Raw genomic sequence first — 56,842 nt, forward strand, 5'->3', positions numbered from 1 at the left:
AAGGAGAGTTCGCGCAGGGCGGCGACGACCCTGCGGGCCTTGCGGTCGCCGGACTCCGCGGCCCGCTCGGCCTCCGGGCGCTCCACGGTGACCAGGCCGAACTCGGCCGCAACGAAGAACCCGTTGGCGAGGATGAGCAGGAAGGCTGCCGCGAGCAGGAGCAGGGGGATGATCATGCCGCCTGCTTCCCGGGGGCGGTCGGGGACCTGTGGGAAGGGGCGGCGCAGGTACTACCGGACGATCCGTCCATCGGCGGAGGGGGTCACTCCTCGGTTCGCAGGGGTCGTCCCGTGGTCCGGACCGGAAGCTCGGGACGGGCGGCGGGTTCGTCCGCCTCTGCCAACAGATTAATCACGAGCGAGGGTTCTGTGTCAGTGCCGGTGTGCGTCAGTTGGCGTCCGCGCCGGTGCCGTGCGCCTCGGCGAGGCTGCGCAGCGCGCTCGCGTCGCGGATCGCCTGCTGCTTGCCGATGCCCGGCTGGATACCGAGGGCGGGCAGGCTCGTGCCGTCGCTCAGGTCGAGGAAGACCCAGGGGTCGCCGGGCCGCAGGTTCACCTGAAGGATCTCCGCCCAGGCCAGGCGCCGGCTGCGGGTCAGGTTGACGACGGTGACCCCGCTCTCGTCGGCCACGACCTTCGGCCGCGCGAGCAGCACCAGGACGGAGGAGAGCAGCGCGGCCGTGAAGACGAAGGACACCCGCTCGCCGGGGCCGAGCCCCGGCACGATCAGACCGATCGTGGTGACGACGACGAACATCGCCGCCCCGGCCGTCAGGAGCACGGCGCGGGTGCGGGTGGGCCGGAAGGTGACCGGCAGGGAAGGGGTTCGCTCACTCATCGCAGTCGCCCCGGATCAGAGCCGGCAGGCGTGGATGGCGGTGGTGAGGATCGCGCGGGCGCCCAGCGCGTACAGGTCGTCCATGATCCGCTGGGAGTCCTTGGCGAGGACCATCGCACGGACCGCGACCCAGCCCTCGTTGTGCAGCGGCGAGACGGTCGGGCCTTCGAGTCCGGGCGTGAGGGCGACCGCGGCCTCCAGGTGCTCGGCGCGGCAGTCGTAGTCCATCATCACGTAGGTGCGGGCGACGAGAACGCCCTGCAGGCGGCGCAGGAACTGCTGAACCTTGGAGTCTTCACCGTTCTCGCCGTTCTCGCCGTTCTCGCCGTTCTCGCCGTTCGCTCCGGTGCGCCGGATGACGACGGCCTCGGAGCGCATGATCGGCTCTCCGAAGACCTCGAGCCCCGCGTTGCGCAGCGAGGTTCCGGTCTCGACGACATCCGCGATGGCATCGGCGACGCCCAGCTCGATGGCGGTCTCGACGGCGCCGTCGAGGTGCACGACCGAGGCGTCGACGCCCTGTTCGGCGAGGTACTTGGCGACGATGCCCTCGTAGGAGGTGGCGATGGTGCGGCCCGCGAGGTCCTCGACGCTCGCCACCGCGCCGGGCTTGGCGGCGAAGCGGAAGGTGGAGCGGGCGAAGCCGAGCGGCAGGATCGGCTCGGCGCTCGCGCCGGAGTCGATCAGGAGGTCCTCGCCGGTGATGCCGATGTCGAGCCGGCCCTGGGCCACGTAGACCGCAATGTCCTTCGGCCGGAGGTAGAAGAACTCCACCTCGTTGCCGGGGTCGACGTGGACGAGTTCCTTCGACTCCTTGCGCTGGGAGTAACCGGCCTCATGGAGCATCGCCGACGCAGGTCCGGACAGTGAACCCTTGTTGGGGACGGCGATGCGCAGCATGAGGTCGGCTCTTCCTTGCGTAGGGGTATACGGGCTGGTGGTGGCCGCTCACCGGACAGCGGCGGCGGGAGGCACCGGGGCGTGCTCAGAGATGGGCGTAGACGTCGTCGAGGGTGACGCCGGTCGCGACCATCATCACCTGGACGTGGTAGAGCAGCTGCGAGATCTCCTCGGCGGCCGCCTCCTTGCCCTCGTACTCGGCGGCCATCCAGACCTCGGCGGCCTCCTCGACGACCTTCTTGCCGATGGCATGCACACCCTTGTCCACCAGCTCGGCGGTACGGGAGGTGGCGGGGTCGCCGGTTGCGGCCTTGTGCTGGAGCTCGGAGAACAGCTCCTCGAACGTCTTCTTGGACATGATGGCTCTCACTCTACGCGGCCCCGGGCCCCGTTCTAACGCCAGGGTTCCGCGACGGTACGCAGCGTGGCGGCGGTGGCGACGGCCGCGGTGACCGCTTCGTGCCCCTTGTCCTCGTTCGAACCCTCGATACCGGCGCGGTCCAGGGCCTGTTCCTCGGTGTCGCAGGTCAGCACGCCGAAGCCGATCGGGACGCCGGTGTCCACGCTGACCCGGGTGAGGCCCTCGGTCACGCCCTGGCACACGTACTCGAAGTGCGGGGTGCCGCCGCGGATGACGACGCCGAGCGCCACGATCGCGTCGTAGCCGCGGTCGGCGAGGACCTTGGCGACCACGGGCAGCTCGAAGCTGCCGGGGACGCGCAGCAGGGTCGGCTCGTCGATGCCCAGCTCGTGCAGGGCCCGCAGGGCGCCGTCGACGAGGCCGTCCATGACCTTCTCGTGCCACTGTGCCGCGACCACCGCGACCCTGAGGTCGCCGCAGTTCTTCACGCTGAGTTCGGGTGCGCCCTTACCGCTCACGTGCTCTTCTCCTCGTATCGCCGGATATGCCGGGTCTGGATGGGTGGGCCGGTGGGTTACTGCGCGTCGAGCCAGGGCAGGTCGTGCCCCATGCGGTCGCGCTTGGTGCGCAGATAGCGCAGATTGTGCTCGCCGGCGGGAAGCGGCAGGACCTCGCGTCCGCTGATCCTCATGCCGTGCCGGGTGAGCGCATCGGTCTTCTCGGGATTGTTGGTCATCAGCCGCACACTGCGTACGCCGAGATCGCCGAGGATCTGTGCGCCGGCGCCGTAGTCGCGGGCGTCGGCGGGCAGGCCGAGCTCCAGGTTGGCGTCGAGGGTGTCGCGGCCGCGCTCCTGGAGCTCGTAGGCGCGCAGCTTGGAAAGCAGTCCGATGCCGCGGCCCTCGTGGCCGCGCAGATAGACGATGACGCCGCGGCCCGCCGCCCGGACGCGGTCCATGGCGGCCTCCAGCTGGGGGCCGCAGTCGCAGCGCAGCGAGTGGAAGACATCCCCGGTCAGGCACTCGGAGTGGATCCGCACGAGCACGTCGTCGCCGTCGCCGATCTCGCCGTGCACGAGCGCCACGTGCTCGACGCCGTCCACGGTCGAGCGGTAGCCGTACGCGGTGAACTCGCCGTGCCGCGTGGGCAGGTGGACCTCGGCCTCGCGGCGGACGGTCGGCTCGGAGCTTCTGCGGTAGGCGATGAGGTCCTCGATCGAGATGATCGTCAGACCGTGCTTGCGGGCGAAGGGCACCAGATCGGGCAGCCGCAGCATCGCGCCGTCCTCGCCGGCGATCTCGACGATCGCCCCGGCGGGGCGCAGCCCCGCGAGCCGGGCCAGGTCGACGGCGGCCTCGGTGTGGCCGCCCCGGACGAGCACACCGCCTTCGCGGGCGCGCAGCGGGAAGATGTGGCCGGGGCGCACGAAGTCGTCGGCCTCGGTGGTGCCGCTCGCCAGGAGCCGCAGCGTGGTGGCGCGGTCCCAGGCGGAGATGCCGGTGGTGACGCCGTGGGCGCCGGAGGCGTCGACGGAGACGGTGAAGGCGGTCTTCATCGACTCGGTGTTGTCGGCGACCATCTGCGGCAGCTGCAGCCGGTCCAGCTCGTCGCTCTCCATGGGGGCGCAGATCAGGCCGCGGCATTCGCTCATCATGAACGCGATGATCTCGGGGGTGGCCTTCTCGGCGGCGATGACGAGGTCGCCCTCGTTCTCCCGGTCCTCGTCGTCCACGACGACGACCGGGCGGCCGGCCGCGATGTCGGCGATGGCCTGCTCGACCGGGTCGAGGCTCAGGTCCTCCATGTCGTCGGGGTAGCCGGGAATGCAGGTGACGTCCGTGGCGGTCATGCCGGGGCTCCTTCCAGCACCGGGGCGGTGGTGCGCGAGCGCAGCCACCAGTCGCGCATGCCCCACAGGACGAGCGCGCCGTAGATGACGTAGACGAATCCGGAGAAGGCGTAGCCGTTGGCGAAGTTCAGCGGGACGCCCACGAGGTCGACGAGCAGCCAGGCGAACCAGAACTCGACCAGGCCGCGCGCCTGGGCGTACATCGCGACGATGGTGCCGACGAAGATGTAGGCGTCCGGCCAGGGGTCCCAGGACAGCGACGGGTAGGCCTTGAAGAGCAGCGCGACGGCGACGGTGCCGGCGGCCGCGGCGGCGACCATGAGGCCGCGCTCCTTCCAGCTCGCGAAGCGCACGGCGATGGAGCCGTCCTGGGCCTCCTTCTTGCCGCGGCTCCAGGCGATCCAGCCCATGACGGCCACGGCCATCACCACGGCCTGCTTGCCCGCGCTGCCGGTGAGGTGGCCGGCGAAGGCGCCGAAGAGGATCAGTCCGGCGGCGAACTGCACGGGCCACGTCCACACGGAGCGCTTCCAGCCGAGCGCGAGGGCGGCGAGGCCGAAGGTATTGCCGATCATGTCGGACCAGAGGATGTGCTGGCCGAAGGCGGTGAACGCCTCGGAGTTCAGCGAATCGAGCACGCTCACTTGGTCTCCCCCGTGATGGTCGTGATGTCGGTGTCGGTGTCGGTATCCGTGTCGGTGTCGGTATCCGTGTCAGTGTCGGTGGTGGCTCCCGCGCCGGTCGTACGGTCGCCGAGCAGGCGCTCGACGTACTTGGCGATGATGTCGACCTCGAGGTTCACCGGCTCGCCGGACTGCTTGTGGCCGAGTGTGGTGAGCGCGAGGGTCGTCGGGATGAGGCTGATGGTGAAGGAGTCGGCGGCGGCCTCGACCACGGTGAGGCTGACGCCGTCGACGGTGATGGAGCCCTTCTCGACCACGTAGCGCGAAATCTCAGCCGGGAGCGCGATCCTGACGATCTCCCAGTTCTCCGAGGGCGTGCGCTCCAGGATGGTGCCGGTGCCGTCGACGTGGCCCTGGACGATGTGGCCACCGAGCCGGGCGCCCACCGCGGTGGGCCGCTCCAGGTTCACGCGCGAGCCCTCGGCGAGTGCGCCGAGGCTGGAGCGCTTGAGCGTCTCCTCCATGACGTCGGCGGTGAACCAGTCCTCGCCGAATTCGACGACGGTCAGGCAGACGCCGTTGACCGCGATGGAGTCGCCGTGGCCGGCGCCCTGGGTGACGACCTTGCCGCTCACCCGGAAGCGGCAGGAGTCGCCGAGCTGCTCGACGGCGGTGATCTCACCCAGTTCTTCGACGATTCCGGTGAACATGTTCAGGACTCCTCGGTGGCGGGCACGGCGGTGATGGGCACGGCGGTGATACGGAGGTCGGATCCGATGCGTACGGCCTCGGTGACGTCGAGGTGCAAGGCGTCGGTGATGGTGGTGATGCCTGCCTCGGCGAGCGCGGCCGGACCGGCGCCGAGCAGGACGGGTGCGAGATAGCCGATGACGCGGTCCACCACGCCGGCGGCGAGGAAGGCGCCGGCCAGGGTGGCGCCGCCTTCCAGGAGTACGGAACGCACACCCCGGGCGTGCAGGGCGGCCAGGAGCGCCCCGATGTCGAGTCCGCTCGCGGCGCGCGGCAGTCGCAGTACGTCCGGTAGGTCCGGTAGGTCCGTGGCGGCGTCCTCGGCCACGGCGATCAGGCTCGGGGCGGCGTCGTCGAGGATCCGGGCGCCGGGCCGCACGGTGGCGGCCTCGGTGTCGAGGCCGACCCGCAGCGGCTGTACGGCACCCTCGATGCCGCGTACGGCGAGGTGCGGATCGTCGGCGCGCAGCGTGCCGGAGCCGACCACGACGGCATCGCTCTCGGCGCGCAGGCGGTGCACATCGGCACGGGATTCGGCCGAGGAGATCCAGCGGCTCGTGCCGTCGGCGGCCGCGGTCCGGCCGTCGAGTGTGGCGGCGTACTTCCAGGTGACGTACGGGCGGCCGGTGGCCACCGAGGTGAGCCAGGCGATGTTCCCGGCGCGCGCCTCGGCTTCGAGCAGGCCCGCCTCGACATCGATCCCGGCCTTGCTGAGGGTGTGTCCGCCGCCGGTCGCGGTGGGGTCGGGGTCGCCGACCGCGTAGACCACGCGGGTGATGCCGGCCTCGATCAGGGCCTGGGCGCAGGGGCCGGTGCGGCCGGTGTGGTTGCACGGTTCGAGGGTGACGAGGGCGGTGCCGCCGCGGGCCCGCTCCCCCGCGGCGCGCAGGGCGTGCACCTCGGCGTGCGGGCCGCCCGCGCGCTCGTGGAAGCCCTCGCCGACGACCGTGCCGTGGGCGTCGAGGACGACGCAGCCGACGACCGGGTTGGGGCTGGTGGAGCCGAGTCCGCGCGCGGCGAGCGCGACAGCACGGCGCATCGCCTGCGCTTCGGCTGCGGTGGGAGCCACCGGGTCCTCCTGCCTCATCGGGCACGGACTCCGGGGCCTGTCGAGAGCGACAGAGATCACGGGCGAGGACACTTCGGGTACACCGGACGGCGGTGGCCCTGTACGACAGGACCGGCCTTCGGCGGCGTACACGAAAAGACGTGCCTGCCCGCCGCGCACTGCCTCCCATCCGGACTTTCACCGTCGGTCCAGGAATTTCACCTGGTCAACCGGTCACTGGAGGTGACCGGGTCGCGGACTTTAACCGCCGGTTCGGAATTGCACCGACCCCGGAGTGCGCTGCTGCTGTTACCCAGCCAGTGTGCCACGGCTGATCGTCGGCCATACGGGCGAAAGCCTGTGGGCTGACTCACAGCGGGTGCGCGTTTGACTTCGGACCGGCCCCGTCCGCCTCCCGGCATCCCGCGCGGACCGCGGGCCCGGCACCCGGCCCCACGAAGCCACTGGTCCATACCTATTGACGCGCTGGTCTAGTCCTCTTAACGTCTGCGTCACCTCCGAGGAGAGGGCCCGTCCGGTGTGCGCACACCGGGGCCCGTCCTGCCCGTTGTACGACACCGAGCCTCCCTTGGAGGAACCGACGTGCACTCCCCCACCCGCGCCAGAACCCTGCTCCTGGGCGCCGGAACGGCCCTCGCCGGACTGCTCCTGGCCACGCTCTCCACGCCCTCCTCGCACGCCGCGGAGGAGGACTGCAGACCCGACGGCCTCTACCGGACGCCAGGCGTCGCGGTCCCCTACTGCTCCGTCTACGACACCGAGGGCCGCGAGAAGATGGGCGCGGACCACCAGCGCCGCGTCATCGGCTACTTCACCGGCTGGCGCACCGGCAAGAACGGGGAGCCGAGGTACTTGGCCTCCGACATCCCCTGGGACAAGATCACCCACATCAACTACGCCTTCGCCCACATCGGTTCGGACCACAGGATCTCGGTCGGCTCGGACGGCGACAAGAACCCCGCGACCGGCATGACCTGGCCCGGCGTCGCGGGCGCGGAGATGGATCCGGACTTCGCGTACAAGGGTCACTTCAATCTGCTCAACAAGTTCAAGAAGCAGCACCCGGACGTCAAGACGCTCGTTTCGGTGGGCGGTTGGGCCGAGACCGGCGGCTACTTCGGTGACGACGGCAAGCGGGTGGACTCCGGCGGCTTCTACTCGATGGCCACCAATGCCGACGGTTCGGTGAACCAGGCGGGCATCGACACATTCGCGGACTCGGCGGTCGCGTTCATCAAGAAGTACGGCTTCAACGGCGTCGACATCGACTACGAGTACCCGACGACGATGAAGGACGCGGGCAACCCGCTCGACTGGTCCTTCGCCAACGCCCGGCGCGCGGGCCTGGTCAAGGGCTATGCGGCGCTGATGAAGACGCTGCGCGAGAAGCTCGACCGGGCCGGTGCCGCCGACGGCAAGCACTACCTGCTCACCGTCGCAGCGCCCTCCTCCGGGTATCTGCTGCGCGGCATGGAGACCTTCCAGGTCCAGAAGTACCTGGACTACGTCAACATCATGTCGTACGACCTGCACGGCGCCTGGAACGAGTACGTCGGCCCGAACGCCTCGCTCTTCGACGACGGGAAGGACGGCGAGCTTGCGTCGGCCGGGGTGTACTCCACCTCGCAGTACGGCGGCATAGGCTATCTGAACACCGACTGGGCGTACCACTACTTCCGCGGCTCGATGCCGGCGGGCCGGATCAACATCGGACTCCCCTACTACACCAGGGGATTCAAGAACGTGACCGGCGGTACGGACGGACTGTGGGGCAAGGCACCGAGCACCGACTGCCCGGCGGGCTCCGGCCTCACCAAGTGCGGTGACGGCGCGGTCGGCATCGACAACCTGTGGCACGACAAGGACGACAACGGCGAGGAGTCCCCCGCCGGTTCGAATCCGATGTGGCACGCGAAGAACCTGGAGAACGGCGTCGTCGGCGACTACGTGACGCAGTACGGCTTCCCGGCCGACACCGAGCTCACCGGCACCTACGTCCGCAAGTACGACTCGACGCTGGTCGCGCCGTGGCTGTGGAACGCCGAGAAGAAGGTCTTCCTGTCCACGGAGGACGAGCAGTCCGTCGCCGCCAAGGCCGACTACGTGGTCGAGAACGGCATCGGCGGCACGATGGTCTGGGAGCTGGCCGGCGACTACGGCTTCGACGCCGGCAAGGGCCAGTACCAGATGGGCGACACGCTCACGACGACGATGTACGAGAAGTTCAAGTCGGCCTCTCCCTACGGCGCGAAGCGCTCCACGATCGAGCTTCCCACCGAGGCCCTGGACATCGACGTGTCCTTCGGACAGTTCCCGCTCGGTGACTCCAACTACCCGATCAGCCCCAAGCTGAAGATCACCAACAACACGGACACCACCCTGCCGGGCGGTACGGAGTTCCAGTTCGACTACGGGACCTCGGCGCCGGACAACGCCAAGGACCAGTCGGGCTTCGGCACGACGATCATCCGCAGCGACCACACCGGCGACAACATCGGCGGCCTCAAGGGCGTCTACCACCGGGCCTCGCTCAAGCTGCCCACCTGGCAGTCGCTCGCCCCCGGCGCCTCGGTGGAGCTGGACTTCGTGTACTACCTGCCGGTGTCCACACCGTCCAACTGGACGGTGAACGTGAACGGCACGACGTACGCCCTGGCCGGCGATCTCACCCGCGGCACCACGGTCGTGGAGCCCGGCACGGGCTCCCCGTCCCCCAGCCCCTCGGACTCCGGCTCCCCGTCGCCGAGCCCCTCGGAGACGGGCGGTGGCGAGTGCACGGACGCGGCCTGGGACACCACGACGGCGTACGGCGGCGGCTCCGTCGTCTCGCACGAGGGCCACAGCTGGAAGGCCAAGTGGTGGACGAAGGGCGAAGAGCCCGGCACCACCGGTGAGTGGGGGGTCTGGGAGGACCTGGGCGCCTGCTGACCCCCCAGTAAACGACCCGGCGGCGGGACCCCCACGGCCCTTGCCCGCCGCCGGGTCCTGGGGGATGTGTGGGGGCGCCGGTCCCCGGGGGTACGTGGGGCGCCGGGTCGTGGGCGATGGCGTGAGGGCACCGGGTTCTCCGACGCCCCCGCGCGGCTCAGTCCCCCGACGGAAAGAGCGCGTCCTGCGCCGCCTCCTGCGCGGTGAGCAGCGCCCCGCGCAACACGGCCCCGCCGCCCAGCTCACCCGCGCGCACCTGGGTCGGCAACGGGGAGAGGGCCGCGACCCGCGCCTCCACGCGGCGCGCCAGATCGGGGCCGCCCGCGCACCCGATCTCCCCGCCGAGGACCACGCACCCCGGGTCCAGGACGGCGGCGGCCGCCGCCGCGCCGAGGGCCAGCCGCTCGGCCAGCTCGTCGAGGAACGCGTCCGCGCCCGCTTCCACCGCGGCGCGGACCACCGGCTCCGCACGGGGCCCCGCGTTGTTGTCGGCAGGCACCGGAAGGCCGTGCCGCACGGCGAGTTCGGTGATCGCCGCCGAGCCGGCAAGCGCGTGGAAGCCGCCCGCGCAGTCGGCCGCCGAAGGCAGCCCCTCGGTTCCGGGGACGGGCAGGAATCCCAGTTCGCCCGCGCCGCCCGAGACCCCGCGCCGCAGCTTTCCGTCGAGGACGACGGCGGCGCCCACACCATGGCCGAGCCAGATCAGCACGAACGTGTCGTGATCCCGGGCGCCACCGAAGCGCTGCTCGGCGACGGCGGCGAGATTCGTCTCGTTCTCCACCAGCACTTCGGCGGGCAACTCCTTGCGCAGCGCCGCCACCAGACGCCGGTGCCAGGCGGGCAGGCCGCTGCTGTCACGCAGCTCGCCGGTCACCGGGTCGATGAGTCCGGGCGCGCCGACGGCAACGCTGTGCAGCTCCCCGGCCCCGGCGTCCTTCGTGGCCCGGCCGAGGAGCGCCACCGCACGCTCGACCGTGCCCTCGGCGCTCGCCACGCCGTCCGTGTCCTTCGTGTCGCCGCTCGTCGCGCCGACCGGCAGCGCCGCCTCGGCCTTCACCTCGCCGAGCAGATCGGCGACGACCAGGGACACCCCGCCCGTGCGCACGTCGAAGGCCGCGAGATACGCGCGGTCGGCGACGATCCCGTACAGCTTCGCGTTGGGGCCGCGCCGCCGCGCGCCCACCTCGCCGACCACCGTGATCAGGCCCGAGCCCTGCAGCCGCTCGACGAGGTCGGCGACCGTCGGGCGCGACAGACCCGTGAGCTGCTTGAGCTGTGCGGCCGTGAGCGGGCCCTGCCGCATGAGAAGTCGCAGCGCGAGCCGGTCGTTGATGGCTCGGGCGGTACGCGGTGAGGCTGGCATGGTGGCGATCCTTCCAGATCCCTGTACGGCCGGAAGCGGCCGTATGCGGCCGGCTGCGACGGATGACCGCTATTTATCAGGCAAGGTTCCTGATAGTTTACTGCGGCAGCGCGGGACACGTATGCCGGGAGGGGCTTGATGAGCGAAGAGACCTTGATATCCGCGGAGTTGCGCCGGGCACGGTACGCCGTGGCCGCGGTGTTCTGTGTGCACGGTGCGGTCACGGGCTCGTTCGCGACCCGGATCCCCTGGATCCAGGAGCATGCCGGGATCGGCGCGGGTCAGCTCGGCCTGGCCCTCGCGTTCCCCGCCATCGGCGCCTCGGTCGCCATGCCGCTGGCCGCCGCGGTCAGCCACCGCTCCGGCCCCCGCGCCGCGCTGCGGGTGCTGCTCGCCCTGTGGACGCTGTCCCTGGTCCTGCCCTCGCTCGCGCCCGGCCTGCTCACCCTGTGCCTGGCTCTCTTCGTGTTCGGGGCCACCTCGGGCATGTCCGATGTCGTCATGAACGCGATCGGTCTGGAGACCGAGAACCGGATGGGCAGCTCGATCATGTCCGGGCTGCACGGCTTGTGGAGCACGGGTGCTCTGCTCGGCTCCGCCGGCGGCACCCTCGCCGCACAGCTCGGCGCGGACGCCCGGCTGCACCATCTCCTCGCGGCGGCTGCTCTCACGGTGCTCGGTCTGCTCGCCTGCCGCCATGTGCTCGATCCGCAGCGCGCCGAGGAAGAGGAGGCACCTCCGCGGTTCACTCTGCCTCCCAGGTCGGCGCTGATCATCGGCGCGGTGGGCTTCTGCGCGGTGTTCGCCGAAGGCGCCAGCCTCGACTGGTCGGCGGTCTACCTCAAGGACGAGCTGCGGACGTCGGCCGGTACGGCCGCCGCCTGCACCACGGCCTTCGCCCTCACCATGGCCGTCGCCCGGATCGCCGGTGACCGGGTCGTCGACCGCTTCGGGCCGGTGCGCACCGTCCGTTCGGGCGGGGTACTCGCGACCGCCGGCGGTCTGATGGTCGTCCTCGCCGACGGCCCGGCGCTCGCGATGACCGGTTTCGGCCTGATGGGCCTGGGCATCGCGGTGGTGGTGCCGCTCGCGTTCGCCGCGGCGGGCCGCAGCGGCCCCAACCCGAGCCAGGCCATCGCGGGCGTCGCCACCATCACGTACACCTCGGGGCTCATCGCCCCCGCGGCCATCGGTGCCGTCGCCGACGCGACCTCGCTGGTGGTGTCGTTCGGCCTGGTCACGACGCTGGCACTGGGCCTGATCCTGTTCGCCGGTGTGCTGCGACCGGCGAGCCGTGAGACGGTCGCGTCCGGCGGCGGGGAGGCGGTCGCGTCCGGCGGTGGGGAGGCGGCGAAGACGGCGGAGGCGCGCCCACGGGTCTGACGGCTCACACACGGGCCTGACTGCTCACAGGGAAGACTCTCCCCGGGCGGCTCAGCAGGGGCGGCGCCACGCGCCGAGGTCGAGGCGTTTGGCCATCGAGCTGAAGCCCAGGGCCCGTGCCTCGGGGCAGAACTTCGCCGGCGGCAAGGCGTACTCCACCTGCAGGACCGCCTTGCCCGCCTCGATGAAGGGCCGCAGCGCCGCGCACTCCTCGTACTGGAAGCACTCCTCGTTCACCGCGAAGTCGAAGGTGTCGACCAGCTCGGGGATCTGCGGCAGGTCGTTCTTGAGTCCGACCGACATACCGCGCTCGTGGGCGAGCTCGGCGAGCATGCGGTTGTACGTGAGCTGGTGCCGGGCGGTCAGCGGGAAGCCGGTGTCGTTGAGGTAGCCGTCCATCAGGTCGGGTTCCACGGCGTCGAAGCCCTTCTCCCGGCACAGGTCGAAGCGCTCGGCCATGAGGGGGCGCAGGATGTCGGTCCTGCGGATGTCCAACCAGCGCTCGCCCGGCCAGCCGTTGGGGCGCCCGAGCACGTCCTCGGGGAAGTCTCGGTGGTCGGGCCGGAAGGACTCCCACGCGCCCGCGTTGATGTAGCAGATGACCTTGCGTCCGGCGCGGTGGAGGCGGGCCACGGTCTCTTCGTCGTTCTCGAAGCCGTCGATGTCGTACACCGGGACGTCCACGTCGAGGTCCACGTCGAGGTCCAGGGGGCCGTCGAGCTGCCACTGCCAGGCCGTGCCCTGCGCGGGACGCCAGCGCTCGCGCGGGGCATCATCCGAGTCGGGTGCCTGCTGCGAGCAGGCGGCGAGCACGACGAGGGCGCACAGCAGCGCCAGGCAGCGGAACAGACCACGCATCATGATGCGGATCATGATGCGGCACCGGCGGCCGGAAGGGGCGGAGGCTGCGACCACGGGTTGGCGCCGTGCCCGGGAACCGCGCAGGAGACGGCGGCGCCGCGCAGCAGGGCGGAGCGCGCGGCCACACCGCACAGCCCCTTGGGCACGCCGTGCACGAGGTGGCAGAACCGCTCGGGCGGATGCTCCATGGTCCAGCGCGGCGGCGCCGGTGCGGCGAGGTAGGTCCGCCAGTCGCCCTCGAACGTCACCAGGACGTCGGCGGTCCTCGCGTACCCGGGGGCCGGATGCACACCGGGGTTCAGGACGACCGTGCCCAGGCCACGGGCGCGGGCTGCACGCGCGAGGCGCCGGTAGTGGCGTACCGCGGGGGCCCCGGACGCGGCCTGGTCGAGGAAGCAGCCGTCGGCGCCGTACCAGTCCCGGTGGCGTTCGAGTTCGGCGATGACCTCGCGCCGGGGCCGGCGCCCGTAGGCCGTGTCCGCATAGCCGAGCAGCCGCACGCCCGCGGCCCGCAGCTCGCGGGCCACGGCGGCGAACGCCGGCTCCCGGAACTCCCCCGGGCCGTCGGCCACGTTGAGGACCACGCCGTACAACAGGTCGGCGCTCCGCGTGAGCAGGTCCCATGCGGTGCGGTCGACGTCCGGGTGCACGTACATCGGCACGAGAAGGCCCGCCCCGGTCTTCGGCAGCGGTGGGTCCCCACCGGTCGCCGGTACCGGCGGATTCGCGCCGGTACCGGCGACCGGAAGGGGTGTCCCGCTCAAAGGCCCACCCGGGTCCGGTCCGGGCTCAGTGCCCGCCAGTGGTCCAGGACGGACTCGGCAAGGGTGCGGCGCGGCTCCCAGTCCAGGGCGGTGCGTGCCGCGCCGATGTCCGCGCAGCTCCAGGAGACGGCGCCCGAGCGGGCCGATCCGGCGCCGGTCTCCTCCAGGGGCCGCCGGTGGCCTGCCACTTCGACGTAGCGGTCGGCCAGCTCGCGTACGGGAGTGGCGGTTCCGCTGCCGATGTTGAGAACCGCCGGCAGCGGTCCGGGCAGCCGCACGGCGCACGCCACCGCATCGGCGACGTCCCGCGCGTCCACGAAGTCGCGGTACGCGGACAGGTCACCAACCCGTACCGTGCCGTCGGCACCGGCCCGCAGCAGCTCGGCCGCGAGGCGTCCCGGCAGTCCGGCGGCCGGGGCTCCGGGCCCGACCGGGTTGAACACCCGCAGCACCACGGCGTCCAGGCCGGAGCCGGTCACGGCCACCGTGCCCGCCAGCTTCGTGGCGCCGTACGGTGTCAGCGGCCGCGTGGGGGTGTCCTCGGCGACCGGGATCTGCGCCGGGGTCGGCCCGTACTCCCCGGCGGAGCCGAGGTGCACGAGCCGCGCGGTGGGTGCGGCCTCGCGCAGCGCCTCGCAGAGGGCCGCGGGCCCGCGCGCGTTGAGTTCGGCGAGCCGGACGGCGCTGCCCGCCACGAGCCCGACGCAGTTGACGACGGCGTCCGGGGCGGCAGCGCCCAGTGCGTCGGCGAGGCGCGTGGGCTCCGCGGTGAGGTCGAGCGGCACATCGGCGTCCGGGGAGCGGCCGCCGATGCTCACCCGCACGCCCGGCAGGGCGCGCAGCCGCTCCGTGATGTGGGCGCCGAGGAACCCCGTGGCGCCGAGGACGAGCATGCGCATGGCCGCGCTCACGCTCCCTTGAGCAGGACGCCGCGGTGCGTGGTGAACTCCGCGTTGGCCCGGTCGTAGTCGTCGGGGCGGCCGATGTCCAGCCAGTATCCGTCGAACTCGTAGGTGTGCGGCGGGGTTCCGGTGGCGAGCAGATCGAGCACGAGCTCGTCGAAGCCGAGCGGCAGACCCGGAGTGTAGGCGGCAAGGGACCGCCGGGAGAGGCCGTACACGCCCATGGAGACCCGGTAGTCGAGTTGGGGCTTCTCGGCGAAGGACACGATCCGGCCGGAATCGGTCGTCAGGACGCCGAAGTCGATGGCGACCTTGCGCGCGTACGTGGCGACGGTGAGCGGCGCGCCGGAGTCGGAGTGCCGGGCGAGGACGTCCCCGAAGTCGAGGTCGGTGAGGATGTCGCCGTTCATCACGAGGAACTGCTCGGGCAGCCGGTCGAGGAGCGGGAGCAGTGGGCCCATCGTGCCCAGCGGGCTGTCCTCGGTCGCGTAGTCGACCCGCAGGCCCCACTGACTGCCGTCGCCCACGTAGGCGCGGATGATGTGGCCGAGATGGCCGATGGCCACGGTGCAGCTGCTGAAGCCGGAGGCGGCGAGCTGGCGCAGCACGATCTCCAGAATCGCGTGCTGGTCCCCGATCGGGACGAGCGGCTTCGGCAGCGTGGTCGTGTACGGGCGCAGCCGGATGCCCTTGCCCCCGGCGAGGATCACTGCGTGCATGAGTTTCCCCAGTCGTATCTGGTGCGTATGTGCGTATGTACGTATGTACGGGTCAGAGGTCGTACCGGCCTCGCATCGGCACGGGTCAGATGTTGTAGATGCCGGTCTTGTAGCGGGCGAGGTTCGCCGGGTCGCGGAAGAAGTCGATGGTCTTTTCGAGCCCGGCCTGCAGGGTGTGTCCCGGCTCCCAGCCGGTGGCGGCGCGCAGCCGGGAGGCGTCGGCGATCAGCCGCATGACCTCGGAGTTCGCGGGGCGGACGCGCTCGGGGTCCTCGGTCACGTCGAGGTCGGTGTCCATGAGCTTGCCGATGAGCCGGGTGAGCTCGCCGATCGAGATCTCCTCTCCCGTACCGGCGTTGAAGGTGCGTCCGACGACCTGTTCGGCGGGTGCCGTGCCGACCGCGAGGAAGGCCCGCGCGGTGTCCTTCACGTACAGGAAGTCCCGCGTCGGCCGCAGATCCCCCAGGGTGACGGTGCGCGCCCCGGCGGCGACCTGTCCGATGACCGTGGGGATCACCGCGCGCATGGACTGGCGCGGTCCGAACGTGTTGAACGGCCGCAGCGTGACGACGGGGGTGGCGAAGCTCGCGTGGTAGCTGTCGGCGAGCCGGTCGCCGCCGGCCTTCGAAGCGGCGTACGGGGACTGGGTGTTGATCGGGTGGTCCTCGGTGATCGGCACGGTCTGAGCGGTGCCGTAGGTCTCGCTGGTGGAGGTGTGCACGAGACGCGGGACGCCCTGACGGCGTACGGCCTCAAGGATGTTGAGCGTGCCGGTGACATTGGTGTCCACGTAGCTGTGCGGCGCCTGGTAGGAGTACGGGATCGCGATCAGGGCCGCCAGGTGGTAGACGGCCTCGGCCCCTTCGGTGAGGGCCTGGACCGATCCGGGGTCGCGGACGTCGCCGAGGACGATCTCCACCTGGTCGAGCACGTCGGACGGGAGGGTCTCCAGCCAGCCGTAGGAGGAGAAGGAGTTGTACTGGGCCATGGCACGCACCCGGTGCCCGGCGGCGACGAGCGCTTCGGTGAGGTGCGAGCCGATGAACCCCTCGGCTCCGGTGACGGCGACAAGCGTGGGCGTGGTCAAGGTCGTTGCTCCTGGGGTGAGTCGGTACGGATCGGGTGGCGGGGTGGTCGGCGGTCAGCCAGTCAGCCGGCCGGTCAGTCGGGCAGCCGGGCAGCCGGGCACGGGCACGGGATTCAGCGGTGAGCGGTGGGGCGCGCGAGCAGCACCCGGGCACCGGCACACAGGACCGCGGCGGCGAGACCGGTTGCTATCAACTGCACGGCGAGATAAGGGAGTTCGACAGCCCTCGCCGCGACCAGCGCGGCGGCCGCGGTCAGCGTGACGACGGCGGGGAACCAGGCGACGGCGAAGGCCTGCAGCAGGAGCGCGGTCCACATGACCGCCCCCAGACAGAACAAGGCCGGCAGACCGGCACCCGTGAGCACGGCTCCGCAGGCCAGCAGGCCGAGGTAGCCGCCCAGGCACAGGGCAAGGGCATGGCCGGACCGGCGGGAGAAGCCTCGCAGGTCGACGGAGGAGTGCAACGCGGCCACTGCGAGGGAGCGGTAGCGAAAAAGCAGCCATTCGGCGAAGCCCATGCTGAGGGTCAGCACCACCACGGTGCGGGGGTCGAGCAGCCCGGCGAGCGCGGCCAGCACTCCGGCCGCGAGCCCGAACAGGCCGTACGGCAGGGAGGAGAGAGCCGACGGGGTGCGCGTGCCGTCGGATGCGGTGGCCGACGGCGTGCGGGCGCCGTCGCCCGCGGCGCCGCCCCGCTGCTCACGCAGGCTGCGCCCCGCGACGGCGGCGGTCAGCGCCACCGTGCCGAGCAGCAGCACGGCCGCGACGAGCCCCGGAACGGGACGCAGGAGCGTCACCCCCGCGCCCGCCGAGACCGGCAACAGACTCAGCAGCAGCACGCGTTCCCGGCCGAGGACGAGGAGCGCGCTCGCCGCGGCCAGATACACGGACTGCCCCACGGCGAAGGCGCCGGCCGCGGTCGGCCCGCAGAGCGCCAGGCCGGTCGCGCCGCACACCAGCGCGCAGGACGGCGCTCCGACCCGGAGGGTACGGGCCGAAGCGGCCGGTCCTTCGCAGGCGAGGCGCAGGTGGGCGCGGTGGCTGAGGCCCTGGTTCACCGCCCAGGCGAGCAGGGCCGCCGCGACGAGCCCTCGAAGGTCGCCGCGCCCCTGCCACAGCGGGGCGCCGAGCACGTAGGCGAGTCCCGGCAGGGCGAAGACCAGGCCGCGCAGGGCGCAGCGCAGCGGGTCCGCGCGCCACAGGTCCGAGCCGGGCGGCGGTGTGACGTAGTGGCGCGGCACACGGGCGAAGAGGTCCTCGGCGAGAGTGAACAGGTCAGGCCGCCCGTACTGTCGCTCGACCTGTTCGGCGGTCAGGCCGTCCGATTCGAGCAGCGCCGCGACCTCGCCGGGGTGAACGGCCACGGCGATCTGCTCGACGAGCCGTTCGGCGAGTGCGTCGACCGGGTCGTCGGCCCAAGCGGGCCGGGCGGACCGGGCAGTCCGGGCAGCCCGGGCAGACTGGGCACACCGGGAGCGTCCGGTCGGCTTGGGCGGTACGGCCGGTGGTCCGTCCCCCTCGCCCGGCAGCAGGCGCAGCGGGCCGCTCATGCGAGGACCTCCTCGGCCGCGGCGTCGGCGGCCCGGTCGCCCCAGGCGTCCTGTGCGCCGAGTTCCCGGTAGATGTCCCGGAAGGTGTCGATGGTCTGCCGCAGCGTGAACTGCTCGATCACCCGCAGCCGGGCGCGCTCCCCCATCGCGGCCCGGCGTCCGGGATCACGAAGCAGTTCGAGTGCCGCACGCGCCATCGCGGCGGGTTCCCTCGGCGGTACGACAAGGCCGCTGTCGCCGACGGCTTCGCGGACGCCGCCCACATCGGTCGAGACGGTCGCCCGGCCGCAGGACATCGCCTCGATCAGCGTGAACGGGAAGCCTTCGCTGATGCTGGAGAGCAGCACGATGTTTCCGGCCGCGTAGGCGTCGGTGATGTCGTCGACACGCCCCTCGAAGGTGACCCGGTCGCCGAGTCCCATCCCGGCGGCGAGCGCCTCGCACCGGTCCCGGTAGGCCTCCGCGCCGCGCGGGACGCCGCCGAAGAGCCGCAGCCGGGCGTCAGGGAGTTCGGCCCGTACCAGGGCGAAGGCCCGGATCAGGGTCTCCAGGTCCTTGATCGGGTCGATGCGTCCGGCCCAGCTGAGCGTCGGCGCCTCGGGCTCCGGGCCCGCGGGCGGGAAGGCGGCGGGGTCGACGCCGTTGTATACGGTGCGGATGGATGCGGGGGCGGCGCCGCCGTACTCCTCCCACAGGCGGTTGTAGCGGTTGCCCGGGGTGATGAGCGAGGCGACGCGGTAGGTCTCCTCGGTCAGCAGTCGGAAGAACGCGAGCATCAGGTACTTCACCGGCCAGGTGGAGCCGCCGGTCCGATGACCGAGATAGCGCTCGCGCAGGTACACGCCGTGCTCGGTCAGGAGCAGCGGTACGCCGTGGACGTGCCGGCCCACGAGTCCGGGAAGGACCGCGAGACCGCCGCTGACCGCATGGGCCACCCCGTCGGCGGGCGGTTCGGCGGCGAGCGGGCGCAGTGCGTGTTCCAGGAGGTCGGTGGCGGTGAGGGCGTCGTGCAGGGTGGGCCGCGCGGCGGACACCTCGAGGCCCGGCCGGCTCCAGACGCCGGCCAGGATCCGCAGGGCCGACTCGCTGCGCAGTGCCGGGGCGAGCCGCCCCTCGCGGGCCATCATGGCCAGTCCGTACAGCGCGGGCCCGAAGTACCGCTCGACGGCCGGATCGACGAGCGAGGTCAGGAACAGCTCGTAGGTGGAGAGGACCTGGTGCAGCCGCCGCCCGCGCAGCCTGCGCCCGGTGGGCGCGGGGCCCCAGAGGGGAATCGTGATGGGTTCGGCGACATGGCAGGGCAGCTCCCACACCAGGGGTTCGCGTCCGGTGGCGGTGACGGCCGTGACGCGGAAGTCGAAGTCCGGCATTCCCCGGACCAGTTGGTCGCACCACACGCTCACGCCGCCGTGGCTGTGCGGATAGGTGCCTTCGGTCAGCAGGGTGACCCGGGGCGTGCCGGAGCACGGCGGGTGAAACGGTGACATGGTTCTGCTCCCCCAGAGATCTGCCGCGGACGGACCGGAACGGTCCGGTCCGTCCGCACCAGGCGTGCGCTCCCGCCGTCGTCAGTCCGTCGCGCCGTGCGGCACGCGCCCGGTCACGCCGTGCGGCACGCGCTCGCCCCCTCCGTTCGGGACACGCTCCGCCCCGCCGTACGGATCGCGCTCCGCCTCGCCGTACGGGACGTGCCGCCGCACGCCCTTGGGGGCCGGCAGCCGGCCCGCGGGTTCGGCCACCGGCTGCGCGGGCTCCGTGCTGAGCCCCGTCGCTGCCGTCCCCGACGGCAGGGTGAGGGTGACCGCGGTCTGCAGCAGGGCCGGTGAGACCCGCCCGGAGAGGCGGCCCGCGTAGGCCGTGCCGAACGGCACGCTGCCCAGGAGCAGCCGCTGCCGGGTACCGGCCGGCATGGTCGCGGTGGTGCGTACTCCGCCGGGCGCCTTGACGGTGACGGTGTCGCCGATGCGGTAGGCGGTGACCCGGCCGGACCGGAGTGCGGCGTCCCAGGCCGCGCGCTCGCTCAGTTCGGCGCCGATGTCCTTCTGGCGCAGGTTCACGAACGGCGTGCTGTCCTCGAACAGCCCCTCGTACGAGTCGATGACGGCGTCAAGCACCGGGTAGGCGATGCGGTCCTCGGCAAGGTTCGACTGGTGGATGAAGTGCGGGCGCGGATCGTTGGCGAGCACGTGCGAAAGCGCGATGCGGGTCTCCAGCGGCACGATGTGGTCCGCGTAGCCGCTGACCGGGTCCAGGGGCGCGTCCAGGCAGGTGGTGTTGGCGGCGGTCTCGCAGATACCGCTGCCGCCGTCCGCCTTGCGCGTGTAGATCCAGTTGTACTCGTCGATCTGCTCGGCGGTGCGGCCCGCGTTGTAGAAGACGTTCATCGGATAGCGCGGCACGGTCTGAGCCGGTCCGATCTTGCGCTGCTCCGGCTCGCGGGAGTTGTCGGAGGCGAGGCTGCGGATCCCGTTGTCCCACAGGGCGCCCGCGAGGTTGGGATTGTCCTCGGGCTGCTGCGGAAGCGTCTTGAGCCCCGAGTGCTCACCGGTGACCAACTCGTCGTTCTGCAGCGGCAGTCCGGCGTTCTGCCCCCACCTGCGGTTGTCGCGGATCTGGGCGGCGATCTCCGATCGGGTCACGTACTTGACGCTGCCGTCGGGGTTCTTCGCGCAGACCCACGGCACCACGGACACGTCCTGCACACAGCCGAGGTAGGGGTGGTCGTAGGTGTGGTTGACCCAGCGGTAGCGGTCCTTGTCGGCGATGAGCCGCTGCGCCATGGGGTCGGAGCCGCCGTTCGCGGCCTTGTACTGCACACTGCCGCCGCCGTTGTAGACCATGTCGAGGGTGAACGCGCGGTCAGTGGCCCACTGGGCCGCGTACTGCGCGTCCTCGGCCGTCATCCGGATCGGCCGCGGTTCGCCCTGCCCCGGCGGGCAGTCGACGTCGCCGGGGGTGCAGTTGAGCTCGGTGTCCCAGCGGTCGTCGGCGGCGAAGACATCGTCGACGTGCACGGCGAAGTAGTTGCGGTCCATGCCCAGGTGGACGCCCTGGGTGAGCCAATCGACGATGCCGCGCGCGAGCAGCCGGTACTGCTGCTGGTGCCGGTTGTAGACGAAGGTCACGACGAGTTCGCGCCTGCCGTCGTGCCGGTACTCGCCGACGATGGTGCCGCGCTCCTGGCTCTGCGGGAGCGGCACCTCGACATACGAGGTGAAGTCGGCGCCCGCGAGAGGCTTGGCCGCGAAGGCGTAGCTCTCGCCCACGGTCGGCGAGTTGTCCTCGAACGGCACTGCGCCGTCCAGATAGCCGAACGGACCGGCCTTGCCCTCGGCGGTGACCTGGGCGCGTGCCCCGTCGAGCGAACCGCTGTAGCCGCCGTCGGTCGGCGGGGCGAGACCCACCTCGGGGCGGGCGTAGGTATAGGCGTCGACCTGCGGAATCGCGAACTTCTTCTCGTACGAGGCGAGCGCCGCCATCTCCGCGGAGCCCGCGCCGAACGGGTTGTCGTTGGGCAGCACGACTGCCTGGAACTTGGCGCGCGGCCGGCCTAAGACGGTGTCCGAAAGGAAGGCGGGAGTGAGCGACGGCCGGTCGGGCCGGTTCAGGTCGACCAGGGTGTACGGGGTGCCGGCGCCGTCGAGTGCGGCCGCGATCGCGGCGGTCGCGGGACCGCCGTCGCTCACGACCAGGACCTTGAGGTCGATGCGGGGCGCGGGCTCGGCCGCCGCGGCTTCGACGGGTGTCACGAATGCCAGGGCCAGCGACGCCGTCGTCAGGGCGAGCGCGGCTCTGCGCAGCTTGCGGTTCATGTGGAGTGGATCCCTCCCCGGGAGAGGCATGCGGCCTCGATGTGTCGGATCACATGGTCCTGTGCGCGGGGTGGGAAATGCGGGCGCAATGTGAAAGGTGGCGCAATCCGTTCTTGGCGGGAAACCCCCAGAAAGCGCCCTCCGTCAGGCCGCACCGGCTGTCTGGATATCTGAAAAATTTGGCCACTCGCCGGATCCAGCCAATTACGCAACGTTTCGGCGATTCGGTCGTTGCGAGCACCGAAACGAGCCGGGCAGCTGCGCTTATCCCGACACGTATTCGAAATAGGCGCGCGTGTGCGCACCCTTTAGCATTGCGGGGTTCACCCGGCCGCCACCCCAGAAGCCGGGCCCACGCGAGAAAAGAGACGAGCCACCATGAATCTCGGCGTCCGCTGGACCCTGCACGGCGACGGGCGGACCCCGGCGCCCGGTGCGGTGGTCCGTCCCGACGAGCGGCTGTCCTGGCCGCGCACCTTCGGTCTGGGTGCGCAGCATGTGGTGGCGATGTTCGGGGCGTCGTTCGTCGCGCCCGTCCTGATGGGCCTCGACCCCAACCTCGCGATCATGATGTCGGGTGTCGCGACGATCGTCTTCCTGCTCGCCACCCGCGGCAAGGTGCCCAGCTATCTGGGCTGTTCGCTCTCCTTCGTGGGTGTCGCGGCCGTCATCCGGGCGCAGGGCGGGGACAGCGCGACGGTGACCGGCGCGGTGCTCGTGGTGGGCGCGGCGCTGTTCCTCGCGGGCCTGGCCGTGCGGCGTTTCGGCGCGCGGATCATCCACGCCACGATGCCGCCGGTGGTGACCGGTGCGGTGGTCATGCTGATCGGCTTCAACCTGGCGCCGGTGACGGCCTCCACGTACTGGCCGCAGGACCAGTGGGTGGCGCTTCTGACCATGCTGTTCACCGGTCTCGCAGTGGTCTGCCTGCGCGGCTTCTGGGGCCGTATCGCCATCTTCCTCGGCCTGGTCTTCGGCTACGGGATCTCCTGGCTCTTCGACCGGGTCTTCGGGCAGATCAACTCGGTGGTCGGCGGCGGCGAGGCCACCGACCACTGGCGTCTCGACCTGTCTGCGGTCGGCCAGGCGGACTGGATCGGCCTTCCCGCCTTCCACGGGCCGTCCTTCGAGGGCTCGGCCATCCTCGTGGCCCTGCCCGTGGTCATCGCTTTGATCGCCGAGAACGCCGGGCATGTCAAGGCCGTCGGCGAGATGACCGGCGACGACCTCGACGACAAGCTGGGCACCGCGATCTCCGCGGACGGCGCCGCCTCGATGCTGTCGACCTCGGTCGGCGGCCCGCCGAACACCACGTACGCCGAGAACATCGGCGTGATGGCCGCGACCCGGGTGTACTCGACGGCCGCCTACTGGGCCGCCGCGCTCTTCGCCCTGCTCTTCGGCCTCTGCCCGAAGGTCGGCGCGGTGGTGGCCGCCATCCCGGGCGGTGTGCTCGGCGGCATCACGGTGATCCTGTACGGCATGATCGGTCTGCTCGGTGCGCAGATCTGGATCAACTCCGGGGTGGACCTGCGCAATCCGCTGAACCTGGTGCCTGCCGCGGCGGGCATCATCATCGGCACCGGCGGGGTGAGCATCAAGTTCACCGACAACTTCGAGCTGAACGGGATCGCACTCGGCACGCTCGTCGTCATCACCGGCTACCACGTGCTGCGCGCCTTCGCCCCGACCCATATGAAGCAGGGCGGGGAGCCGCTGCTCGACGAGGGCACGTCGCGCTACGAAGGTACGCAGGGTGACGGGGGCAAGGACCCGGCGGGCTGAGCCGGGCGCCACGGCCCGTGCCGGGCCCGGCCGGACGGCGGGTGTGCCGCGTCAGCGTCCGTTGATCAGGTCGTACGCGTAGCTCGGCGTGAACGCACCCGGCTCGCCCTTGCAGCCGTCCGACTCCCCCGGCAGCTTGATCCAGAGGTACGCGTCGATACGGGACCGTCCCGTCGACAGGGTGGGCGGACGGCCGAGCTCGCGCCCCGCCGGATCGCACCACTCGCCGTCCGGCGACGGCCCGTTGCCGTTGCGACTGGTGTCGATCACCGCGCCGAGGCCGGGGGAACCGCCGAGCGCGTCGAGCACGGAACGCGCGTACGCCACCTCGTCGTCGGTGCGGTGGAAGTTGGACACATTGGTGAAGATGCCGTCCGAGGAGGCCGAGGAGGAGGCGCCCGACCGGCGCAGTACGGCGGCCTGTTTCGCGGGCGTATGCCAGCCCGAGTGACCGGCGTCGTAGTACACGCGTGCCTTGGGGTTGGCGGCCTTGAGCGTACGGCCCGCGCGGGCCAGGGAGGCGAAGCGCGCCTCGCGCTGTCCGGCGCCGAGGCATTCGTACTGGGCCAGTGAATCGGGTTCGAGGATCACGATCACCTCGGAGGAGCCGAGTCCCGCCGCGAACTTCTCGATCCACGCGTCGTACGCCGCGAGATCGGGCGCCCCGCCCTGCGAGTGCCCGCCGCAGTCGCGGTCCGGGATCGCGTACGCCACGACCGTGGGCACCTGGCCGCGGGCCGCGCCGCCCGAGGTCACGGCCCGCACCCGCGAGGTGATCGTGTCCGGGCTGTAGTCGGCGAACCAGACGGCGGCGGGCCGCGCGGCTATCCGCTCCTCGATCAGCGGTCTGCGGGGGTCGTCGCGGTGGGCGCGCACCCAGTCGAGCACTTGGGACCGGCCGTGCAGGTACAGGCCGTCGGAAGCCGTGGTCTTCTCCTTCGTGGGGGCCTTGGTGCCGGTCTTCTTCGCCGGCGCCTTGCTCGCCTTCGCGGCCTTCGAGGCGCTCGCGGACGGCGAGGGCGCGGGCGAGGCCGAGGCCGAGGGCACGGCGGGCAGCGGCTGCGTCGTGGCCGACCGCGTCTCCTCGGGCGCCGCCCGGTCCGCCGCTCCCCCGCCGTCGCCTGCCGCGAGCACTCCGCTGACCGTGCCGATCACGACGACCAGCGAGGCCCCGGCGGCCATCGCATTGCGCCGCTGTGCCCTTCTGCGCTCGGCGCGCTCGGCCCGCCGCTGTGCGCGTACGCCCTGCACGTCGCAGTTCCCCCCATGCGTTCTGGTTCCAGTACGCGACCCGTCCGCGCACGCCGTTCCTGTACGCGACCCGTCCGCGCGCCCCGTTCCCCCGATCCGGCGAAGCTCGCGGCCCGTCGGGCCCTTGTGCAGCCTACGGCTGGGAGGCTGCACACATGGCGCAGTCGGTTCACTTGGCAGCAGACACCCCATTTGTCACCACCGTCGCGGCGCGGATGCGCGAGTGGGACGAGCGGTGGCCGCGGGCGGACGGTGTCGCGGTCTTCAACCGGGTCTATCTGACTGTCACGGAGGAGATCGCGGGGAAGGTGGCCGCGGGCGCGTTCCCCGATGTCCTCGCCGCCCGGACACTCGGGGTGCGATTCGCGGAGCGCTATCTGCGGGTCGTCGACCAGGTCGCGGAGGGCGGGCGGCCGCCCGCGTGCTGGCGGCCGCTGTTCCAGTACCGGGGCCATCGCGATGTGAGGCCGTTGCAGTTCGCGCTCGCGGGCATCAACGCGCATATCGGTCACGATCTCGCGCTGGCCGTCGTGGACACCTGCCGTGACCTCGGCTGCGGGCCCGCCGCCGTCGAGGACGAGTTCGACCGGGTCGGCGACATCCTCGCCGCGCTGGAGGAGCGGATCCGAGAGGAGCTGATGCCGGGCCCCGATCTGCTGCAGGTGGCCGATCCGCTGACGCATCTGCTCGGCACCTGGAGCCTGGAGCGCGCGCGGGACGCGGCCTGGTCGGCGGCCCGGGTGCTGTGGGGGCTCAGGAACGTTCCCGAGCTGGCCGAGGAGTTCACCGAACGGCTCGACGCGGGCGTGGGGCTGGTGGGGCGGTGTCTGCTGACGCCGTGGCGGTAGCCGGCCGGACGGGACATGAGGCGGGGGCGCCGATACGCAATCGGCGCCCCCGTCCTCGTACGAGCGAATCCGCTCAGTCCTCGGGCAGCTCCACCGGCGCGATCTCGTCGAAGAGGTCGCCCGGGCCCGGGTTGGTCGGGTCGGTGGCGCCGCCGAACTGGTGCATCACGCCCCACACCGCGTTGAGCGCGGTCTGTACGGCGCCCTCGGCCCAGCCGGCCGTCCAGGAGATGTCATCGCCGGCGAGGAAGATGCCGCGCTGCTCGGCGGGCAGCCGGTCCTGCATGAAGTGCGTGAACAGGCGCCGCTGGTAGCGGTAGTGGCCGGGCAGGTTGGCCTTGAACGCGCCCATGAAGTAGGGCTCGTTCTCCCAGGAGACGGTGACCGGGTTGCCGATGATGTGGCCGCGGATGTCGACGTTCGGGTAGATCTCACCGAGCGACTTCAGCATGACCTCCATCCGCTCGTTCGCGGACAGCGGCAGCCACTTGAGGCTGTCGTCGCACCAGGTGTACGAGAGGCAGATGACGGCGGGCTTGTCGGGGCCGTTGTCCAGCAGGTACGTGCCGCGGGTCATGCGGTCGGTGAGGGTCATCGACATCACGTCACGCCCGGTCGCGTTGCCCTGGTCGTCGACGGCCTTGTCGAGCCAGAACGGCCGGTCGACCGGCACGAACAGCTTGCTGGACTCCATGTAGTGGGTGCGCTCGATCGCCGTCCAGTGGTCGATCGGGAAGAGCCGGTCATCGCACTCGATCTTCGAGAGCAGCATCCAGGACTGCGCGGTGAACACGGCCGCGGGGTAGGTACGGATGTCGCCGCTCGCGTCCGTGACCGTGATGCGGTTGCCCGCGGTGCGGGACAGGCGGGTCACGGCCGGGCGGGGCTCGCCCGCCTCGTGCAGCGAGCTCAGCGAGGTCCCCTGCGCCCAGTGCACGATCTTCCCGGGGGCTCGCTCCCAGAGCCTGAGCGGCAGCTGCTGGCTGCCGCCGACGATGCCGCGGTGGTGGTCGTCGGCCTCGGTGTAGACGACGCGCAGGATCTCCAGGATGGAGTTGGGGAAGTCGGTGTCCCAGCCGCCGGTGCCGAAGCCGACCTGGCCGAAGATCTCGCGGTGCCGGAAGGACTTGAAGGCCTCGGACTCGCAGAGGAAGCCGTAGAAGGTCTGGTTGTCGAGCTTCTCCACCAGCTGTGACCAGATCGCGCGGATCGTGGGGATGTCGCGCTCGCGCAGGGCGCGGTTCATGGCGGAGAAGTCGGCGCCCTCCTCAAGGCAGGCGTTCCAGGCGTTCATGACGTCCCGGTAGACCTGAGGCAGATCGTCCACGGAGGTGGCGTAGTGCGACTCGCCCTTGAGGTCGACGACGGTCGACGGGGTGGACTCGGCCAGCGGGTTCGGGAACGGCGTGGTCTCCAGGCCCACCAGGTCGATGTAGTGCTGCAGCGCGGTGGAAGACGGCGGGAAGCGCATCGCGCCCATCTCGGCCGTCAGCTCGTCGTCGCAGCCCTCGAAACCGACGGTCCGCAGCCGTCCGCCGATCTTGTCGGCCTCGTAGACGACGGGCTTGAGACCCATCTTCATCAGCTCGTACGCGGCGATGATGCCGGACAGGCCGCCACCGATGACGGCGACCTCCTGACCGTGCTCGGTCGCGGGTATCTGGCCCAGGCCCGCCGGGTGCGCGAGGAAGTCGTCGTACGCGTAGGGGAAGTCCGGACCGAACATGGTGATCGGCGACTCGGTGGCCGGGGTGTGCTGTACGGCCGTGGGCACAGTGGACGTCATGGGGTGCGGACTCCTTGCAGGTGCTTTGTGGCAGGGGTGAGGTGGCTGCGGGGGCCAGGGCCGGGCGGAGTGTCGGCGCCGGGATGTGCGGCCGGTCAGATCAGCGAGCCGTAGAGGCCGGGACGCCGGTCGCGGAGATACGGATTGCCCGCGCGTGAGGCGGCCAGGAACTCCGGGTCCACCTCGCCGGACACGAGCTCGGCCTCGCGTCCGGCGCGGGCGCGGGCGACCCCGTCGGGGCCTACGAGGGTGGAGCGGCCCACGAACTCGAAGGCCCCCTCGGTGCCCGCCCGGTTCGCGTACGCCACGTACATCTGGTTCTCGAAGGCGCGCACCGGGACCAGGGACTCGGCGACGAACTGGAAGGGGTGCATCAGGGCGGTCGGCACGAGGAGGAGGTCGGTGCCGGCGAGGGCGTGGGCCCGGGCGTTCTCGGGGAACTCGACGTCGTAGCAGACCATGATCCCCAGGCGCAGCCCGCCCAGCTCGGCCTGGACGACGAGCTGCTCGCCCGGGGTGAAGTGCTGCTGCTCGAAGTCGCCGAAGAGGTGGGTCTTGCGGTAGTTGGCGAGGCGGGTGCCGTCCGGGCCGATCAGCTGGGCCGAGTTGTAGACCTGCGCGCCGTCGCGCTCGGGGTAGCCGTAGAGCACCGCGAGGCCGTGCCGGGCGGCCAGTTCCGCAACGGTCTTCGCGGAGGGTCCGTCGGCGGTCTCGGCCAGGCGCGGGATGTCCTCCCCGATCGCGTAGCCCGTCAGGTACATCTCGGGGGCGAGCAGAAGACCGGCCCCCGTGGCGGCGGCGCGGGCGGCGTTGTCGTCGAGCAGCGCGAGATTCTGCTGCACACCACCCGGATGCCCGGAGTTCTGGAGCAGGGCGGTACGCAAGGCGGGCATGCAGGACCTCGGGCGGTACGGGTGGATCGAGGGGACGTCTCGACGGTACGTTTCCCGGGCACACCGCGACAAGACGCGAACCTTGCGCATTGCTGCACGGTTTGTTGCGCGAAATCCAGCCTGCGCGGCGATTCATTGCCACCCAGCCACCCCACCCGGCTGTGGGCAGTCGTGCCGCAGGGCGAGTGGGGTCTCCCCTACTGGGGCGCCCCCGACGAATACCTCCGCAGCAGCGGCGAAAGCACCAGCACCGACTTCGTCCGCTCCACGAACGGCTCCCCCGCCACCTTCTCCAGTACCTGCTCGAAGTGCCGCATGTCCGAAGCGAAGATCTGCACCACCGCATCCGCCTCCCCCGTGACCGTCGACGCCGCCACGATCTCCGGATACCGCTCGAGCCCCTGCCGGATCGCGTCCGGCGAGGTGTTGCTCCGGCAGTAGATCTCGACGAACCCTTCGGTGTTCCATCCGAGCGCCCCCGGATCCACCCGCACCGTGAACCCGGTGATCGCCCCGCTCGCCCGCAGCCGGTCGACCCGCCGCTTCACCGCGGGCGCGGAGAGCCCCACGAGCTGGCCGATGTCGGCGAAGGAACGCCGGGCGTCCTCGGCCAGGGCGCGGACGATACGTTCATCGAGCTCGTTCAACACGGCGTACGGGTCACTCCTCGATCGCAGGGGTGCGTGCCGCCTCCACGGCCGGGCGCCCGACCGGCTTGCGGCGCATCAGGCTGCTGACCGGGGACCGGACGGAACGGGGCGACGTCACGTCGGACACCTTGACACATCGAAAGGGCTCCCCCATCCTCCTCGCCGCCTGAGGCGCGCGTCTTTCGGTATTCCGAAAACCACTGGCCGAGGAGGCCCGGATGGATCTGGACGTCCTGTACGAGATCGATGTGCCCAAGCCCTGGAAGGGACCACATCCCCACGGCCAGCGGGCGGCCGAACAGCGCGCCTACCGGGAGGCCGTCGAGCAGATCAGGCTCGCGGACCGGGTGGGCTTCCGCACGGTCTGGGCGGTCGAGCACCACTTCCGCGAGGGCCGCTCGCACTGTCCCGCGCCGGAGGTGCTGCTCGGCCACCTGGCGGCACTGACCGAACGCATCCGGCTCGGCTTCGGCGTGACCCTGACACCCTTCGGCTTCACCCCGCCGCAGCGGATCGCCGAGAAGGTCGCGGCCGTCGACATCCTGTCCGGCGGACGTGTCGAATGGGGTACGGGCCGCTCGACCCCGATGGAGCAGACGGCCTTCGGCGTGGACCGCGAGCTGTCCCGGGCCGACTGGCGCGAGGCGATCGAGATCGTGACGGGCATGTGGCGCGAGGAGTACTTCTCCTACGAGTCGCCGCGCTTCTCCTTCCCGCGCCGCATGGTCACCCCCAAGCCCGTACAGGACCCGCATCCGCCGGCCTGGATGGCGGCGACCTCCGCGGGGTCGGCGGAGGTGGCGGGCGCGACCGGGATGGGGCTGCTGTCGTTCTCGATCATGCAGCCGCTGGAGAAGATGGCCCAGCAGGTCGCGGCCTACCGGGCGGCAGCCGCCACGCCCGCCCCGCTCACCGATGTGACGACGAACCGCGTCAGCGCGTACACGCTCGTCCATGTCGCGGACCGGCCCTCGCAGCGGGTCTGGGACTCGGTGGCCTGGTGGTACGGCAACCTCGCCCGGTTCACGCTCGACTGGGAGCTGCCGCATCTGTCGCCCGAGGAACGCGAGCGGACCTTCCCGCTGCTCACCCCGATCATCGAAGGGACCGTCCCCGTCCGGGAGTTCAGCGACGGCGACATGATCCTGATCGGCGATGCGCAGACCGTCATCCGCAAGGCCAAGCGCTATGCGGACCTCGGGATCGACCAGCTGATCTGTTACGTCCAGTGGGGCTATCTGGAGCATCAGGAGATCCTCCGGACCATCGAGATCCTCGGCAAGGAAGTCATCCCGGAGCTCGCCGCCTACGAGCCACGGAGGCCGGCGTGACCGGCGAGGCACCCGCAGGCGAGGCACCCACAGATGGGGCACCCACGGGTGCGGCACCCACGGGTCTCCCTCTCGACTGCTCCCCCGTGCCCGACTACCCGGCCCTGTCCCGCCTGGACGGCCGCGGCTTCGTGCTGCTCGGCGCGGGCAACGGCATCGGGCGGCAGACCGCCCACGCGCTCACCTCGGCGGGCGCGCGCGTGGTCTGCGTGGATGTCGACAAGGCGCGTGCGCGGGCGGTGGCGGCGGAGACGGGATCGCCCGCGTACGTGGCGGACGTGACCCGCCGTTCGGCGGTCCGCGAGCTGTTCGCCTATTCCGTACGGGAGTTGGGCGCCGTGCACGGCGTCGTGGACATCGTCGGGATGGCGCACTACAAGGCGCTCTCCGAACTTGACGACGAGGACTGGGACCGGCAGTTCGACTTCGTGCTGCGCCATGCCCGGCTCGCGATCGAGTACGGGGGCGAGGCGGTAGCCGCGGCAGGCGGCGGAGCGCTCGCCTTCGTGGCCTCGGTCTCCGGGCTCACCGGGGCTCCGCTGCACGCGGCGTACGGCGCGGCGAAGGCCGGCCTCGTCTCGCTGGTCCGCTCGGCGGCCGTGGAGTACGGGCCGCGGGGGGTACGGGTCAACGCGGTGGCGCCGGGCGTGGTCTGGACCCCGCGGGTGTCCGGCCTGCTCGGCGAGGAAGGCCGCGCCGTCAACGCGGCGAACGCGCCGCTCGGCCGGGTCGCCGAGACCTCCGACATCGCCTCCGCCCTGCTCTTCCTCACCTCTCCGCTCTCCTCGTACGTCACGGGCCAGACGCTCGTGGTGGACGGCGGTGTGGGCGTGAAGTTCCCCTATCCGACGATCGGCGGTACGAAGTGAGCGAAGTAGGCGAGCTGCTGCGCGGGGTGAGCTGGCTGACCGGCGACGGCGTGCCCGTACGCGCGGATCCCTCCGACCGGGACCGGCTGCCGGGCGACACCTGGGAGCGGGCGACGGTACCGGCGGGGGTGCGGCTCGAGTTCGTGGCCGAGGAGGTGCGGGACCTGGAGGTGACGTACACGGCCTCACCACCGCTGCCCGCCGACGCGTACCGGAGCGTGGAACCGGTCTTCACGCTCCTGCGGGGCGAGGAGGTGGTGGCGGAAGCGCCTGCTCGTGCCGGTCGGGACCGGGTCGTACGGCTGCCGGCGACCGGCGGGGCCGGCCGGCGCGGACCCGAAGCGGCGGGTACGCACGGGACGGCCACCCTGGACGGCGCGTACACACTCCACCTGCCCGAGGTGCTGCGCCCCGTCGTGCGCGAAGTCCGACCGGTGGGCGGCACCCTGCGTCCCGCCGCGGCCCGCCCGCGCTGGCTGGTCTACGGAGACTCGATCAGTGAGGGCTGGACCACTTCACGCCCCCACCTCGCCTGGCCGTCCCGCGTCGGCCGCACGCTCGGCCTGGACGCCGTGAACCTCGGCTACGCGGGCTCGGCCCGCGGCGAACTCGCCTCCGCGCAACAGCTCGCCAGGATCCCGTCCGACCTGATCACCCTCGCGTTCGGCACCAACTGCTGGAGCCGCACCCCGAGTTCGTCCGCACTTGTCCACGAGACGACCCTGGCCTTCCTCGGCCTGGTCCGCGTGGCCCGGCCGGAGGTTCCGCTGCTCGTCCTCTCCCCCGTCCTACGCCCGGACGCCGAGACCACGCCCAACGCCCTGGGCGCGAGCCTCGCCGAACTGCGGGCGGCCCAGGAGCGTGCGGTGACGGACACCGCCGACCGGCACACGTATCTGCTGTCCGGCGCCGAACTGATCGCCTCCGAGCACCTGGCGGACGGGGTCCACCCCGGCGACGAGGGACATGCGGCGATCGCCCTGGAGGTGGCGAGGGCGCTGAAGGACCGCACGCCTGTCGGCGCCGCTCAGGGACCTGTCTGAGTCAGGGAACCTCCGGGGGCCTGCCGCCGATCTCCGCGCCCAGCACTCGCGCCACGTCCATGAGCTGTGCGGCCAGGGCGGTGACCCGGGCCCCGTCCAGTTCGGGGAGTCCGGTAGCCGTCAGGGCGAGGGCCGCCGTGCCGTGCTGGTCGAAGACCGGCGCGGACAGCGTCGCCAGGCAGTAGCGCTCCCGGTCCGCCACCTTCAGGAGCTCGTAGTCCTCACCGAGCGACACCACCAACCCGGCCACACGCGCCCGCAGTCCGGCGTCCCGCGGCGCGTCGGCGAGCCTGGCCAGCACCTCGCCCAGCTCCCGGCGCGCCGCCGTGTCCCGGTGTGCGGACCAGCCCCGTTCCCGTACGGCCGCCATCGCCGTATCGAGATGGCGCGGCAGCGGGGCGCCGACGGAGGTCCGGTCGAGCCAGCGCCGTATCTCGCCCGACCCGTTGCCCGACCAGGCGAGGAACACCTGTCCGAGGGGCGGCAGCAGCGGCAGCCGCTGCCCGGCCCACACCTCAGGGGTGCGCCCGCGGCCCTCGACCGCGAGGATGACGATGCTGTCCCCGGCGACCGTGCTGACCACGTATGCCCCGCCCGACTCGGCGGCCAAAGCCCTCAGTTCGCCCCGTGCCCGGTCCACGACCCGGTGCCGTGTGAGCGCCGCGTGCCCGACCGCCACCGCGGACATCCCGAGGCCGTAGGTCTTGCGCCGCGGATGGCGGGCGAGGTACCCGGCGTCGGTGAGCGCCTGCAGGACGGACAGCAGCGAGGCCGGATTGATGTCCAGCGCCTGGCTCAGCTCGCTGAGCGTGTACGACTGCTCGGGGTGCGCGGCGAAATGGTCGAGCACGGCGAGCGCGCGGCCTGCGGCGAGGGCTGGACGTACCACGGGCCCGATCGTACGGAGACGATCGGGCCCGTGAACAGTGCCGGTGCGCCGGACATCAGCTCCAGCTGGCGTGCAGCGGCTTGCCCTCGGCGTAACCGGCCGCGGACTGGATACCGACGACGGCCTTCTCCTCGAACTCGGCGAGGGAGCCCGCGCCCGCGTAGGTGCAGGAGGAGCGGACACCGGCGATGATCGAGTCGATCAGGTCCTCGACGCCCGGGCGCTGCGGGTCGAGGTACATCCGCGAGGTGGAGATGCCCTCCTCGAACAGCGCCTTGCGGGCGCGGTCGTAGGCGGACTCGTCGCTCGTGCGGTTGCGCACGGCGCGCGCGGAGGCCATGCCGAAGGACTCCTTGTAGAGCTTGCCCGCGGCGTCCTCGTGCAGGTCGCCCGGCGACTCGTACGTACCGGCGAACCAGGAGCCGATCATGACGTTGGAGGCACCGGCGGCGAGCGCCATGGCGACGTCGCGCGGGTGGCGGACCCCGCCGTCGGCCCAGACGTGCTTGCCGTACTTCCTCGCCTCGGCGGCGCACTCGAGGACGGCCGAGAACTGCGGGCGGCCCACGCCGGTCATCATGCGGGTGGTGCACATGGCGCCGGGGCCGACACCGACCTTGATGATGTCCGCGCCGGCCTCGATGAGGTCCTTGACGCCCTCGGCGGCGACGATGTTGCCGGCCACGATCGGGACCTGCGGGTCCAGGGCGCGGACCTTCCTGATCGCCTCGATCATCGACTCCTGGTGGCCGTGCGCCGTGTCGATGACCAGCGTGTCCGCACCGGCTTCGAGCAGCTGCGCCGCCTTGCCGGCCACGTCGCCGTTGATGCCGACGGCGGCGGCGATCCGCAGGCCGCCCTTGGCGTCGACGGCGGGCGCGTACAGGGTCGCGCGCAGTGCGCCGCGGCGGGTCAGGATGCCGGCCAGGCGGCCGTCCTTGTCGACGGCCGGGGCGTAGCGGCGGTTGGCGCCGTCGAGCTTGTTGAAGGCCTCGCGCGGGTCGATGTCCGCGTCGAGCAGCAGCAGGTCCCTGGACATGACCTCGGACAGCTGGGTGAAGCGGTCCACGCCGCTCAGGTCGCGGTCGGTGACGACGCCGACCGGCTTGCCGTCCTCGTCGACGACGACTCCGGCGTTGTGTGCGCGCTTGGGCAGCAGCGCGAGGGCATCGGCGACGGTCTGGGTCGGGGCCAGGACGATCGGGGTGTCGAGCACGTGGTGACGCGTCTTGACCCAGGAGATGACCTCGGTGACGACCTCGATCGGAATGTCCTGCGGGATGACCACGAGGCCGCCGCGGCGAGCGACGGTCTCGGCCATACGGCGCCCCGCGATCGCGGTCATGTTGGCGACGACCAGCGGAATCGTGGTGCCGGTACCGTCCGGGGACGAGAGATCCACACCCTGACGGGAGCCGACGGCGGAGCGGCTCGGCACCATGAACACATCGTCGTACGTGAGGTCGTACGGCGGCTTGATGTCATTGAGGAAACGCACGTGCAGAACATCCCAGTCGATCGGAGGGGACCTCGGGCAGGTGTGCCGAGGCAAAACGCACGTACTTCATTCTCCCATGGGCTCAGGGTTTCGCCGCCCGGGTGGATCCTCCAGGGCTTGCGGTTGATCTTCGTGTGATCGACCAGTCCCCAGGGGGTCGGCGTCCCTCACTCCACCTGGGCGCTCTCCACCTGAGCGATCACCCGCTCACCGAAGGCGGCGGCCTGCTCCAGGAACTCCGCGCGGCTGCGGGCGGGCAGCGCGATCGTCACGCCGGTGACACCGGCGTCGGCCTGTTCGGCCAGGTCCTCCACAACGGCCTCGGCGTCGAAGCCGGCGCCGGTGAACATGCTGAGGCCACGCGGCATGAAGGTGATGTCCAGCGGGGCCGTGCGGCCCACGGAGGCGGCGTACTCCTCCAGGTAGTCGAGGCGTACCCGCAGGTCCGCGAGGGATTCGATGCCGGGGGTGCGCAGGGCCGTGGAGGCCTTGGCCGGGGCGGGCATCGGGAGCCAGCCGTCGCCGAGGTCCACGGCCCGGCGGATCGCGCGCCTGCTGTTGCCGCCGATCCAGACCGGTATCCGCTCCTGTACGGGCCTGGGGAGCATGGTGTTGCCGGCCGCCGCGTAGCCGGAGCCCTCGAAGACCACGGACTCGCCGGTCCAGGCGGCCCGCATGGCGCGCAGCGCCTCGTCGAGCCGGTCGTTGCGGTCCGCGAATTCCGCACCGAGGGCCGCGAACTCCGGTTCGAGATATCCCGCGCCGACGCCCAGGATCACCCGACCGCCGGAGAGCGCGTCCAGGGTCGAGATCATCTTCGCCGAGACGAAGGGGTTGCGGTACGCGGGCACGAACAGGTTGGTGTGCAGGCGCAGCGTGGAGGTGGCGGCCGCGGCGAAGGACAGGGCCACGATCGGGTCGAGGGCGTGGTGCCCACCATGGGCGAGCCAGGCGTCGCCGGGAAAGGGGTGGTCGGTCACGAACGCGGCGTCGAAGCCCGCGGCCTCGGCCGCCTGCGCCATCTGCGCGACCGCTTCGGCGCCGATCAGATCGGCGCCCGCGTCCGCCCTGTGGGTGGGGAGCCCCAGCGAGAAGAACATGCGGCCGACCGTAACTGACGACCCGTCAGTTGTCAGCAGCGCGGGCGGGATCGGGGCATGCCGCCCGCACGACGTCAGGCATGGCCCCAGGCATGACGTCGGCCATTACGCCAGGCCCGCGTCGGGCCCCGCGTCGGGCCCCGCGTCGGGCCCCGCGTCGGGCCCCGCCTGAGGCGTCGCCTCAGGCGGGGCGCTCCAGACGGGCGCCGAGGTGATGCTGCAGGGGCTGGCCGACGGCCGCGAGGTCGTGGACGAAGTCGAGGACCGTGCCCCCGGTCAGCGTGTACCGGCGGCGGGTGGCGGTGACGTCCTTGGCCGTGGGAGTGAGCGCCACGGAGTGTGAGGCCATCTCGGCGATGCCTTCCCCGACCGTGCCAACCAGCACCTCCGCGATCCCGGTCGGCTGTGTGATCAGGGCCTCGACCCTGCCCTCCGGCTGCACCCGCCACCAGCCGCTCTCCCGTGCAGCGGGCCGCAGGGGACCGTCCCGGTCGTCGATCAGCCAGGCCCGCGCCTCGTAGCGCAGGAAGGGGCGGCCGTCGTGCGAGAAGGTGACCTCCTGCGCGTAGGTGAAGTCCGCGTCGAGGGTCGGGTAGCCGCCGCGCCCCCGCCCGCGCCAGGTGCCGAGCAGCCAGAGCGCGGGCCTGAGCTGCTCGTGGGGCTGCGGGGCGCCGTCGGGGCTCTGTGCCTCGGGGTACGGGTACGCGGGGGCGTGGTCGGTCACGGAACGGCTCCTCGGGGTGTGGTTCCTCGCGGGAAGCGTAGAGCCTCGCGGCCACCACCGGCGTCCGGAGCGCACGGTCACCAAGGGTGCGCGGAGCCGCACGGCCCCGGGTCGTCCGGTGGCCGTGCGGCTCTACTCCAGCGCGAGCAGCGCCGTGACGGGGTCCGCCCCGGCCAGGATCTCCCGTGCGGTCTCCCACTCCCGCGGGCATGCCTCGGCGTACGCCTGCCAGCCGGTCAGGACCACGATCGTGCCGGGCTCCAGATCGCTCAGGCAGTCCGCCAGGGCGTCCCAGTTGCGGCCGAAATATGAGGGGAAGCCGAGCGTGCGGGCGCAGGCCGCCAGGAAGGCGGCCTTGTCGGTGACCTCGGCGAGGTCGAGCACGCGCAGCGGCAGCGCTGCCGCCCGGGACGCCTCCGTCAGCGCCGCGAGGGGCTGCGGACGTCCTGCCCGGTGGCCGGGCGGGCAGCCCGGCGGGCGATCGGAACCTGTGCTCATCGCAGGACCGCCTTGAACGTCTCGTAGTGATCGTCCGTGTAGTAGAACTCCCCGCCGCGCCCGGTCACGATCCGCCGTGCGCCGCGGTCGCGTTCGCCCGGCGTGCGGACGGTGTACTCGCGGTAGTAGCCACGCTGCTGCCGCGGCAGGATCCGCTCGAAGTTCCCGAAGGTCGTACCGTCCTTGTCATACGGGAAGGGCCCGCCGTCATCGATCAGGCGCAGCGTCCGCCTGCCCTCGGGAGGCAGCTCCGCCTCGGTGAGGGTCGCGAAGCCCTCGGCCCAGGCGGGGGTGGGGGTGGGCGCCGCCCGCGAGGCCGACGGCATCGCCGCCTCCGCGGTCACGGCCTCCCCGGACACCGCACCCGCCGGGGGACTGCCCCCGGACGAGCACCCCACGAACAGCAGCGCGCACAGCACACCAGACAGCAGACGAAGCACGGGCCCGGGACGCCACAGACGGGACATGCGCCCGATGCTGCCACGCCCCCACCCGAACCGCCCTCCGACTCCCCGGGCCCGTGGACCTCCCGGGCCCCTGCGCTCGACGCCCCCGTACGCCACGATGGAAGGCATGCTGCTCGCAGACATCGCGAGGACCTCGCGGAACATCGCCTCGACCACCGCCCGCAGGGAGAAGACGCAGCTGCTCGCCGAGCTGTTCGGCCGGATGACACCCGAGGAGGCACCCCTCGTCGTGTCGTACCTCGCGGGCCGCCTGCCGCAGCGGAAGATCAACGTGGGCTGGACGGCCTTCCGCGAGCAGCCGGAACCGGCCGCGAGCCCGAGCCTGACCGTGCAGGGCGTGCACGCCGCCTTCGATCGCATCGCGGCCGTCGCCGGCAAGGGCGCCCAGGCGGAACGCAGGCGCCTGCTCCACGAACTCCTCGGCGCCGCCACCGAGGAGGAACAGCATTTCCTGTTCGGTCTGATCGGCGGCGAGCTGCGCCAGGGTGCTCTCGACGCCCTGGCCGTGGACGGCCTCGCCGCGGCGTACGGTGCCGAGCCCGCGGCCGTACGCCGGGCCGTGATGCTCGCCGGCCGCCTCGACACCGTCGCACAGGCCCTCGCCGCGGACGGCGTGCCCGCACTCGGCGCCTTCCGGCTCGACGTCGGACGGCCCGTCCTGCCGATGCTCGCCAAGACGGCCAAGGACGTGGCCGCGGCGATCGACCTGGTGGGCGCCTGTGCGGTGGAGGAGAAGCTGGACGGCATCCGCGTGCAGGTCCACCGTGACGGGGCCGGTGTACGGATCTTCACCCGCGCCCTGGACGAGATCACCGAGCGGCTGCCCGAAGTCATCACCGCCGCACAGGAGTTGACGGCGACCAGGGCGGTCCTGGACGGCGAGGTGATCGCCCTGGATCCCGAGGGGCATCCGCTGGCGTTCCAGGACATCGCGGGCCGCGTCGGCTCCAGGCTCGATGTCCGGGGCGCTCAGGCCGAGTTGCCGCTCTTCCCCGTCTTCTTCGACCTCCTGAGCGTCGACGGCCGCGATCTGCTCGATCTGCCAACCCGGGACCGCCATGCCGAACTGGCCCGCATCACCCCCGAGGCACGGCGCGTACGGCGTTACGAGGTCGCCGACCCCGACGACGTACGGCTGCGGGCGGGAGCGGAGGCGTTCGCGGACGAGACCCTGGCGCGCGGGCACGAGGGCGTGGTGGTCAAGGGCCTGGACGCGCCGTACAGCGCGGGACGGCGCGGAGCTTCGTGGGTGAAGGTGAAGCCCGTGCACACCCTTGACCTGGTGGTGCTCGCCGCCGAATGGGGGCACGGCAGGCGGACCGGAAAGCTGTCGAACCTGCATCTCGGGGCGCGGCGCGCGGACGGGTCGTTCGCGATGCTGGGCAAGACCTTCAAGGGGCTGACCGACGCGATGCTCGTCTGGCAGACCGAGCGGCTGCGGGAGCTGGCGGTCGAGGACAAGGGCTGGGCGGTGACCGTACGGCCCGAGCTGGTCGTCGAGGTGGCCTTCGACGGCGTACAGCGCTCGACGCGCTACCCGGAGGGTGTGACGCTGCGCTTCGCCCGGGTGGTGCGCTACCGCGAGGACAAGACGCCCGCCGAGGCGGACACCGTGGACGCGGTCCTGGCGCTGCGGCGCTGAACCGGGCCCACACCGTGCGCGGACGGCGCCGGCCGGTCAGTGACCTGGCCGGCGCCGGAACACCATGGAAGCACGTCCACGGGCAGGGCTACTCCCCGTCCGGATCCGCCCGGTCCAGCGCGGGCTTGGGCGCCGGCCCCGCGGCAAGAAGATGGTCGGCGGCGGCCGTATCGGTGACGAGGCTCGTCACCAGGCCGGAGCGGAGCACCGCGTCGATCGCGGAGGCCTTGCGCTGGCCGCCCGCGATCGCCACCACCTCGGGGATCCGGCGCAGCCGGTCGGCCTCGACGGTGATACAGCGTTCGCCCAGGTCACGGCCCACCCGTCGGCCGTCGGCATCGAAGAGATGCGCGGACATCTCGGCGGCGACGCCCAGCGAGGCGTAGTGCGCCCGCTCCTCGTCGCTGAGCATGTCGTGCACCGTGGAGACGCCCGGCTCCCAGGAGCCGATGGAGACGCAGGCGACGGTGACCTTGTCGAAATACTCGAAGGCCCGCGCGATCCCGGTCTGGTTGCGCAGCGCGGCCGCGGTGGCAGCGTCGGGCAGCAGCATCGGCGCGTAGATGGGGTGCGCGTCGCCGCCGGAGACCTGGGCGGCGCGACGGACCGCCTCGACGGAGCCGCGCTCGGCGGTCCCCGCGTCGTACACGCCGGTCAGCTGCACCACGGTGCACGGCGGCAGCCGGTCGAGCGCGGCGGCCATGTTGATGGTGGAGCGGCCCCAGGCGAGCCCGAGCACATCCCCTTCGTTCACCAGTTCGCCGAGCAGGTCGGCGGCGACCTCTCCGAGGTTCTCGGGGTCCGGCGACTGGTCCTCCGGTTCGGCGGGCGACTCGACGACGACCGCGTGCCGCAGGCCGTAGCGGGCCCGCAGCTTGTCGGAGCGCTCCGCGTCCAGCTCCGCCGGAACCCTGATCTCGATCCGTACGAGATCCCTTTCGAGGGCGGTCTCCAGGACCCGCGCGACCTTGAAGCGGCTGACGCCGAACTCCTCCGCGATCTGGATCTTGGACTTTCCTTCCAGGTAGAAGCGGCGCGCCATCGCTGCCGCCTGCACCAGCTCAGCGGGTCCCATCCGCAGGGCTGGCCTCCCCGCTGACATGCCCGTCACGGCGATCTCCTCACTGCTGTTCACACGTTCACTCGGCCACTCGCCGTTTCATCCTCGCAGATCCGGCGGTGCTTGATCAGTCCTGATGGGCCGCGATCCGTCCCGGACGCCGTCCGTTCACCCGCTGCCGGCCCGGCGGACAGCAGCCCGTCAGTGGCCGCAGGCCCAGGCCGCCGAGGCGGTGGCGTGCTCCGCCTTGGCGCGCAGGGCGCGCACGGCCTCCGCCGGGTCGTGCTGGCTGTAGACCGCGGAACCGGCCACGAAGACATCGGCGCCGGCCTCGGCGCAGCGCTCGATGGTGGACTCGGCGACCCCGCCGTCCACCTGCAGCCACAGCTCCAGGTCGTGCTTGGCGATCAGCTCACGGGTGCGTCGGATCTTGGGCAGCATGATGTCGAGGAAGGCCTGGCCGCCGAAGCCCGGCTCGACCGTCATGATCAGGAGCATGTCCAGTTCGGGCAGCAGATCCTCGTACGGCTCGATGGCCGTGCCCGGCTTCAGCGCCATGGAGGCGCGCGCGCCCTTCGCCCGGATCTCCCGCGCGAGGCGTACGGGCGCGGCGGCGGCCTCGACGTGGAAGGTGACGGAGGAGGCCCCCGCCTCCACGTACTGCGGGGCCCAGCGGTCGGGGTCCTCGATCATCAGATGGCAGTCCAGCGGGATGTCGGCCGCCCGGCTCAGGGATTCCACGACCGGGATGCCGAGCGTCAGATTGGGGACGAAGTGGTTGTCCATGACGTCGACATGGAGCCAGTCGGCGCCTTCGACGGCCTTCGCCTCCTCGGCGAGGCGGGAGAAGTCGGCGGACAGGATGCTGGGACTGATCTGAACGGCCATGCCCCCAAGACTGCCATGACCGAGCGCCGTCGCCTTGCGCGGTGTGGGCCCGGGGGCCCGTACGTCCCGAATCCTCCCGTGATCAAGGCCCGCCGTGCCACTCTGGGACCGCATGCCCGGCACCCGGCACCCTTGCACCTGACATCCGGCAGTCGGCAGTCGGCAGTCGGCAGTCGGCAGTCGGCAGTCGGCAGTCGACGGTCAGGCCGCCCGCGCCTCAGGCACGCGCGGACCGACCGCCCGCGGCTCCGCCGCCTCGCGCACGAGACGGTCGAGCGCGCGCCCCGAGGCCTCGGCCAGTCGGTAGACCCCGTGCACGCTGATCGAGTGCATCAGCTCGCCGTCCACGACATGCTTCACCGTGCGCTCGCCACGTCGCCTCGAGGTGTACGTGAGCCGTTCGAGGGCCTCGCCGGGTATCGCCGTGCCGAAGCCGAGCGGCGTGCCCGGCGGGCCGAAGACCACCTCGCTGACACAGCCCGCCTTCAGGACCCGCCAGCGCACCACCTTCGCGTAGTCGTCATCGTCCAGGAGCGCCCCCGCGTCCTCGTACGGCATGACCCGGGTGACGTCGAGTGCTCCGAGCACATACAGCTTCCGCCTGAGCAGCCGTATCGGGAAGATCCGGTCGCCGGGCTGCACGCCCGCGCTGCGGAAGCTGGGCAGCGAGGTGTGCGGGCCGCCGAAGAGGAGCGAGAGCCGCTCCCCCTCGTGGCCCTCCCGCTGCAGCGCACGGCACAGCTTGTTGGTCCAGAGCGTCGTGTACGAGTTCCCCATGGACCCAACGTATGTGCCGCCACTGACAATTGGCCGACGGCCGTGTGCCGTGTGCCGTGGTGTCAGGCGGTGCGCCGGATCAGCGCCAGGTACATCGCGTCCGTGCCGTGCAGGTGCGGCCACAGCTGGATGTCCGGGCCCGCACCGAGCGCGGGGACACCCGGCAACAGCGGGCGGGCGTCGATGAGTTCGGCGCCGGGGACCCGCTTGAGCACGTCGTCGACGACCGCCCGAGTCTCGGCGAGATGCGGCGAGCAGGTCGCGTAGCCGACGACGCCGCCGATACGGACCGCGTCGAGCGCCTCGGTGAGCAGCGCCCGCTGCAGCGGCCCGAAGCCGTCCAGGTCCTCGGGGCGGCGCCGCCAGCGCGCCTCCGGGCGGCGGCGCAGGGCGCCGAGTCCGGTGCAGGGCACGTCCATCAGGACCCGGTCGAAGGTGCCGGGTCGCCACGGCGGCCGGGTGCCGTCGGCGGCGATCACCTGGTACGGGCCGGGGTTGCCCGCGAGCGCCTGCGCGACCAGGCCCGCGCGGTGCGGCTGCTTCTCGGAGGCGAGCAGGAAGGCGCCGCGCTCGGAGGCGAGTCCGGCGAGCAGCGCGGCCTTGCCGCCGGGGCCCGCACAGCCGTCGAGCCAGCGGCGGTCGGGGCCCTGGACGGGCGCGTTGGCCAGCGCGAGGGCGACCAGCTGGCTGCCCTCGTCCTGCACTCCGGCGCGCCCCTCGCGCACGGGGTCCAGCGCGCCGGGCTCGCCGCCTTCCGTGAGGCGTACGGCGTACGGGGACCAGCGACCCGGCAGGGCGGAGTCGGCGGGCAGGGCGTCGAGCAGTTCGCTGCCGGTGATCCGGCCGGGGCGCGCCACGAGCGTGACCTCGGGCCGCTCGTTGTCGGCCTCCAGGAGGTCCTCGATGCCGGCGCGGCCGCCGCCGAGGGAGTCCCAGAGCGCGGAGACCACCCAGCGCGGGTGTGCGTGCACGACGGCGAGGTGGTCCTCGGGGTCCTCGTCGTAGGGCGGTGCGACCTTCTCCAGCCAGCCGTCGAGGTCGTCTCCGGCGATACGGCGCAGCACGGCGTTGACGAACTTCGCCCGCCCGTCGCCGAGGACGACCCGGGCGAGCTCGACGGTCGCGGAGACCGCGGCATGGGTGGGGATACGGGTGCCGAGCAACTGGTGCGCGCCGAGGCCGAGGACGTCGAGCACGGGCGGGTCGACCTCACGCAGCGGCCGGTCCACGCAGGCCGCGATGATCGCGTCGTACGTGCCCTGGCGGCGCAGGGTGCCGTAGACGAGTTCGGTGGCGAGGGCGGCGTCGCGCGCGTCGAACTTCCCGTTCGGCCCGTGCTTCTCGCGCGCCTTGCGCAGCAGCGGGGGCAGGACGAGGTTGGCGTACGCGTCCCGCTCGTCCACCGCCCGCAGCGCCTCGAACGCGAGGATGCGCACCGGGTCCTTCTGTGGCCTGCGGTGCTTGCGCGGTGGACGGCTGCGGGGCTGGTCGTTCACGTAAATGTGCTCCGGATCGTGGATGAACGGGCCCCTAAAGAATACGCGCGGGGCCGAGGATCGGTGCAGGTCAGCGGCATGATCCGCCTGACCCCCTAGGGCGTGTTTCGAAAGTCGCTTCTGCCCCGCGACGCCCGGCACGCACTCTCGCCGCACGGGCCGAAAGCCCGAGTACGTCCAGTACGAGGACTTCCGGCCCGCACGCCGAGAGCACGCACCGGACGCCGCAGGGCCCGCCCTCCGGGCGGACGAAGTGACTTTCGAAACACGCCCTAGGCGCCTACCCGCTCCCCGGCCTCGATACGCACTCCACGTGCCCAGTCGGCCGCCTTCATCGGCTTCTTCCCCTGGGGCTGGACCCAGAGCAGTTCGACGGCGTGCGATCCGGTGCCCACGTACACGTTGTTCTTGCCCGCCGCGAGGACGCCGGGGGCGAGTTCGGTGCGGTCGGTGGAGGGTGCGGCGGAGATGACCTTGAGGCGCTCGCCGCGGAAGACGGTCCAGGCGCCGGGGGCGGGGGTGCAGCCACGGACGACACGGTCGACGCGCAGGGCCGGGGCGGTCCAGTCGATCGCCGCGTCCTCGACGTTGACCTTCGGGGCGAGGGAGATCCCGTCGGCGGGCTGCGGCACCGCCTGGAGGCTGCCGTCCTCGACGCCGTCCATCGTCGCCGCGAGCAGTCCGGCGCCCGCGAACGCGAGCCGGGTGAGCAGATCACCGCTGGTGTCGGTGGGCCGCACCTCCTCGGTGACGGTGCCGTACACCGGGCCGGAATCGAGGCCTTCCTCGATCAGGAAGGTCGAGGCGCCGGTGATCTCGTCGCCCGCCATGATCGCGTGCTGCACGGGGGCGGCTCCGCGCCAGGCGGGCAGCAGCGAGAAGTGCAGATTGACCCAGCCGCGCGCCGGGACGTCCAGCGCCGCCTTCGGCAGGATCGCGCCGTAGGCGACCACCGGGCAGCAGTCGGGCTGGATCTCCCTGAGCCGGGCGAGGAAGTCCTCGTCCTTCGGCCGGTTCGGCTTGAGCACCTCGATGCCGGCCTCCTCGGCGCGCTGGGCGACGGGGCTCGCGACGAGTCTGCGGCCGCGTCCTGCGGGGGCGTCCGGCCTGGTGACGACGGCGGCCACCTCGTGCCGGCCGGAGGCGATCAGGGCGTCAAGTGCGGGGACGGCGACCTCGGGGGTGCCTGCGAAGACCAGCTTCATCGGTGGCTGAGGGCCTCTCGGGCGGGGAAGTGACGAGCAGCGCTCCAGTCTATGCCCGCGCGCCGGGGTACGGCGTGGCCGGTGCCGCGGGGGCGTGCGAAGCGCCGTGCGCCCTGCGCATATGCGCTTACGCCCCTCCACCGTGACCACATCGACGGCTGAGGCGTTGGTCAAAAAAGAGTTGACCACATACGGGGTTGACCCCACACGGGGCCGCGATCGCGGCCCGATCCCTTTCAACGCCGGTTCGAGAGGCTTGTTCATGGCCGACCACGCAACCCACGACGCCCAGGCACGGGCCAGCCTGCACCTGCTTGTGCGGGACATCGAGCGGGTCCGCCGGCAGGTGGACGCACTGCGCACCCTCACCGCCCAGCTGGGCAACGTCTACCGCCCGCGCCGCTCCGGCCCCTCCACGGGCTTCGTCGTGTACGGACGCGCCCCCGCCCCCACCGTCCGCCTCGCCCAGGAACTGCGGGACAGCGTCGAGACCCTGGTCACGGCGGCGGTGGACTTCGACCGTTCGCTCGGCTTCTCCTGGGACGCGGTCGGATCCGCGCTCGGGGTCACGAAGCAGGCGGTCCACCGCCGTTACGGAGCCCGTCGCGCGAGCGCTCAGGCCGCGGCCGAGGCGGAGCGCGCCGCGGATACGGGGGCGCGCCCCGTGGGCGTCGGGGCGGGGCTGCCGACGGTGCCGGCGGCGCGCACGATGCCCACGCAGCCGACGGCGGGGAGTTCCTCCCTGAGGGAGTCCCCGAGTGGCTTCCCGGGCCCGCGCAACGGCTGAGTTCGTCGGGCCGGGGCGGAGCCCCCGGATGGCTCACCCACGCTGTGGGTGAGCCATCCGGGGGCTCCGCCCCCTGGACCCCCTTTGGGGCTTCGCCCCTGACCCCGATCGCGCTGAACGCGCTCGTCCTCAAACGCCGGACGGGCTGAAGTACCGGACCGGGCTCGTCCCGGAACCCCGGACGGCCCGGGTTCGTCAGCCGATGTCCGGTGGATCGATCCGGATCCGCACTCCCTGCTCCGCCCCCGCCCCTGCCCGCGCCATCCGCGCGGCCTGCGCGGACTTCAGGGCCGCGGCCAGGCCCGCGCCGCTGCCCGGGGGCACCCGTACCAGCGCCCGTTCCCACGCCTCGCCGGCCGGCGCCGAACCCGCGCGCCTCGGTCGCGAGGGGTCGGTCACAGGCAGCGGGACCGGGCCGAGCACCTCGGCGTCGGGCGGCAGATCGGCCGCTGCCAGGAACTCCGCCAGCGCCGACGGGGGCCCGGCGACGGAGGCCATCCGCGAGACCGGCGGGAAGCCCAGCTCGGCCCGCTCGGCCAGTTCCCGTACTGCGTGGCCCACGGGGTCCCAGCGCACCAGCGCCTGCACCGGCCGCAGGCTCGGCTCCCCGACGACCACGACCGTGCCGCCCGCGCCCTGTTCCCGTACGAGCGAGGAAGCGGCGATCCACCGCCGCAGCGCCTCCTCGCCGGCACGCAGATCGGGCCGCCCGAGCATGGTCCACCCGTCGAGCAGCAGCGCCGCCGCGTATCCGCCCTCGGCGACCGGCTCCGCGCCAGGCGTCGAGACGACGAGCGCGGGCTGACCGGGCACCGATTCCAGCAGGTGCTCGCGCCCGGACGTCCGCACCGGCACGGCGGGGAACGCCCGCCCCAGCTCCTCGGCCGTGCGCCGCGCCCCCACGATCTGCGCGCGCAGCCGGAACGAACCGCACTCGGGGCAGTGCCACTCCCCCTCGCTCCGCCCGCACCACGCGCAATGCAGCGCTCCCGCGTCCCGCGCTTCCAGCGGCCCGGCACACTCCCGGCAGCGGGCGGGCTCCCGGCACCGCCCGCAGGCAAGCCTGGGCACATAGCCCCTTCGGGGCACCTGAACGAGGACGGGCCCGCGGCTGAGCCCCTCCTTCGCGACCTGCCAGGCGAGCGAGGGCAGCCTCGCCGCACGCGCCCCCGCGTCCCGGGCCACATCGCCGTCCCCGACCGTACGAACGAGGGGCGCGGCCCGTCGCACCTGCTCGCGCGCGGCGACGAGCGGTTTGGCCCAGCCCGTCTCGACCAGCTGCGCGGCCTCCACGGTGCAGCTCCAACCGCCCAGCAGGAAACCGCACTTGTCGTGCGCGGCTCGCAACAGCAGCACATCGCGCGCATGGGGCTGCGGTGCGTGCGGCTCGCTGTGGTTGCCGTCGCCGTCCTCCCAGATCGCCACCAGGCCGAGGTGCTGCACGGGTGCGAACATCGCCGCACGGGTGCCCACCACCGCCCGTACGGAGCCGCGGCGCACCGCGAGCCACTCCGCGTACCGCTTCTGCGGTCCCGCGTCCGCGGTGAGCAGCGCATGGCGTCCCTCGCCGAGAACGGCTCTCAGCGCGGCGTCGATGCGGTCGGCGGTCTTCCCGTCGGGTACGACGACCAGCGCGCCCCGACCGGAGGCAAGCGTGGCGGCGACGGCCCGTGCCAGCTCCTCGCTCCAGTACGGCCCGGGCAGCGCGTTCCACACGGCGCGCGGCGCCCCTCCGGAGGCGAGGGACTCCAGGAACGCGGGCCCCTGACCGTACCGCTCCCAGGTGCCGGGCGCGGGCTTCGCCGGTGCGGGCGGTGCCAAAGGGGTGGCTTTGCCCTCCGCACGGGCGCTGCGCGGCGGAATCGCCAGCTGCAGTACGTCGGCGAGGCTGCCCGCGTACCGGTCGGCTACGGCCCGTGCTAGCCCCAGCAGTTCGGGGCTCAGCACCGGCTCGGGCGAGACGACCTGGGCGAGCGCGGCCAGCGGGCCCGAGTAGTCGGATGCGGCGCGCCGCTCGATCAGATAGCCGCTGATCAGCCCGCCGCCCTCACGCCGTCCGCCGTGCACCCGACCGCGCCCGGCCCCGAACCGCACGCGCACCCGCACGCCCGGCTGTGCATCGGCATCCAGGTCGGCGGGGACCGCATAGTCGAAGTAGCGGTCGAGGTGCAGAACACCCTTGTCGACGAGCACCCGGGCCACCGGGAGCTCGGGGGCCAGGTCCGCCCCACGCCAGGTGCGCGGTTTCGCACGTGGCACGGCCGCCTTGCGCACGGTCTCGCGGATGAGCGCGAGCTGCTCCGGCGCCGCGTCCTGCGCGTCGCTGCCGGGCCGGTCGTTCTCGCTGCTCACGGCCCCAACTTAACCAGACGGCACTGACACCGGCGCTCACGTCGCCCCGGCCGGACGCGACAGGCGAAGACGGCAAGAAAGCACGGTGACGGCCCCGGACCCGAGGGTCCGAGGCCGTCACCGTGAGGAGGGTCGGGCGGGAACTACAGCCCCGCCGCCTTGCGCAGCGCGTCGACGCGGTCGGTGCGCTCCCAGGTGAAGTCCGGCAGCTCACGGCCGAAGTGGCCGTACGCGGCGGTCTGGGAGTAGATCGGGCGGAGCAGGTCCAGGTCGCGGATGATCGCGGCCGGGCGCAGGTCGAAGACCGCGCCGATGGCTTCCTCGATCTTCTCCACCGGGACGGCGTTGGTGCCGAAGGTCTCGACGAACAGACCGACCGGCTCGGCCTTGCCGATCGCGTAGGCGACCTGCACCTCGCAGCGCGAGGCGAGCTGGGCTGCGACCACGTTCTTGGCGACCCAGCGCATCGCGTACGCGGCCGAGCGGTCCACCTTGGACGGGTCCTTGCCCGAGAACGCACCGCCGCCGTGGCGGGCCATGCCGCCGTAGGTGTCGATGATGATCTTGCGGCCGGTGAGGCCGGCGTCACCCATCGGCCCGCCGATCTCGAAGCGGCCGGTGGGGTTGACCAGGAGACGGTAGCCGTCGGTCTCCAGCTTGATGCCGTCCTCCAGGAGCGCCTTGAGCTCCGGCTCCACCACGAACTCGCGGATGTCGGGGGCGAGCAGCGACTCCAGGTCGATGTCGCTCGCGTGCTGCGAGGAGACGACCACGGTGTCGAGGCGGACCGCCTTGTCACCGTCGTACTCGATGGTGACCTGGGTCTTGCCGTCGGGGCGCAGGTAGGGGATGGTCCCGTTCTTGCGGACGTCCGAGAGGCGACGCGAGAGCCGGTGCGCGAGGTGGATCGGCAGCGGCATCAGCTCGGGCGTCTCGTCGCTCGCGTAGCCGAACATCAGGCCCTGGTCGCCGGCGCCCTGCTTGTCCAGCTCGTCCTCATCGCCCTCCACCCGCTTCTCGTAGGCCGTGTCGACGCCCTGCGCGATGTCGGGGGACTGCGCGCCGATGGACACCGAGACGCCGCAGGAGGCGCCGTCGAAGCCCTTCTTCGAGGAGTCGTAGCCGATCTCGAGGATCTTGTCGCGCACCAGCTGCGCGATCGGCGCGTACGCCTTGGTGGTGACCTCACCCGCGACATGTACCTGACCCGTGGTGATCAGGGTCTCCACGGCCACGCGGGACGTGGGGTCCTCGCGAAGCAGTGCATCGAGGATGGTGTCGCTGATCTGGTCAGCGATCTTGTCGGGGTGGCCCTCGGTCACGGACTCCGAGGTGAACAGACGACGGGACACAACGCTCCCTGGGGTTGCAGCGGCTGCTGGCTGATCATGGGCGAAGCGACCGGGAGCTGCGCCCGGCACTGCTTCGTCGACCAGTTTATCGGTCACATCCGGTCAGCGGGCGCAGTGTCTCGATTCCTGGATGCCCTGTGACCTGCGGCACCGCATTCTGCGATACGAAGATCGGTCACCGCCAGGGTACAGACGTCCGTATTTCACGGGTTTGGGGCGCCCGCGCAGGCGAACTCCGGCGTCTCGCGACTCATCCCAGCCGTTCTCGCACAAGATCCCAGACCACGTCCGCCAGGCCTTCCTTCGGTCCGTACGGCACGGGGGTGGTGGAGCCGTCGGCGCCGAGCACGACGGCTTCGTTCTCCTCGGAGCCGAAGGTCCTGTGTTCACCGACCTCGTTGACGACCAGGAGATCGCAGCCCTTGCGTTCGAGCTTGGTGCGCCCGTTGGCGAGTACGTCGTCGGTCTCGGCGGCGAAGCCGACGATCACCTGGCCGGGGCGGGCTCGGTCGGCGGAGATCTCCGCGAGGATGTCGGGGTTGCGGACCAGGCTGATCGTCGGGTCCGCCCGGTCGTCCCGCTTCTTGATCTTCCCGGTCGCGTATTCGGCCGGCCGGAAGTCGGCGACGGCCGCCGCCATGACCACGGCGTCCGCGTCGGCGGCGGCCTTGAGGACGGCCTCGCGCAGCTGCACGGCGGTGCCGACGTGGACGACGTCGACGCCCGCCGGATCGGGCAGGGCGGCGTTCGCGGAGACCAGCGTGACCCGGGCACCGCGGGCCGCCGCCGTACGGGCGAGGGCGTAGCCCTGCTTGCCGGAGGAGCGGTTGCCGAGGTAGCGGACCGGGTCGAGGGGTTCGCGGGTGCCGCCCGCGCTGATCACGACATGCTGTCCCGCGAGGTCCGCCTCGGCCGTGCCGCGGGCGAGCACCCGGCGGCAGACCTCGAAGATCTCACCGGGCTCGGGCAGCCGCCCCTTGCCGGTGTCGACGCCGGTGAGGCGCCCGACGGCGGGTTCGATGACGATCGCGCCACGGCGGCGCAGGGTCGCCACGTTCTCCTGGGTCGCGGGGTGCTCCCACATCTCGGTGTGCATCGCGGGTGCGAACACCACCGGGCAGCGGGCGGTGAGGAGCGTGTTGGTGAGCAGGTCGTCGGCGAGGCCGTGGGCGGCCTTGGCGAGCAGGTCGGCGGTGGCCGGGGCGACGACCACCAGGTCGGCGTGCTGGCCGATCCGTACGTGCGGCACCTCGTGGACATCGGACCAGACCTCGGTCGAGACGGGGTTGCCGGAGAGCGCGGACCAGGTGGCGGAGCCGACGAAGTGGAGCGCGGACGCGGTCGGCACGACCCGTACGTCATGACCGGACTCGGTCAACCGGCGCAGCAGCTCGCACGCCTTGTACGCGGCGATCCCGCCGCTGACCCCGAGGACGACCTTCGGCTTGTCCACTGCCTCTCCCCACATATGAACCGGTTCGTCTCCATGACACACCACGGGCCCGGCAGTCGCGCTGCCGGGCCCGTGGTGAAGGAACTGCTGGTCGCCGGTGCGACTACTGGGCCGGGGCCTCGATGGCCTCGGAGGTCAGCAGACCGGCGTTGATCTCGCGCAGCGCGATCGAGAGCGGCTTCTCGTGGACGTGGGTGTCCACCAGCGGACCGACGTACTCGAGGAGACCCTCGCCGAGCTGCGAGTAGTACGCGTTGATCTGACGCGCGCGCTTGGCCGCGTAGATCACGAGGCTGTACTTCGAGTCGGTGGCCTCGAGGAGCTCGTCGATCGGCGGGTTGATGATGCCCTCGGGCGCGGTGATGGAAGAGGACACGCTCTACCTTCCGAAGATGGAGAAAATCAGGAAGATCAGACAGTCAAGCCTGATCACACAACGTTCATCAAGGCTAGCAGCTCGCGGGCCACGTCCTCGACGGAGGTATTGACAAGGGTCGTATCGAACTCCGACTCGGCGGCGAGTTCGACCCGGGCCGCTTCGAGGCGGCGCTCGATGACCTCGGGAGCCTCGGTGCCGCGGCCGGTGAGGCGGCGGACCAGCTCCTCCCAGCTGGGCGGGGCGAGGAAGACGAGCTGCGCCTCGGGCATCGACTCGCGTACGAGCCGGGCGCCCTGCAGATCGATCTCGAGCAGCACCGGCTCACCGGCCTCGAGACGATCCAGGACGGCGCCGCGCGGTGTGCCGTAGCGGTTGCCCGCGAATTCGGCCCATTCGAGCAGCTCGCCATTGGCGATCAGCTTGTCCATCTCGTCGTCGGTGACGAAGAAGTACTGGACGCCGTGCCTCTCCCCGGGGCGCGGCTTCCGTGTCGTCGCCGAGACGGAGAGCCAGACCTCGGGGTGTTCCTTGCGCATATGGGCGACGACCGTGCTCTTGCCGACCCCGGAGGGGCCGGAGAGCACGGTCAGCCGCGGACGTTCACTCATACAGCGATTATCCAGGTTCTCAGGTGTGCCTGAGACCGTCAGGCGGCACCGCCGCCGAACTCGCGCTCCAAGGACGCGATCTGGTTGGAGCCGAGGCCTCGCACACGCCGGCTCTCGGAGATCCCGAGACGCTCCATGATCTGCTTGGCGCGGACCTTGCCCACGCCGGGCAGCGACTCGAGGAGGGCGGAGACCTTCATCTTGCCGATGACGTCGTTCTCCTGGCCCTGCTTGATGACCTCGTGAAGGGAGGCGCCGGAGTGCTTGAGTCGATTCTTGACCTCGGCCCGCTCCCGGCGAGCCGCGGCGGCCTTTTCGAGCGCGGCTGCGCGCTGTTCAGGGGTAAGGGGCGGAAGAGCCACGCCTACGTCACCTCGGTTGTCGAACTGATCGGATACGGACCGGTGAGGAACCCTGACAGCCCCGCACCTGGGGAGCAACGAGCCAAACAGCACCCGTGCACTCCCGACGGAGACTAGCGGCCAGGACCGCTCCAGTCAGCGAGAACAGCGGAAAAGTCCAGGTCAGCCTCTGTTGAACTATACATTTCGGGCAATTCGCCCCCGATTTCTGGCTCCGCTACGTCAAATACGTGTCCGAACGCGGGCGATTGCCTGATGCAACGATGCGAAAGCTCTACCTCAGCTGATCGGCGAACTCCGCCGCCGCCGCACGCAGCGCCTTCGCCGACGGTCCGTGCTTCAGGACACCCCGGCTCACATTGGGCACGACATTGCGGACCGCGGAGCCGAAGACCTTCGGCAGATCGGCCGGAGTCGCCCCCTGCGCGCCGATCCCGGGGGCGAGCAGCGGTCCGTTGATGTCCAGGTCATACGAGGAGAGGTCACCGAGCGTGGCGCCGACGACCGCGCCGAAGGAGCCGAGCGGGGTGGCGCCCGCGTTCTCCTCGGCCAGGTGCGCCAGCATCGTCGCGCCGACGTTGCGGCCGTCCGCGCGCAGGGCGTGCTGCACCTCGCCGCCCTCCGGGTTGGAGGTGAGCGCGAGCACGAAGAGACCCGCGCCGTTCTCGCGTGCAAGGTCCACGGCGGGCTTGAGCGAGCCGTATCCGAGGTAGGGCGAGACCGTCAGCGCGTCGGAGAAGAGCGGCGAGTCCTTGCGCAGGTACGCCTCGGCGTACGCGGCCATCGTCGAGCCGATGTCTCCGCGCTTGGCGTCCATGCACACCAGCGCGCCCGCCCCGCGGGCCTCGGCGACGGTCGCCTCCAGGACCGCCACGCCCTTGGAGCCGAAGCGCTCGAAGAACGCCGCCTGCGGCTTGAACACCGCGACCGTCTCCCCGAGCGCGTCGACCACGGTGCGCGAGAAGCGCTCCAGACCGTCGACCGTGTCGGGCAGGCCCCATGCTTCGAGCAGCGAGGCGTGCGGGTCGATGCCGACGCACAGCGGCCCGCGCTCGTCCATCGCCCGGCGCAGGCGGCTGCCGAAGGATTCGATGCTCATGCGGAGACCTTTCGCGTGTCGGCGCCGACCGCTTCGGCCAGCGTCGCGTACGGGGAGTTGTTCAGGCGGGCGGCCAGGCCCTTGTGCATGGCGCGCATCCAGAAGGGGCCCTCGTAGATGAAGGCGCTGTAGCCCTGGACGAGGGTGGCGCCGGCGAGGATCCGCTGCCAGGCGTCCTCGGCGTTCTCGATGCCGCCGACGCCGACGAGGGTGATCCGGTCGCCCACACGGGCGTAGAGGCGGCGCAGGACCTCCAGGGAGCGCTCCTTGAGGGGTGCGCCGGACAGGCCGCCGGTCTCCGCGGTCAGCGCCGGGTCGCTGAGCAGTCCCTCCCGGCCGATGGTGGTGTTGGTGGCGATGATGCCGTCCAGGCCCAGCTCCACGGCCAGGTCCGCGACGGCGTCCACGTCCTCGTCCGCGAGATCGGGGGCGATCTTCACCAGGAGCGGGACCCGGCGCGAGGCGACCGTGCGGTCCGCGGCCTCGCGTACGGCCGTGAGCAGCGGCCGCAGGGCCTCGGTGGCCTGCAGGTTGCGCAGTCCTGGGGTGTTGGGCGAGGACACGTTGACGACGAGGTAGTCGGCGAACTGGGCGAGCCGCTCGGTGGACTTCACGTAGTCGCCGACGGCCTCGGCCTCCGGCACCACCTTCGTCTTGCCGATGTTCACGCCGACGGTCGTACGGAAGACGGCCTCGCGGGAGGCCAGGCGTGCCGCGACCGCGAGCGAGCCCTCGTTGTTGAAGCCCATGCGGTTGATCAGGGCGCGGTCCGGCACCAGGCGGAACAGCCGCCGCTTGGGGTTTCCCGGCTGTGCCTCGCCGGTGACGGTGCCGATCTCGATGTGGTCGAATCCGAGCATCGCCATGCCGTCGACCGCGACGGCGTTCTTGTCGAAGCCGGCCGCGAGCCCGAACGGGCCGTGCATCCGCAGCCCGAGCGCCTCGGTTCGCAGCTCCCGGAAGCGCGGGGCGAGCACGGCGGCGAGGAAGGTGCGCAGGACCGGGACACGGGCCGCGAGGCGGATCCAGCGGAAGGCCAGATGGTGGGCCTGCTCGGGGTCCATGCGCTTGAAGACCAGGTTGAAGAACAGCTTGTACATGGGGATGTCCGATGTCCTTGGAGGGTGCCTAGGTGCCTCGTGAAGAGGGGGACACCGTTTCCGGTATCCCCCTCTCCCTCGGTGCTAGTCGCGGGCCGCGGTCAGGTGTTCCGCGTGTTCCTGCAGGGAGCGCACGCCCACGTCGCCGTGGTGGAGTGCGTCGATGCCCTGGACGGCCGCGGCGAGCGCCTGGACCGTGGTGAGGCACGGGACGCCGCGGGCGACGGCGGCGGTGCGGATCTCGTAGCCGTCGAGGCGGCCGCCGGTGCCGTACGGGGTGTTGACGATCAGGTCGACCTCACCCTCGTGGATCAGCTGGACGATGGTCTTCTCGCCGTTCGGGCCCTCGCCCTGGGACTGCTTGCGCACGATCTGCGCGTTGATGCCGTTGCGCTTGAGCACCTCGGCCGTGCCGGAGGTGGCGAGCAGCTCGAAGCCGTGCGCGACCAGCTCGCGCGCCGGGAAGATCATCGAGCGCTTGTCGCGGTTGGCGACCGAGATGAACGCCCGGCCGCCGGTGGGCAGCGGACCGTACGCACCGGCCTGCGACTTGGCGTAGGCCGTGCCGAAGACCGAGTCGATGCCCATGACCTCGCCCGTGGAGCGCATCTCCGGGCCGAGCACGGTGTCCACGCCGCGGCCGTGGATGTCGCGGAAGCGCGACCACGGCATGACGGCCTCCTTGACGGAGATCGGCGCGTCCATGGGGAGCGTGCCGCCGTCGCCCTGCCCCGGCAGCAGGCCCTCCTCGCGCAGTTCGGCGATGGTGGCGCCGAGCGAGATCCGCGCGGCGGCCTTCGCCAGCGGCACCGCGGTCGCCTTCGAGGTGAAGGGGACGGTGCGCGAGGCGCGCGGGTTGGCCTCAAGGACGTAGAGGATGTCGCCGGCCATCGCGAACTGGATGTTGATCAGTCCGCGCACGCCGACGCCCTTGGCGATGCCCTCGGTCGAGGCGCGCAGCCGCTTGATGTCGAAGCCGCCCAGGGTGATCGGCGGCAGCGCGCAGGCCGAGTCACCGGAGTGGATACCGGCCTCCTCGATGTGCTCCATGACGCCGCCGAGGTAGAGCTCGGTGCCGTCGTAGAGCGCGTCCACGTCGATCTCGATGGCGTCGTCGAGGAAGCGGTCCACGAGCACCGGCCGCGAGGGGCTGATCTCGGTGGACTCCTCGATGTACGCGGCGAGGCGGGTCTCGTCGTAGACGATCTCCATGCCGCGGCCGCCGAGCACGTACGAGGGGCGGACGAGGACGGGGTAGCCGATCTCGTCGGCGATCGTCTTTGCCTCGGCGAAGGTGGTCGCCGTGCCGTGCTTGGGCGCGGGCAGGCCGGCCTCGGCGAGCACGCGGCCGAAGGCGCCGCGGTCCTCGGCGGCGTGGATGGCCTCCGGGGAGGTGCCCACGACCGGCACGCCGTTGTCCTTGAGCGCCTGCGAGAGCCCCAGCGGCGTCTGGCCGCCGAGCTGCACGATGACACCGGCGAGCGGGCCCGCCTGCTGCTCGGCGTGCACGATCTCCAGGACGTCCTCGAGCGAGAGCGGCTCGAAGTACAGCCGGTCGCTGGTGTCGTAGTCCGTGGAGACGGTCTCCGGGTTGCAGTTGACCATCACGGTCTCGTAGCCCGCGTCGCTCAGCGCGAAGGAGGCGTGGACGCAGGAGTAGTCGAACTCGATGCCCTGGCCGATGCGGTTCGGGCCGGAGCCCAGGATGATCACCGCGGGCTTGGTGCGCCGGGCGACCTCGTTCTCCTCGTCGTAGGAGGAGTAGAAGTACGGGGTCTTCGCGGCGAACTCGGCGGCGCAGGTGTCGACCGTCTTGTAGACCGGGCGGACTCCGAGCGCGTGCCGGACCTCACGGACCACGTCCTCGCGCAGGCCGCGGATGTCCGCGATCTGGGCGTCGGAGAAACCGTGCCGCTTGGCGTGGGCGAGCAGATCGGCGTCGAGGCGCTCGGCGGCGGCCAGCTCGTCGGCAATCTCCTTGATGAGGAAGAGCTGGTCCACGAACCAGGGGTCGATCTTCGTGGACTCGAAGACCTCCTCCTGGGTGGCACCGGCGCGGATCGCGTGCATGACGGTGTTGATCCGGCCGTCCGTGGGGCGCTGGGCCTCCTCCAGGATGACGGCCTTGTCGCCGACCGGGCCGGTGAAGTCGAACTGCGAGCCCTTCTTCTCCAGGGAGCGCAGCGCCTTCTGCAGCGCCTCGGTGAAGTTGCGGCCGATGGCCATGGCCTCGCCGACCGACTTCATGGTCGTGGTGAGACTCGGGTCGGCGGAGGGGAACTTCTCGAACGCGAAGCGCGGAGCCTTGACGACCACGTAGTCGAGCGTGGGCTCGAAGGACGCCGGGGTCTTCTCCGTGATGTCGTTCGGGATCTCGTCGAGCGTGTAGCCGACGGCCAGCTTCGCCGCGATCTTCGCGATCGGGAAGCCGGTGGCCTTCGACGCCAGGGCGCTGGAGCGGGAGACGCGCGGGTTCATCTCGATGACGATGACCCGGCCGTCCTCGGGGTTCACCGCGAACTGGATGTTGCAGCCGCCGGTGTCGACGCCGACCTCGCGGATGATCGCGATACCGACGTCGCGCAGCACCTGGTACTCGCGGTCGGTGAGCGTCATCGCCGGGGCGACGGTGATCGAGTCACCGGTGTGCACACCCATCGGGTCGAAGTTCTCGATGGAGCAGACGACCACGACGTTGTCGTTCTTGTCGCGCATCAGCTCCAGCTCGTACTCCTTCCAGCCGAGGATGGACTCCTCCAGGAGCACCTCGGTGGTCGGCGAGAGCGTGAGGCCCTGGCCCGCGATGCGGCGCAGCTCCTCCTCGTCGTGCGCGAAGCCGGAGCCCGCGCCGCCCATGGTGAAGGAGGGGCGGACGACGACCGGGTAGCCGCC

The 56,842-nt window shown here is 71.6% G+C and carries 51 protein-coding genes and 1 riboswitch (2 of these 52 only partly in view); of the genes, 9 read left to right on the plus strand and 42 right to left on the minus strand.

Translation table 11 applies throughout. From position 1 onward, the window contains the following. The 9 genes from ACLF6P_RS05385 to ribD all read right to left on the minus strand — a co-directional run. Window positions 1-176, minus strand: the 5' portion of a protein-coding gene (locus ACLF6P_RS05385) for a hemolysin family protein (protein ID WP_415948482.1). Its footprint begins 1,153 nt before the window's first position; the window shows 176 of its 1,329 coding nt (coding positions 1-176); the start codon lies at window positions 174-176; its stop codon lies beyond the left edge, outside the window. Between the two features lie 211 nt (window positions 177-387). Further along, window positions 388-837 carry a PH domain-containing protein gene (locus ACLF6P_RS05390; protein WP_415948484.1) on the minus strand — a complete coding sequence of 150 codons (450 nt, stop codon included), beginning with the start codon at window positions 835-837 and terminating at the stop codon, window positions 388-390. Between the two features lie 15 nt (window positions 838-852). Continuing rightward, the gene (hisG, locus tag ACLF6P_RS05395) at window positions 853-1,737 is read right to left on the minus strand and encodes an ATP phosphoribosyltransferase (RefSeq protein ID WP_415948485.1); all 885 of its coding nucleotides are present in this window, start codon (window positions 1,735-1,737) and stop codon (window positions 853-855) included. 85 nt (window positions 1,738-1,822) lie between these two features. After that, a complete protein-coding gene (locus ACLF6P_RS05400) occupies window positions 1,823-2,095 on the minus strand; it encodes a phosphoribosyl-ATP diphosphatase (RefSeq protein WP_415948487.1) in 273 nt (90 codons plus the stop codon). Window positions 2,096-2,130: 35 nt separating this feature from the next. After that, window positions 2,131-2,616, minus strand: a complete 486-nt coding sequence (ribH, locus tag ACLF6P_RS05405; RefSeq protein WP_415948488.1) for a 6,7-dimethyl-8-ribityllumazine synthase — start codon at window positions 2,614-2,616, stop codon at window positions 2,131-2,133. A 56-nt stretch (window positions 2,617-2,672) separates the two neighbouring features. Beyond that, complete coding sequence (locus ACLF6P_RS05410) at window positions 2,673-3,947, minus strand: bifunctional 3,4-dihydroxy-2-butanone-4-phosphate synthase/GTP cyclohydrolase II (RefSeq protein ID WP_415948489.1); 1,275 nt, start codon at window positions 3,945-3,947, stop codon at window positions 2,673-2,675. Then, a complete protein-coding gene (locus tag ACLF6P_RS05415; RefSeq protein ID WP_415948630.1) occupies window positions 3,944-4,522 on the minus strand; it encodes a nicotinamide mononucleotide transporter family protein in 579 nt (192 codons plus the stop codon). Before ACLF6P_RS05415 ends, ACLF6P_RS05410 begins: the two co-directional genes overlap by 4 nt. Before the next feature lie 65 nt (window positions 4,523-4,587). After that, window positions 4,588-5,280 (minus strand): riboflavin synthase, encoded by a 693-nt coding sequence (locus ACLF6P_RS05420; protein WP_415948491.1) that lies wholly within the window; start codon window positions 5,278-5,280, stop codon window positions 4,588-4,590. Window positions 5,281-5,282: 2 nt separating this feature from the next. Continuing rightward, on the minus strand, window positions 5,283-6,359 hold the full coding sequence (gene ribD, locus ACLF6P_RS05425) for a bifunctional diaminohydroxyphosphoribosylaminopyrimidine deaminase/5-amino-6-(5-phosphoribosylamino)uracil reductase RibD (protein ID WP_415948631.1): 1,077 nt from the start codon (window positions 6,357-6,359) through the stop codon (window positions 5,283-5,285). Between the two features lie 181 nt (window positions 6,360-6,540). After that, window positions 6,541-6,671: riboswitch (FMN riboswitch) on the minus strand. A gap of 300 nt (window positions 6,672-6,971) precedes the next feature. On the opposite strand from ribD, the gene ACLF6P_RS05430 reads away from it, so the two are divergent. Next, a complete protein-coding gene (locus tag ACLF6P_RS05430; protein ID WP_415948492.1) occupies window positions 6,972-9,317 on the plus strand; it encodes a chitinase C-terminal domain-containing protein in 2,346 nt (781 codons plus the stop codon). A gap of 157 nt (window positions 9,318-9,474) precedes the next feature. Here ACLF6P_RS05430 and ACLF6P_RS05435 read toward each other — a convergent pair whose 3' ends face one another. Next, entirely contained in the window at window positions 9,475-10,680 is a 1,206-nt protein-coding gene (locus ACLF6P_RS05435) for an ROK family transcriptional regulator (protein WP_415948493.1), read from the minus strand. Window positions 10,681-10,818: 138 nt separating this feature from the next. Between ACLF6P_RS05435 and ACLF6P_RS05440 the strand changes: the two genes are divergently transcribed. Continuing rightward, the gene (locus ACLF6P_RS05440) at window positions 10,819-12,063 is read left to right on the plus strand and encodes an MFS transporter (RefSeq protein ID WP_415948494.1); all 1,245 of its coding nucleotides are present in this window, start codon (window positions 10,819-10,821) and stop codon (window positions 12,061-12,063) included. Between the two features lie 51 nt (window positions 12,064-12,114). Here the strand turns inward: ACLF6P_RS05440 and ACLF6P_RS05445 are convergent, their stop codons facing one another. The 8 genes from ACLF6P_RS05445 to ACLF6P_RS05480 all read right to left on the minus strand — a co-directional run bounded on the left by ACLF6P_RS05445 (window position 12,115) and on the right by ACLF6P_RS05480 (window position 21,758). Further along, window positions 12,115-12,924, minus strand: coding sequence for an endo alpha-1,4 polygalactosaminidase (locus ACLF6P_RS05445; protein ID WP_415948496.1), 810 nt, complete (start codon window positions 12,922-12,924; stop codon window positions 12,115-12,117). 8 nt (window positions 12,925-12,932) lie between these two features. Beyond that, window positions 12,933-13,580, minus strand: coding sequence for a spherulation-specific family 4 protein (locus ACLF6P_RS05450; protein WP_415948632.1), 648 nt, complete (start codon window positions 13,578-13,580; stop codon window positions 12,933-12,935). 104 nt (window positions 13,581-13,684) lie between these two features. Continuing rightward, entirely contained in the window at window positions 13,685-14,587 is a 903-nt protein-coding gene (locus ACLF6P_RS05455; RefSeq protein ID WP_415948498.1) for an NAD-dependent epimerase/dehydratase family protein, read from the minus strand. Between the two features lie 8 nt (window positions 14,588-14,595). Next, the gene (locus ACLF6P_RS05460; RefSeq protein ID WP_415948500.1) at window positions 14,596-15,309 is read right to left on the minus strand and encodes a sugar phosphate nucleotidyltransferase; all 714 of its coding nucleotides are present in this window, start codon (window positions 15,307-15,309) and stop codon (window positions 14,596-14,598) included. A gap of 85 nt (window positions 15,310-15,394) precedes the next feature. Continuing rightward, window positions 15,395-16,396, minus strand: a complete 1,002-nt coding sequence (locus ACLF6P_RS05465; protein WP_415948501.1) for an SDR family NAD(P)-dependent oxidoreductase — start codon at window positions 16,394-16,396, stop codon at window positions 15,395-15,397. Between the two features lie 113 nt (window positions 16,397-16,509). Further along, the gene (locus ACLF6P_RS05470) at window positions 16,510-17,946 is read right to left on the minus strand and encodes a hypothetical protein (RefSeq protein ID WP_415948503.1); all 1,437 of its coding nucleotides are present in this window, start codon (window positions 17,944-17,946) and stop codon (window positions 16,510-16,512) included. Next, the gene (pelF, locus tag ACLF6P_RS05475) at window positions 17,943-19,433 is read right to left on the minus strand and encodes a GT4 family glycosyltransferase PelF (protein WP_415948504.1); all 1,491 of its coding nucleotides are present in this window, start codon (window positions 19,431-19,433) and stop codon (window positions 17,943-17,945) included. Before pelF ends, ACLF6P_RS05470 begins: the two co-directional genes overlap by 4 nt. Window positions 19,434-19,514: 81 nt before the next feature. Next, window positions 19,515-21,758 (minus strand): hypothetical protein, encoded by a 2,244-nt coding sequence (locus tag ACLF6P_RS05480; RefSeq protein WP_415948505.1) that lies wholly within the window; start codon window positions 21,756-21,758, stop codon window positions 19,515-19,517. Window positions 21,759-22,136: 378 nt separating this feature from the next. On the opposite strand from ACLF6P_RS05480, the gene ACLF6P_RS05485 reads away from it, so the two are divergent. After that, window positions 22,137-23,543, plus strand: coding sequence for a uracil-xanthine permease family protein (locus ACLF6P_RS05485; protein WP_415948507.1), 1,407 nt, complete (start codon window positions 22,137-22,139; stop codon window positions 23,541-23,543). 51 nt (window positions 23,544-23,594) lie between these two features. Here ACLF6P_RS05485 and ACLF6P_RS05490 read toward each other — a convergent pair whose 3' ends face one another. Then, a complete protein-coding gene (locus ACLF6P_RS05490; RefSeq protein WP_415948633.1) occupies window positions 23,595-24,725 on the minus strand; it encodes a glycoside hydrolase family 6 protein in 1,131 nt (376 codons plus the stop codon). 224 nt (window positions 24,726-24,949) lie between these two features. Here ACLF6P_RS05490 and ACLF6P_RS05495 point away from each other — a divergent pair, with 224 nt between their 5' ends. Further along, complete coding sequence (locus ACLF6P_RS05495; RefSeq protein WP_415948508.1) at window positions 24,950-25,642, plus strand: DUF5995 family protein; 693 nt, start codon at window positions 24,950-24,952, stop codon at window positions 25,640-25,642. A 73-nt stretch (window positions 25,643-25,715) separates the two neighbouring features. Here the strand turns inward: ACLF6P_RS05495 and ACLF6P_RS05500 are convergent, their stop codons facing one another. The 3 genes from ACLF6P_RS05500 to ACLF6P_RS05510 form a co-directional block, all read right to left on the minus strand. Then, window positions 25,716-27,428: a flavin monoamine oxidase family protein gene (locus tag ACLF6P_RS05500; protein WP_415948510.1), complete on the minus strand. Its 1,713-nt coding sequence runs from the start codon at window positions 27,426-27,428 to the stop codon at window positions 25,716-25,718. 95 nt (window positions 27,429-27,523) lie between these two features. Next, window positions 27,524-28,321 (minus strand): carbon-nitrogen hydrolase family protein, encoded by a 798-nt coding sequence (locus ACLF6P_RS05505; RefSeq protein ID WP_415948511.1) that lies wholly within the window; start codon window positions 28,319-28,321, stop codon window positions 27,524-27,526. Between the two features lie 197 nt (window positions 28,322-28,518). Beyond that, window positions 28,519-28,971: an Lrp/AsnC family transcriptional regulator gene (locus ACLF6P_RS05510; RefSeq protein WP_415948513.1), complete on the minus strand. Its 453-nt coding sequence runs from the start codon at window positions 28,969-28,971 to the stop codon at window positions 28,519-28,521. 218 nt (window positions 28,972-29,189) lie between these two features. On the opposite strand from ACLF6P_RS05510, the gene ACLF6P_RS05515 reads away from it, so the two are divergent. Genes ACLF6P_RS05515 through ACLF6P_RS05525 form a run of 3 tightly spaced genes read left to right on the plus strand, consistent with a single transcriptional unit; the run spans window position 29,190 to window position 32,214 of the window. Further along, window positions 29,190-30,302, plus strand: coding sequence for an LLM class flavin-dependent oxidoreductase (locus tag ACLF6P_RS05515; RefSeq protein ID WP_415948514.1), 1,113 nt, complete (start codon window positions 29,190-29,192; stop codon window positions 30,300-30,302). Continuing rightward, window positions 30,299-31,171: an SDR family NAD(P)-dependent oxidoreductase gene (locus ACLF6P_RS05520; RefSeq protein ID WP_415948516.1), complete on the plus strand. Its 873-nt coding sequence runs from the start codon at window positions 30,299-30,301 to the stop codon at window positions 31,169-31,171. Before ACLF6P_RS05515 ends, ACLF6P_RS05520 begins: the two co-directional genes overlap by 4 nt. Then, window positions 31,168-32,214, plus strand: coding sequence for a GDSL-type esterase/lipase family protein (locus tag ACLF6P_RS05525; protein WP_415948518.1), 1,047 nt, complete (start codon window positions 31,168-31,170; stop codon window positions 32,212-32,214). The genes ACLF6P_RS05520 and ACLF6P_RS05525 overlap by 4 nt, the downstream gene beginning before the upstream one ends. A 1-nt stretch (window position 32,215) precedes the next feature. Here ACLF6P_RS05525 and ACLF6P_RS05530 read toward each other — a convergent pair whose 3' ends face one another. From ACLF6P_RS05530 to ACLF6P_RS05555, 6 genes are all read right to left on the minus strand, one after another. Then, complete coding sequence (locus tag ACLF6P_RS05530) at window positions 32,216-33,103, minus strand: IclR family transcriptional regulator (RefSeq protein ID WP_415948519.1); 888 nt, start codon at window positions 33,101-33,103, stop codon at window positions 32,216-32,218. A gap of 55 nt (window positions 33,104-33,158) precedes the next feature. After that, window positions 33,159-34,601, minus strand: a complete 1,443-nt coding sequence (locus ACLF6P_RS05535) for a GuaB1 family IMP dehydrogenase-related protein (protein ID WP_415948521.1) — start codon at window positions 34,599-34,601, stop codon at window positions 33,159-33,161. Window positions 34,602-34,768: 167 nt separating this feature from the next. Further along, window positions 34,769-35,701 (minus strand): TIGR03619 family F420-dependent LLM class oxidoreductase, encoded by a 933-nt coding sequence (locus ACLF6P_RS05540; RefSeq protein WP_415948523.1) that lies wholly within the window; start codon window positions 35,699-35,701, stop codon window positions 34,769-34,771. Window positions 35,702-35,882: 181 nt separating this feature from the next. Next, window positions 35,883-36,425 (minus strand): heme-binding beta-barrel domain-containing protein, encoded by a 543-nt coding sequence (locus ACLF6P_RS05545; protein WP_415948524.1) that lies wholly within the window; start codon window positions 36,423-36,425, stop codon window positions 35,883-35,885. Window positions 36,426-36,557: 132 nt separating this feature from the next. Next, window positions 36,558-36,923 carry a barstar family protein gene (locus ACLF6P_RS05550; protein WP_415948526.1) on the minus strand — a complete coding sequence of 122 codons (366 nt, stop codon included), beginning with the start codon at window positions 36,921-36,923 and terminating at the stop codon, window positions 36,558-36,560. Next, on the minus strand, window positions 36,920-37,390 hold the full coding sequence (locus ACLF6P_RS05555; protein WP_415948527.1) for a guanyl-specific ribonuclease: 471 nt from the start codon (window positions 37,388-37,390) through the stop codon (window positions 36,920-36,922). The genes ACLF6P_RS05550 and ACLF6P_RS05555 overlap by 4 nt, the downstream gene beginning before the upstream one ends. Window positions 37,391-37,496: 106 nt before the next feature. On the opposite strand from ACLF6P_RS05555, the gene ACLF6P_RS05560 reads away from it, so the two are divergent. Next, window positions 37,497-39,032 carry an ATP-dependent DNA ligase gene (locus ACLF6P_RS05560; protein ID WP_415948528.1) on the plus strand — a complete coding sequence of 512 codons (1,536 nt, stop codon included), beginning with the start codon at window positions 37,497-37,499 and terminating at the stop codon, window positions 39,030-39,032. A gap of 88 nt (window positions 39,033-39,120) precedes the next feature. Here ACLF6P_RS05560 and ACLF6P_RS05565 read toward each other — a convergent pair whose 3' ends face one another. The 5 genes from ACLF6P_RS05565 to fmt all read right to left on the minus strand — a co-directional run bounded on the left by ACLF6P_RS05565 (window position 39,121) and on the right by fmt (window position 44,458). Beyond that, on the minus strand, window positions 39,121-40,167 hold the full coding sequence (locus ACLF6P_RS05565; RefSeq protein WP_415948529.1) for a sugar-binding transcriptional regulator: 1,047 nt from the start codon (window positions 40,165-40,167) through the stop codon (window positions 39,121-39,123). Between the two features lie 126 nt (window positions 40,168-40,293). Next, window positions 40,294-40,980: a ribulose-phosphate 3-epimerase gene (rpe, locus tag ACLF6P_RS05570; protein WP_415948531.1), complete on the minus strand. Its 687-nt coding sequence runs from the start codon at window positions 40,978-40,980 to the stop codon at window positions 40,294-40,296. A gap of 201 nt (window positions 40,981-41,181) precedes the next feature. Then, entirely contained in the window at window positions 41,182-41,757 is a 576-nt protein-coding gene (locus ACLF6P_RS05575; protein ID WP_415948532.1) for a hypothetical protein, read from the minus strand. 62 nt (window positions 41,758-41,819) lie between these two features. Continuing rightward, entirely contained in the window at window positions 41,820-43,253 is a 1,434-nt protein-coding gene (locus ACLF6P_RS05580; protein WP_415948534.1) for an RsmB/NOP family class I SAM-dependent RNA methyltransferase, read from the minus strand. A 272-nt stretch (window positions 43,254-43,525) separates the two neighbouring features. Beyond that, window positions 43,526-44,458 carry a methionyl-tRNA formyltransferase gene (gene fmt, locus ACLF6P_RS05585; RefSeq protein ID WP_415948535.1) on the minus strand — a complete coding sequence of 311 codons (933 nt, stop codon included), beginning with the start codon at window positions 44,456-44,458 and terminating at the stop codon, window positions 43,526-43,528. Window positions 44,459-44,720: 262 nt separating this feature from the next. Here fmt and ACLF6P_RS05590 point away from each other — a divergent pair, with 262 nt between their 5' ends. Next, window positions 44,721-45,245, plus strand: a complete 525-nt coding sequence (locus ACLF6P_RS05590) for a hypothetical protein (RefSeq protein ID WP_415948537.1) — start codon at window positions 44,721-44,723, stop codon at window positions 45,243-45,245. Window positions 45,246-45,440: 195 nt separating this feature from the next. Here ACLF6P_RS05590 and ACLF6P_RS05595 read toward each other — a convergent pair whose 3' ends face one another. From ACLF6P_RS05595 to carB, 9 genes are all read right to left on the minus strand, one after another. Further along, the gene (locus ACLF6P_RS05595; RefSeq protein WP_415948538.1) at window positions 45,441-47,597 is read right to left on the minus strand and encodes a primosomal protein N'; all 2,157 of its coding nucleotides are present in this window, start codon (window positions 47,595-47,597) and stop codon (window positions 45,441-45,443) included. 143 nt (window positions 47,598-47,740) lie between these two features. Continuing rightward, window positions 47,741-48,949, minus strand: coding sequence for a methionine adenosyltransferase (metK, locus tag ACLF6P_RS05600; protein ID WP_415948540.1), 1,209 nt, complete (start codon window positions 48,947-48,949; stop codon window positions 47,741-47,743). 250 nt (window positions 48,950-49,199) lie between these two features. Continuing rightward, window positions 49,200-50,402, minus strand: coding sequence for a bifunctional phosphopantothenoylcysteine decarboxylase/phosphopantothenate--cysteine ligase CoaBC (coaBC, locus tag ACLF6P_RS05605; RefSeq protein ID WP_415948541.1), 1,203 nt, complete (start codon window positions 50,400-50,402; stop codon window positions 49,200-49,202). A gap of 103 nt (window positions 50,403-50,505) precedes the next feature. Further along, window positions 50,506-50,778, minus strand: a complete 273-nt coding sequence (gene rpoZ / locus ACLF6P_RS05610; RefSeq protein WP_004948662.1) for a DNA-directed RNA polymerase subunit omega — start codon at window positions 50,776-50,778, stop codon at window positions 50,506-50,508. Window positions 50,779-50,831: 53 nt separating this feature from the next. Beyond that, window positions 50,832-51,389, minus strand: coding sequence for a guanylate kinase (gene gmk / locus ACLF6P_RS05615; RefSeq protein ID WP_415948543.1), 558 nt, complete (start codon window positions 51,387-51,389; stop codon window positions 50,832-50,834). 38 nt (window positions 51,390-51,427) lie between these two features. Next, window positions 51,428-51,751, minus strand: a complete 324-nt coding sequence (locus ACLF6P_RS05620) for an integration host factor (protein WP_005319887.1) — start codon at window positions 51,749-51,751, stop codon at window positions 51,428-51,430. Between the two features lie 274 nt (window positions 51,752-52,025). Further along, window positions 52,026-52,850 carry an orotidine-5'-phosphate decarboxylase gene (gene pyrF / locus ACLF6P_RS05625; protein ID WP_415948545.1) on the minus strand — a complete coding sequence of 275 codons (825 nt, stop codon included), beginning with the start codon at window positions 52,848-52,850 and terminating at the stop codon, window positions 52,026-52,028. Further along, window positions 52,847-53,950, minus strand: a complete 1,104-nt coding sequence (locus tag ACLF6P_RS05630; RefSeq protein WP_415948546.1) for a quinone-dependent dihydroorotate dehydrogenase — start codon at window positions 53,948-53,950, stop codon at window positions 52,847-52,849. Before ACLF6P_RS05630 ends, pyrF begins: the two co-directional genes overlap by 4 nt. 84 nt (window positions 53,951-54,034) lie before the next feature. Further along, window positions 54,035-56,842, minus strand: partial view of a carbamoyl-phosphate synthase large subunit gene (gene carB, locus ACLF6P_RS05635; protein WP_415948548.1) — the 3' portion only. 501 nt of this gene lie beyond the right edge of the window; only the last 2,808 of its 3,309 coding nucleotides appear in the window; its start codon lies beyond the right edge, outside the window; it ends in the stop codon at window positions 54,035-54,037.

This window comes from Streptomyces lothianensis (assembly GCF_047779955.1).
Lineage (GTDB): Bacteria > Actinomycetota > Actinomycetes > Streptomycetales > Streptomycetaceae > Streptomyces.

Bases quoted from the DNA above. Each gene is read 5' to 3' on its own strand.
- ACLF6P_RS05390 (WP_415948484.1), bottom strand. From the start codon at position 837: ATGAGTGAGCGAACCCCTTCCCTGCCGGTCACCTTCCGGCCCACCCGC.
- hisG (WP_415948485.1), bottom strand. From the start codon at position 1,737: ATGCTGCGCATCGCCGTCCCCAACAAGGGTTCACTGTCCGGACCTGCG.
- ACLF6P_RS05400 (WP_415948487.1), bottom strand. From the start codon at position 2,095: ATGTCCAAGAAGACGTTCGAGGAGCTGTTCTCCGAGCTCCAGCACAAG.
- ACLF6P_RS05410 (WP_415948489.1), bottom strand. From the start codon at position 3,947: ATGACCGCCACGGACGTCACCTGCATTCCCGGCTACCCCGACGACATG.
- ACLF6P_RS05415 (WP_415948630.1), bottom strand. From the start codon at position 4,522: ATGATCGGCAATACCTTCGGCCTCGCCGCCCTCGCGCTCGGCTGGAAG.
- ACLF6P_RS05420 (WP_415948491.1), bottom strand. From the start codon at position 5,280: ATGTTCACCGGAATCGTCGAAGAACTGGGTGAGATCACCGCCGTCGAG.
- ribD (WP_415948631.1), bottom strand. From the start codon at position 6,359: ATGCGCCGTGCTGTCGCGCTCGCCGCGCGCGGACTCGGCTCCACCAGC.
- ACLF6P_RS05435 (WP_415948493.1), bottom strand. From the start codon at position 10,680: ATGCCAGCCTCACCGCGTACCGCCCGAGCCATCAACGACCGGCTCGCG.
- ACLF6P_RS05440 (WP_415948494.1), top strand. From the start codon at position 10,819: ATGAGCGAAGAGACCTTGATATCCGCGGAGTTGCGCCGGGCACGGTAC.
- ACLF6P_RS05445 (WP_415948496.1), bottom strand. From the start codon at position 12,924: ATGATGCGTGGTCTGTTCCGCTGCCTGGCGCTGCTGTGCGCCCTCGTC.
- ACLF6P_RS05450 (WP_415948632.1), bottom strand. From the start codon at position 13,580: ATGTACGTGCACCCGGACGTCGACCGCACCGCATGGGACCTGCTCACG.
- ACLF6P_RS05455 (WP_415948498.1), bottom strand. From the start codon at position 14,587: ATGCGCATGCTCGTCCTCGGCGCCACGGGGTTCCTCGGCGCCCACATC.
- ACLF6P_RS05460 (WP_415948500.1), bottom strand. From the start codon at position 15,309: ATGCACGCAGTGATCCTCGCCGGGGGCAAGGGCATCCGGCTGCGCCCG.
- ACLF6P_RS05470 (WP_415948503.1), bottom strand. From the start codon at position 17,946: ATGAGCGGCCCGCTGCGCCTGCTGCCGGGCGAGGGGGACGGACCACCG.
- pelF (WP_415948504.1), bottom strand. From the start codon at position 19,433: ATGTCACCGTTTCACCCGCCGTGCTCCGGCACGCCCCGGGTCACCCTG.
- ACLF6P_RS05480 (WP_415948505.1), bottom strand. From the start codon at position 21,758: ATGAACCGCAAGCTGCGCAGAGCCGCGCTCGCCCTGACGACGGCGTCG.
- ACLF6P_RS05485 (WP_415948507.1), top strand. From the start codon at position 22,137: ATGAATCTCGGCGTCCGCTGGACCCTGCACGGCGACGGGCGGACCCCG.
- ACLF6P_RS05490 (WP_415948633.1), bottom strand. From the start codon at position 24,725: ATGGCCGCCGGGGCCTCGCTGGTCGTCGTGATCGGCACGGTCAGCGGA.
- ACLF6P_RS05495 (WP_415948508.1), top strand. From the start codon at position 24,950: ATGGCGCAGTCGGTTCACTTGGCAGCAGACACCCCATTTGTCACCACC.
- ACLF6P_RS05500 (WP_415948510.1), bottom strand. From the start codon at position 27,428: ATGACGTCCACTGTGCCCACGGCCGTACAGCACACCCCGGCCACCGAG.
- ACLF6P_RS05505 (WP_415948511.1), bottom strand. From the start codon at position 28,321: ATGCCCGCCTTGCGTACCGCCCTGCTCCAGAACTCCGGGCATCCGGGT.
- ACLF6P_RS05515 (WP_415948514.1), top strand. From the start codon at position 29,190: ATGGATCTGGACGTCCTGTACGAGATCGATGTGCCCAAGCCCTGGAAG.
- ACLF6P_RS05540 (WP_415948523.1), bottom strand. From the start codon at position 35,701: ATGTTCTTCTCGCTGGGGCTCCCCACCCACAGGGCGGACGCGGGCGCC.
- ACLF6P_RS05550 (WP_415948526.1), bottom strand. From the start codon at position 36,923: ATGAGCACAGGTTCCGATCGCCCGCCGGGCTGCCCGCCCGGCCACCGG.
- ACLF6P_RS05555 (WP_415948527.1), bottom strand. From the start codon at position 37,390: ATGTCCCGTCTGTGGCGTCCCGGGCCCGTGCTTCGTCTGCTGTCTGGT.
- ACLF6P_RS05560 (WP_415948528.1), top strand. From the start codon at position 37,497: ATGCTGCTCGCAGACATCGCGAGGACCTCGCGGAACATCGCCTCGACC.
- rpe (WP_415948531.1), bottom strand. From the start codon at position 40,980: ATGGCCGTTCAGATCAGTCCCAGCATCCTGTCCGCCGACTTCTCCCGC.
- ACLF6P_RS05575 (WP_415948532.1), bottom strand. From the start codon at position 41,757: ATGGGGAACTCGTACACGACGCTCTGGACCAACAAGCTGTGCCGTGCG.
- fmt (WP_415948535.1), bottom strand. From the start codon at position 44,458: ATGAAGCTGGTCTTCGCAGGCACCCCCGAGGTCGCCGTCCCCGCACTT.
- ACLF6P_RS05590 (WP_415948537.1), top strand. From the start codon at position 44,721: ATGGCCGACCACGCAACCCACGACGCCCAGGCACGGGCCAGCCTGCAC.
- gmk (WP_415948543.1), bottom strand. From the start codon at position 51,389: ATGAGTGAACGTCCGCGGCTGACCGTGCTCTCCGGCCCCTCCGGGGTC.
- pyrF (WP_415948545.1), bottom strand. From the start codon at position 52,850: ATGAGCATCGAATCCTTCGGCAGCCGCCTGCGCCGGGCGATGGACGAG.
- ACLF6P_RS05630 (WP_415948546.1), bottom strand. From the start codon at position 53,950: ATGTACAAGCTGTTCTTCAACCTGGTCTTCAAGCGCATGGACCCCGAG.